Genomic DNA, 56,308 nt, shown 5'->3' on the forward strand with positions numbered 1-56,308 from the left:
GGACGCGTTCATATAGATTCAATGTTTCGTGCTGGTGTCATGGCTCGTATTGCGCGTGCCCGAAGCATTCTTCACCACGATGGTGTTTCGCGCGTGGATCTTCATTGCCGTCGCGACCGCCATCCTTGCGGCCCGCAAGCTCTCCGATGCGGCGTTCGGCGCGGCGTTCGTTTGCGGACACGTCCGCGTGACGGGAATCGATCGACGCACGGTAGTCGTGTCATCTGATTGCGCATACCGTTTGCTGGTCGTCCTTCATATCCGGCTCAACGGGAACCGGTACGCACGGGTGTACGCGTAATCACATCGGTGCCGGGGCGGCATGAGCCACTACGGGGGAAGCATGGTTTTGCTGCATGTGCTGCATGGGTTGAGCCGGGCAGCGTCGATCGCGTGCGCGTTCGGCGCGCTGCTGGGTATTGCATACATCATCGTGGCGGGCACGTTGATCGGCCGGTTCTTTGCCCGCCCGCTGGCGGAGTCGCCCGACTATCCGGGCGTGACCGTCGCGAAGCCGCTGCACGGCGACGAATGGAATCTCGTACAGCATCTTGAAAGCTTCTTCGTGCAGGATTATCCGGGGCCGGTCCAGTATCTGTTCGGCGTGCACGATGCGAGCGATGCAGCACTTGCGGCCGTCGACGTACTGCGCGCGCGCTATCCTCACGCGAACATCACGGCTGTCGCGGATGCGCGGCTGTACGGGCCGAATCGCAAGATTGCGAATCTCGTCAACATGCTCGAACACGCGGAACATTCGGTGCTCTGTCTTGCCGACAGCGACGTGCTGGTCGAGCGCGATTATTTGCGCGCCGTCGTCGGCGCGTTGCGGCAACCGAATGTCGGGATCGTGACGAGCGTGTATCGTGGCGTCGCCTCGCCGGGTTTCTGGCCCGGCGTCGCGGCCGCGATGACGAATTTCCACTTCCTGCCCGGGGTCGTCACTGGCCTCTTCATCGGACGGGCGCGACCGTGTTTCGGTCAGACGATTGCGATCACGCGCGCGACGCTCGACCGCATCGGCGGACTGACGCGCTTCGCGCATCATCTCGCCGAGGATCACGCGCTCGGCGAGGCCGTGCGGGAGGTGGGCGCCGAGGTCGCGATTCCGCCGTTCGTCGTCGGGCACGCGTGCGTCGAAGAAACCTTCGCGACACTGTTCGCACATGAATTGCGCTGGAGCCGCACGATCCGCGCAGCGGACCGGCTCGGTCATGCCGGCTCGGTGCTGATGCATCCGCTGCCGCTCGCGCTGCTGGCGGTGCTGCTATCCGGCGGCGCTGCCACCGCCTGCGCGCTGACGGTCGCGGCACTCGTCGCGCGCGCGTTCCTCGTGCTCAGGACGAACCGTGCGACCGCTGCCGGCCTGCGCGGCGCAATCTGGCTGCCGTTCGTCGACATCCTTCAATTCGCGATCTTCGTGTCGAGCTTCTTTTCGTCGCATGTCATCTGGCGCGGCACGCGCTTTCACGTAGACCGCGAGGGCATGCTGTCGCCGGTGGTCGAATCATGACGGAACGGGAAACGACCTCGGACGATACCCGCACGGAGCCGCCGTCCATGCGCGGCGACGCGCGGCTGCGGCATGCGGGCCGCGTGGCGGCACTGGTCGGATTGGTCATCGCCGTCTGGCTGATCTGGCGCGAGCATCCGCTGACGGTCCTGCACCGGCTGCAGGCCGCCGGCGCCGGGCTGCTGATCGCCGCGCTGGTGCACGTGCTGCCGATGCTCGCGAACGCATGGGACTGGCGGATGCTGATTCGCGGCCGGCGCAGGCCATCCTTCGCGGCGATGCTGAAGCTCGTGTGGATTCGCGAATCGATCAACGGGCTGCTGCCGGTCGCGCGGATCGGCGGCGAACTCGTGTCGTTCAGCTTGCTGCGGCAGGCCGGCGTGCGGCCCGCCACCATCGTCGCGAGTCTCGTCGCCGACATGCAGCTGACGTTGATCAGCCAGTTGGTATTTGCGCTGATCGCGATCGGCTATGTGCTCGAGCGTGTCTCGTCCGATGCCGCGCGGGTGGCCGCGCAGCTCGCGATCGGCATGGCGGCGCTGGTGCCGGTGCTGCTGCTGTTCGCACTGGTCCAGCATGCGCGCCCGTTCGAGCGTGCGATGCGTGCGCTCAACCGCATCACGAGCGGCAAGGTGGTGGCGCTGGTGGGCGAGTCCGCGCGCACCGATCAGTCGATCCGGATGATCTGGCGAAGGACCGGCATCGTCGTGCGCTATCTCGCGATCTGGCAGACGCTGCAGTTTGCGGGGCACGCGCTGGAAATCTGGGTCGCGCTGCGCTTCCTCGGCGCCGATCCGACCTTCGTGCAGGCGCTCGCGATCGAGGCGCTGATCCAGCTCCTCAGCAGCATCGCGTTCATGATGCCGGGTGGCCTGGGGGTGCAGGAGGGCGGGTTCGTGCTGATCGGCGGGCTGCTCGGGTTCGACGCGCCAACGTGCCTGGCGTTGGCCGGCGCGCGGCGCGTGCGTGACCTGCTGTTCTATTTGCCGGGCTTGCTCGCGTGGCAGCACGCGGCCGGCGCGGCGCGCGGGCCGCGTGCGTCGACACGTGCGTCGCTGCCCGTCGGTGAATCCGCCGGGCCGCACTGACGGGGCCGGCACTGCGTGCGTACCGGGCGGCCTGCGGCGATGCCACCGCGCCCGGCCGCGCACCCGTCACTGCCGTTCGTCGGCGATATAGCTGCGGATCACGTCCGCGAACGACGTATCGCCCTTCAGCCCGAGCGCTTCCGCACGCGTCGTGTCCCAGCGGCCCGGCCAGCTGCCGACGATCTTCTCGATGCGTTCGTCCGGCGCATGGCGGATCAGCTTCACGGCGTCGCCGCCCGCGACCTCACGCAGCGCGTCGATCATCTCGTCGACCGACACCGACAGCCCCGGCAGGTTGATCACGCGCTTGTTGCCGAGCTTGTCGCTGTCGATTTCGCAACCGGCGACGAGCGCCTCGATCGCGCCGCGCGGCGACAGCAGCCACAGCCGCGTCGAGCCCGGCACGGGGCACACGGTTTCCTCGCCGTTCAGCGGCTCGCGGATGATGCCGCTCGCGAACGACGACGCGGCCGCGTTCGGGCGGCCCGGCCGCACGCTGATGGTCGGCAGGCGCAGCACGCGGCCGTCGACGAAGCCGCGGCGCGCGTAGTCGCACAGCAACAGCTCGGCGATCGCCTTCTGCGCGCCGTACGACGATTGCGGATTCAGCGCGGTGTCGTCCTGCACGATGTCGGGCAGCGTGCCGCCATACACGGCCACCGAACTCGTGAACACGACGCGCGGACGGTGGCCGCGCGCGCGGCACACTTCGAGCAGCGTGCGCGACGCGTCGAGGTTGATCCGCATGCCGAGGTCGAAATCGGCTTCTGCCTGCCCGCTGACGATCGCCGCGAGATGGAAGATCGCGGCCGTCTGCGTATCGATCGCGCTTTCGAGCACCGCGCGATCGGCGATGTCGCCGACGATCGACGTCACGCGCGCATCGCCGAAATCGCTGCCCTCGACCACGTCGAGCAGCACCAGCTCGTCGATCTTGCCGGTCCGGCCGTCGGGGCCGGTCAGCTCGCCGCGCTCGAGCAGCTTGCGCGCGAGACGCTGGCCGAGAAAGCCGGCGCCGCCGGTGATCAGTACTTTCATGTTAGTTGCCCTCGTGGAAGTTCTTGAATTACAGGTACGGTTTCAGCCAGCCAAGGCCTTCGGACGTGCCGGCCTTCGGGCGATACTCGCACCCGACCCAGCCGTCGTAGCCGAGCGCGTCGATCAGCGCGAACAGATACGGGTAGTTGAGCTCGCCGATATCCGGCTCGTGACGCTCGGGCACGCCGGCGATCTGGATGTGGCCGATGCCCGCGAAGTCGCGCTTGAGCTTCATCGCGAGGTCGCCCTCGACGATCTGGCAGTGATAGCAGTCGAACTGCACCTTCAGGTTCGGCGCGCCGACTTCCGCGCGGATGTCGTGCGCGTCGTCCTGGCGGCTCAGGAAGTAGCCGGGCATGTCGCGCTGGTTGATCGGTTCGATCAGGATCGTGATGCCGTGCGCGGCGGCGGCCTGCGTCGCATGTTGCAGGTTCGCCACGTAGGTATCGCGATGACGCGCGCGCTCGGCGCCCGGCGCGACCATCCCGGCCATCACGTGCAGCTTCTTGTTGCCGAGCACGCGCGCATAGTCGAGCGCCTGGTCGATGCCGCGCCGGAACTCGTCCTCGCGGCCCGGCAACGACGCGAGCCCGCGTTCGCCGGCGGCCCAGTCGCCCGGCGGCGCGTTGAACAGCGCCTGCTCGAGGTTGTGCGCGTCGAGGCGCGCGCGGATCTCCTCGGCGGCGAAGTCGTACGGGAACAGGTACTCGACGGCCTTGAAGCCGTCTCGCGAGGCGGCGGCGAAGCGTTCGAGGAACGCGTGCTCGGTGTACATCATCGAGAGGTTGGCGGCGAAGCGGGGCATGGCAGCGGATCCTGTGAATGAATGGGGGGGCGCACGGCGCCCCGCATCGAACGGGCGATCGTCGAGCCGTTACTCGGCGGATCAGCGGTTCACGAGTTTTGCGGGCGTGAGCCACACGGCGATCGCGCCGATCACGAGCATCGCCGCGAGCACGTACATGCCCGACGACGTGCTGTGCGTGACGTCCTTCAGGTAGCCGATCACGTACGGGCTCGCGAACCCGGCGAGATTGCCGACCGAGTTGATGATCGCGATCCCGGCGGCTGCGGCGGAGCCGGCGAGGAACGCAGTGGGCAGCGACCAGAACAGCGGCGCGCAGGTCAGCACGCCGCCCGCCGCGAGCGACAGGAACACGATCGACACCGCCGTATTGTGCGAGTACGACGCGGCGACTGCAAACCCGATCGCGCCCATCAGCGCCGGCACGATCAGGTGCCAGCGGCGTTCGCGGCGCTTGTCCGCACTGTGGCCGAACAGGTTCATCACGACGATCGCGACGGCGAACGGGATGGCGGACAAAAGGCCGATCTGGAATGTATCGGTGATGCCGGTGGATTTCACGAGCGTCGGCATCCAGAACGTGAGGCCGTACTGGCCGGTGACGAACGCGAAGTAGATCAGCGACATCCACCACATGCGCGGGTCGGCGAACACGGCCTTCAGCGAATCGCCATGTTTCTGCTGTTCCTGCGGCTGCGCGGCGATTTCGTCTTCGAGCAGCTGCTTCTCGCGCGCGTCCAGCCACTTCGCACCGCGGATGCTGTTGTCGAGATACAGGATCGTCGCGATGCCGACGAGCACGGCCGGCACGGCTTCGATCATGAACATCCATTGCCAGCCGTGAAAGCCCGAACCGCCGTGAAAGCGCCCCATGATCCAGCCCGACAGCGGGTTGCCGAAGATGCCCGACACGGGGATCGCGGACATGAACACGGCGATGATCTTCGCGCGGCGATGCGACGGGAACCAGTACGTGAGGTACAGGATCACGCCCGGGTAGAAGCCGGCTTCCGCGAGACCGAGCAGGAAGCGCAGCACGTAGAACTGCGCCGGTGTCTCCACGAACGCGAACAGCGCCGACAGCAGGCCCCATGTGATCATGATGCGCGCGATCCAGATGCGCGCGCCGATGCGGTGCATCAGCAGGTTGCTGGGCAATTCGAACAGGAAGTAGCCGAGGAAGAAGATGCCGGCGCCGAGGCCGAACACGGTTTCGCTGAACGCGAGATCCTGTGACATCTGCAGTTTCGCGAAGCCGACGTTCACGCGGTCGAGATACGCGACCACGTAGCAGAGCATCAGGAACGGCACGATGCGCCAGAACACTTTCTTGTAGGTGCTGTCGAGTTCGCCCGATTGGGCGGGGGCAGCGGGCGAGCGGCTTGCGGCCGCGTCGAGAGCAGTCATCGTCGTCTCCATGGATATCATGTGCCGGCGGCGCGTACGCCGCCGGATTGTTTGTGTGCTGACGGAACGGCCCGCGCACACGGCGGGCATGGAAATCTGAATCGGTTTGCAGTCCTGCGCGATGCGCGGGCGATCGGTGCGTTATCCGGGCGTTATGCGTGCCTTATCCGTGCCTTATCCGTGCGCGGCGCGTCGCGTTACCAGCGCGCGCCGAAGGCCTGGCGCAGTTCGTCGAGCGCGGCGTCCGACAGCGGCTCGGGCCTCGGGTTCGTCATCAGCCACAGCCGCGCGGTTTCCTCGAGCTCCTCTAGCGCATACGACGCGTGCGACACCGACGGCCCCCACATCACCGGGCCGAGGCGCTCGAGCAGCACACCGCGCACCTGGTCGGCAAGCGCCGCGACTTCGGCCGCGACGGCCGGATCGCCGGGGCGGCGATAGCGGATCAGCGGAATGTGGCCGACCTTCATCACGTAGTACGGCGTGATCGGCGGCAGCACGTCGGTGTCGCGCCATACGCTCGCGAGCGTCAGCGCGACGAGGTGCGTCGAGTGCGTGTGGACGATGCCATGCGCTTCTGCATTGCGGGCATAGATGCCGCGATGCAGTGCGAGCGTCTTCGAAGGCTTGCCGCCCGAAACCGGCTGGCCGTCGAGGCCGACCTTCGCGATGTCGTTCGGGTCGAGGCGGCCGAGGCACGCGTCGGTCGGCGTGATCAGCCAGCCGTCGTGCAGACGCGCGCTGATGTTGCCGGCGCTGCCGACCGCGTGGCCGCGCGCATACAGGCTCGCGCCGACGACGCAGATTTCTTCGCGCAGTTTCGCTTCGTTGCTCATTCCGCGGCTCCGTCGAGCGCGCGCAGCGCCTTGTCGAAAAAGTCCACGGTGCCGAAGTTGCCGGACTTCAGCGCGAGGCCGAGCGGCTGCGCGTCGATGGTCGCGGTGGCCGGCACGCCCGGGTCGATCTGCGCGCCGATCTGCAGCAATTTCACGTCGAGCGCCTGCACGACCGCGCCGGACGTCTCGCCGCCGGCGACGACGAACTTGCGCACGCCGAGCTCGCGCAGGCCGCGCGCGATCGCCGCGAGCGTGGTTTCGACGAGATGGCCGGCCGCTTCGACGCCGAGCGCCTGTTGAACGGCCTTCACTTCGTCGGGCGTCGCGGTCGCGTAGATCAGCACCGGCTGCGGCAGGTGCGAGCGCGCGAAGGCCAGTGCTGCGTCGACGACAGGTTCGCCGCGCGCGGCCGCGAGCGGATCGATCCGGAAGCTCGGCCGACTGTCGCGCCACGCGTCAACCTGTGCGTTGGTCGCCTTCGATGCGCTGCCGGCGAGCACTGCCGACCACCCGTCGATGCGCGGCAGCGATGCCGCGTTGTCGCGCTGCGGCAGCAGGCCCGCGCGGCGGAAGTTCTCCGGCAGGCCGAGCGCGATGCCCGAGCCGCCGGTGACGAGCGGCAGGTTCGCGCACGCTTCGCCGAGCACGTAAAGATCGTGGTCCGACAGCGCATCGGCGATCGCGAAGCGCGCGCCGTCCGCACGCAGCGCGTCGATGCGCGCCCGCACCGCGGCCGCGCCTTGCGCGATCGTGTCGTAGCGAAGCAGGCCGACGGGAGACTTCGTCTGCCGTTGCAGCACACGCACGAGGTTTGCGTCCTTCATCGGCGTGAGCGGATGGTTCTCCATCCCCGATTCGTTCAGCAGCGAGTCGCCGACGAACAAGTGCCCGCGAAAGATCGTGCGGCCGTTCTCGGGGAACGCCGGGCATGCGATCGCGAAGCCGCCGCCGGTTGCATCGAGCAGCGCGTCGGCGACCGGCCCGATGTTGCCCGCGTCGGTGGAGTCGAACGTCGAGCAGTACTTGAAGAAGAACTGCCGGCAACCCTGCGCGCGCAGCCATTCATACGCGGCGAGCGATTGCGCGACGGCGTCGGCGGCGGGAATCGTGCGCGACTTCAGCGCGACGACGATCGCATCGGCGTCGACAGCCGTGTCGGCAGCGATGCCGTCGGCGGGCACGCCGATCGTCTGCACGGTGCGCATGCCGCTCTTGACGAGCATGTTCGCGAGGTCGGTCGCGCCGGTGAAATCGTCGGCGATGCAGCCGAGCAGGGGACGGGAAGCAGAAGCGGTCATGGCGGATGCGTCGTTCGAATCAGCGGGCGGGCGGCAGCGTGATGCCGGGGAAGGTCTTGATCACGGCGGAATCGTCCTCGCCGCCATGGCCGGCGCTCGACGCGCTCATGAACATCTGGTGCGCGGTGGCCGACAGCGGCAGCGGGAACTTGCTGCGGCGCGCGGTATCGAGCACGAGGCCGAGATCCTTCACGAAGATGTCGACGGCCGACAGCGGCGTGTAGTCGCCGTTCAGGATGTGCGGCACGCGGTTCTCGAACATCCACGAGTTGCCGGCGCTGTGCGTGATCACGTCGTACAGCGCGTCCGCATCGACACCTTCGCGCAGCCCGAGCGCCATCGCTTCGGCGGCCGCCGCGATATGCACGCCGGCCAGCAGCTGGTTGATGATCTTCACCTTCGAGCCGATGCCGTGCGCGTCGCCGAGGCGATAGACCTTGCCGGCGATCGCGGCGAGCACGTCGTCGCACGCCGCATACGCGGCGGCCGGGCCCGACGTCATCATCGTCATCTCGCCCGACGCGGCGCGTGCGGCGCCGCCGGACACCGGCGCATCGAGCATCTGGAGGCCCGCGGCCTCGATGCGCGCGCCGAGCGCGACCGCGAAGTCGGGTGCGACGGTCGCGCTCGCGATCACGACGCCGCCGGGCTTCATCGCCGCGACCGCGCCGTGTTCGCCGAACAGCACCGTTTCAGTCTGCGCGGCATTGACGACGAGCGTGACGACGACGTCGCATTGCGCGCCGAGTTCGGCCGGGCTTGCGCAGGCCACGCCGCCTTCGGCCGCGAACGCCTGCAGCACGGTGTCGCGCACGTCGCAGGCGTGCACGCGGAACCCCGCGCGCAGCAGCGAGCTGGCGACGCCGAGGCCCATCGCACCGAGGCCGATGACTCCAACATTTCGTGACATGGTCAACCTTGATCGATTCGGGAAAGGTTCGGGACAACGACGGCGCTCGTGCGCCGCCGGCTTCAGCAGATGCCGGCTTCCGCGAGACGGCGGGCTGCGTTGTACATGTGCGTGCGCGCCGCGTTGCGGGCCGCCATCGGGTCGCGTGCGCGGATCGCATCGGCGATCGCCGCGTGTTCGTCGCGCACCTGCCGCGAGAAATCCTCGCGCGTCGCTTCGTTGCGCCGCGTGACCTTCACGCCGGCTTCGAGGTACTGGTTCAGGAACTGCAGCGTCTTCAGGAAATACGGGTTGCCGGTGACGGCCGCGATCGTGCGATGGAACGCGACGTCTTCCGCGACGCCGTCACGCCCTTCGGCGACGGCGTCGTCGATCTTGCGCAGCGCGTCGTCGATGTCGGCCATGTCGTCGGCCGTGTGGCGCAGCGCGGCTTCGGCCGCGACTTCAGCCTCGATCGCGCGGCGCACCGCGAGCAGGTGCGGCAGCGAGGTCGCCTCGACGGCTTCCGCGTAGTCGATCCGCAGCGGCCGGATCGCGCCGTGCTGGTTCACGAACACGCCGCTGCCCTGGCGCGGCTCGACCACGCCTTCGTTCTTCAGCCGCGAGATCGCCTCGCGGATCACGGTGCGGCTCACGCCGAATTCCTGCGCGAGCACGGCTTCCGTCGGCAGCTTGCCGGTGGCCGAGAAGCTGCCGGCTTCGATCTGCTTCAGCAGTTGCTGCGCGACATGGTCGCTCATCGCGCGGGCGGGAATTTTCTCGAACATGACGCTCTGGTTTGTAAGGTGATGTGGTCATCATACAAATTTGAACGTGCATCAGCATCCGGAATAACCCTCGATCAATGGACGGCAACGTCGGTCAAGTTGACTGAAACCGGTTCCAATAGAGAGGAAAATATAACGATCGTACCGGGTTCAACACGCGGGCGGAGAGCGCACAGAGGGGCCGGTGGACGAACGGAAGAGTGCGCGCCGGCGGCGCGCGTGACCGTCGGCGTCAGTCGGCGATGTCTTCGACCGGATCGGGATCGGTCGCCACCGAGATATCGGCTTCCGCGACTTCGCCGCCGCGCTCGCGATAAGTCGCCGGCGGCACGCCGAACTGCTTGCGGAATTCCCGCCCGAGGTGCGAGGCGTCGGCGAACCCGCAGCTCGACGCGATATCGGCGACGGTGCGGTCGGAACTGGTGAGCAGCCACGCGGCCGTGCGCAGCCGCACCTGCTTCGCGAACGCCTGCGGGCTCTTGCCCGTTTCCGCCTTGAACAGCCGCTCGAGCTGGCGCGTCGACATGTCGAGCTTGCACGCGAGCTCCTCGAGCGGCAGCGCGCGCCCGACATGCTGTTCCATCAGCAGAATCGCGCGCTTGACCTTCGGGTGCGTGGCCGGTTCGAGGCCCGGCGGGTGCGGTTGGGGCGCATTGCCTTTCTGCATCTCGCCGACGAGCAGGATCCGCAGCGCCTTCTGCACGGTCGCATGGTCGAAATGGCGCAGCAGGATCGCGGCGGCGACGTCGATCGACGCGCGGCCGCCCGAGCAGGTGATCCGGCGCTGGTCGATCACGAACAGGCGGTCGGCGATCAGCAGGTCCGGATCGGCGTGCGGGAAGCGTTCGACGAAGTCCCAGTAGTGGAACCAGCTCACGCAGGTGCGGTAGCCGTCGAGCACGTTCGCGCGCATCAGCGTAAATACCCCCGTGCAGATCCCGACGACCGTCGCGCCGCCCACCGCCGCGCGGCGGATGAACTCGAGCGTCTCGGGCCCGGCTTGCGGCCCCGAATGCAGCAGGCCGCCGACCACGACCACGTAGTCGAACGGTTCGGCGCTCTCGAAGGTTTCCCACGGCGTGATCTGGATCCCGCAACTCGCGCGCACCGGCGCGAGCGTCTCGCCGATCACGCTCCACGCGCAGCGCACGGGCTTGCTGTAGTCACCGTCGTCGGCCGACAGCCGCAGCATGTCGACGAAGCCCGAGAAGGCCGTAAGCGTGAAGTTGGGCAGCAGCACGATGCCGAAGCGGATGCGCCGCGGCGCGGGTTCTGCGAGGGGGGAAGCGGGTACGTCGGGGGTCATCGCGGCCAATCTCGTCACGCCGGGCAGGCGGTCTCACTCGTTTCACTCAGTTTGCGGGTTGCGGCTGCCGGAGGCGGCGCGGATGCAGCCAGCGTCGCCGATCGGCCATGGCCGGACTTGTGGTTTTTCGTCGCAGATCATCGTCAAAACGCACTTTCCGGCCGTCCTGCGCGGGGCTTGGCGGCGGTATCCCACGCCGATGCCGTTTTTGTTCTATCGGCCAATTTTACGCTTTGATGTACTGATGCCAACGACATTTCACGTACGCCCACCCTGAGGAAGCCAGATGAACGTCAGCGCGTTCGACCTGTTCAAGATCGGTATCGGCCCGTCCAGTTCGCATACGGTCGGCCCGATGATCGCCGCGTGCCGTTTCGCGTCGCACATCGAGGACGCGAACCTGCTCGGCTTCGTGCGCCGCGTGCGGGTCGAACTATACGGCTCGCTCGGTGCAACGGGCAAGGGCCACGGCACCGACAAGGCGGTGCTGCTCGGTCTCGAAGGCCATCTGCCGGACACGATCGATCCGGACCTGATCGAGCCGCGGCTCGCCGAGATCCGCGCGGAGAAGTCGCTCGCGCTGCTCGGCAAGCAGACCGTCCGCTTCGACGAGAAGGAAAACATCGGCTTCTATCGCAAGCTGATGAGCGGCACGAGCATCGTGCACCCGAACGGGATGCGCTTCCAGGCGTTCGACGAGCACGGCCAGTTGCTCGTCGAGAAAGAGTATTACTCGGTCGGCGGCGGCTTCGTCGTGAACCGTGACGGCGATCGCGTGAACGGCGTGCGTGCCGCGGTCGACGTGCCGTATCCGTTCCGCACCGGCGACGACCTGATGCGTCAGTGCCGCGAGCACGGCTTGTCGATTGCCCAGCTGATGCTGCGCAACGAATGCGCGCTGCGTCCGGAAGACGAAGTGCGCGGCGGGCTGCTCGCGATCTGGCGCACGATGGCCGCTTGCGTCGAGCGCGGCTGCAAGGTCGAGGGCGACCTGCCGGGCCCGATGCGCGTGAAGCGTCGCGCGGCCGAGATGAACAGCAGCCTGCGCGCGCGTTCGGAAGAGTCGCTGCGCGATCCGCTGTCGATGCTCGACTGGGTCAACCTGTATGCGATGGCCGTCAATGAGGAAAACGCGGCGGGCGGCCGCGTCGTGACCGCGCCCACCAACGGCGCGGCCGGCGTGATTCCGGCGGTGCTGCACTACTACGTGAAGTTCGTGCCGGGCTCGAACGAAGCCGGCATCGTCGAATTCCTGCTGACGGCCGCGGCGATCGGGATCATCTACAAGGAAACCGCGTCGATCTCCGGCGCGGAAGTCGGTTGCCAGGGCGAAGTGGGCGTCGCGTGCTCGATGGCCGCGGCCGCGCTCGCCGCGGTGATGGGCGGCACGCCGGACCAGGTCGAGAACGCGGCCGAGATCGGCATGGAGCACAACCTCGGCATGACCTGCGACCCGGTCGGCGGGCTCGTGCAGATCCCGTGCATCGAACGCAACGCGATGGGCGCGATCAAGGCGCTGAACGCGTCGCGGATGGCGCTCAAGGGTAACGGCCAGCACTACGTATCGCTTGATTCGGTGATCAAGACGATGCGCGAGACGGGTGCCGACATGAAGACGAAATACAAGGAAACGTCGCGCGGCGGTCTTGCCGTGAACGTCATCGAATGCTAACGAAGGATCGAAACATGAGCCGCTACTCGATATTCAGCCTGTTCCGCAACGGCCTCTCGTATCACGAGAACTGGGAAAAGCAGTGGAAGAGCCCGGAACCGAAGAAGGAATACGACGTCGTGATCGTCGGCGGCGGCGGCCACGGCCTCGCGACCGCCTACTACCTCGCGAAGGAGCACGGGATCACCAACGTCGCGATCCTCGAGAAGGGCTGGATCGGCGGCGGCAACACCGCGCGCAACACGACGATCGTGCGCTCGAACTACCTGTGGGACGAGTCGGCCGCGCTGTACGAGAAGGCGATGAAGCTGTGGGAAGGGCTGTCGCAGGACCTGAACTACAACGTGATGTTCAGCCAGCGCGGCGTGATGAACCTTGCGCATACGCTGCAGGACGTGCGTGACACCGAGCGTCGCGTGAACGCGAACCGCCTGAACGGTGTCGACGCCGAATTCCTGACGCCCGCGCAGATCAAGGAAATCGAGCCGACGATCAACCTGAACAGCCGCTACCCGGTGCTCGGCGCATCGATCCAGCGGCGTGCGGGCGTCGCGCGTCACGACGCGGTGGCTTGGGGCTTCGCGCGCGGCGCCGATCGCGCCGGCGTCGACATCATCCAGAACTGCCAGGTGACGGGCATTCGCCGCGAAGGCGGCGCGGTGGTCGGCGTCGATACGGTGAAGGGCTTCATCAAGGCGAAGAAGGTCGCGGTGGTGGCCGCCGGCAACACGACGACGCTCGCCGACATGGCCGGCATCCGCCTGCCGATCGAAAGCCATCCGCTGCAGGCGCTGGTGTCCGAGCCGATCAAGCCGGTCGTCAACTCGGTGATCATGTCGAACGCGGTGCACGCGTACATCAGCCAGTCCGACAAGGGCGACCTCGTGATCGGCGCCGGTATCGACCAGTACACGGGCTTCGGCCAGCGCGGCAGCTTCCACATCATCGAAAGCACGCTGCAGGCGATCGTCGAGATGTTCCCGGTGTTCTCGCGCGTGCGGATGAACCGCCAGTGGGGCGGCATCGTCGACGTATCGCCGGACGCCTGCCCGATCATCACCAAGACCGACGTGAAGGGCCTCTATTTCAACTGCGGCTGGGGCACCGGCGGCTTCAAGGCGACGCCCGGCTCGGGCTGGGTGTTCGCGCACACGATCGCCCGCGACGAACCGCATCCGCTGAACGCGCCGTTTGCGCTCGACCGCTTCTACACCGGCCACCTGATCGACGAGCACGGCGCTGCCGCCGTCGCGCACTAACCCGCACACGAGGAGAAAGAAACATGTTGCTGATCGAATGTCCGTGGTGCGGGCCGCGCGCCGAATCCGAGTTCACGTGCGGCGGTGAAGCCGACATCGTGCGCCCGGTGGCGAACGAGACCATGACCGACCGCGAATGGGGCGAATACGTGTTCATGCGCGAGAACAAGCGCGGGCTGCACAAGGAGCAATGGTTGCACACGCAAGGTTGCCGCCGCTGGTTCAAGGTGACGCGCGACACGGTGACCTACGATATCAAGGGCTACGAAAAGTTCGGCGGGGCTGCCAACCAGGGCGCAGCTGCCGGCAACGCACACGAAGAGGGCACGAGCAAATGAGCCAGAAAGACCGCCTCGGCACCGGTGGCCGCGTCAATCGCGCGATTCCGTTGACGTTCACGTTCAACGGCCGCACGTATCAGGGCTTCCAGGGCGACACGCTCGCATCCGCGCTGCTCGCGAACGGCGTGCACTTCGTCGCGCGCAGCTTCAAGTACCACCGCCCGCGCGGGATCGTGACGGCCGACGTCGCGGAACCGAACGCCGTCGTGCAGCTCGAGACCGGCCCGTACACGGTGCCGAACGCGCGCGCGACCGAAATCGAGCTGTACCAGGGCCTCGTCGCGACCAGCGTGAACGCGGAGCCGTCGCTCGAGAACGACAAGTACGCGATCAACCAGAAGCTGTCGCGCTTCATGCCGGCCGGCTTCTACTACAAGACCTTCATGTGGCCGCGCAACATGTGGCCGAAGTATGAAGAGAAGATCCGCGAGGCCGCCGGCCTCGGCAAGGCGCCTGAGGTGCTCGACGCCGATCGCTACGACAAATGCTACGCGCACTGCGACGTGCTCGTGGTCGGCGGTGGTCCGTCGGGCCTCGCCGCCGCGCATGCGGCAGCGACCGCGGGCGCACGCGTGATCCTGGTCGACGACCAGCGCGAACTCGGCGGCAGCCTGCTGTCGTGCCGCGCGGAAATCGACGCGAAGCCGGCGCTGCAATGGGTCGAGAAGATCGAAGCCGAGCTGCGCAAGCTGCCCGACGTGACGATCCTGTCGCGCAGCACTGCATTCGGCTACCAGGACCACAACCTCGTGACGGTCACGCAACGCCTGACCGATCACCAGCCGGTGTCGATGCGCAAGGGCACGCGCGAACTGCTGTGGAAGGTCCGCGCGAAGCGCGTGATCCTCGCGACCGGTGCGCACGAGCGTCCGATCGTGTTCGGCAACAACGACCTGCCGGGCGTGATGCTCGCGGGTGCGGTGTCGACCTACATCCATCGCTACGGCGTGCTGCCGGGCCGCAACGTGGTCGTGTTCACGAACAACGACCGTGCGTACCAGACCGCGCTCGACCTGAAGGCGTGCGGTGCGAAGGTGACGGTCGTCGATTCGCGTGCGTCGTCGAATGGCGCGCTGCCCGCCGCCGCGAAGCGGCAGGGCGTGACGGTGATGAGCGGTGCGGTCGTGACGGCCGCTTCGGGCAAGTGGCGCGTATCGTCGGTCGACGTCGCGTCCTACTCGAACGGCCAGACCGGCGGCAAGCTGCAGTCGCTGCCGTGCGACCTCGTCGCGATGTCGGGCGGCTTCAGCCCGGTGCTGCACCTGTTCGCGCAATCGGGCGGCAAGGCCTGCTGGAACGACGAGAAGGCGTGCTTCCTGCCGGGCAAGCCTGTGCAGGCCGAGGCGAGCGTCGGTGCGGCCGCGGGCGAGTTCGGTCTCGCGCGTGCACTGCGCCTCGCGGTCGACGCGGGTGCCGAAGCGGCGAAGGCCGCCGGCTTCACGGCTGCGCAGCGCGCGGTCGCGCCGCAGGTCGCGGAAACCGTCGAAGGCGCGCTGCAGCCGTTGTGGCTGGTCGGCAGCCGCGAGGCCGCGCCGCGCGGGCCGAAGCAGTTCGTCGACTTCCAGAACGACGTGGCCGCGGCCGACATCCTGCTGGCTGCCCGCGAAGGCTTCGAGTCGGTCGAGCACGTGAAGCGCTATACCGCGATGGGCTTCGGCACCGATCAGGGCAAGCTGGGCAACATCAACGGGATGGCGATCCTCGCGCAGGCGCTCGGCAAGACGATTCCGGAAACGGGCACGACGACGTTCCGCCCCAACTACACGCCCGTGTCGTTCGGGACGTTCGCGGGCCGCGAGACCGGCGACTTCCTCGACCCGATCCGCAAGACGGCCGTGCATGAATGGCACGTCGAGCACGGTGCGATGTTCGAAGACGTCGGCAACTGGAAGCGGCCTTGGTACTTCCCGAAGAACGGCGAGGATCTTCATGCGGCCGTGAAGCGCGAATGCCTCGCGGTGCGCAACAGCGTCGGCATTCTCGATGCGTCGACGCTCGGCAAGATCGACATCCAGGGTCCGGACGCGGTGAAGCTGCTGAACTGGATGTACACGAACCCGTGGAACAAGCTCGAAGTCGGCAAGTGCCGCTACGGGCTGATGCTGGACGAAAACGGGATGGTGTTCGACGACGGCGTGACCGTGCGCCTCGCCGACCAGCATTTCATGATGACCACCACCACCGGCGGCGCGGCGCGCGTGCTCACGTGGCTCGAGCGCTGGCTGCAGACCGAATGGCCCGACATGAAGGTACGGCTCGCGTCCGTCACCGATCACTGGGCGACGTTCGCGGTGGTCGGCCCGAAGAGCCGCAAGGTCGTGCAGAAGGTGTGCCAGGACATCGACTTCGGCAACGAAGCGTTCCCGTTCATGAGCTACCGGAACGGCACCGTCGCCGGCGCGAAGGCGCGAGTGATGCGGATCAGCTTCTCCGGCGAACTGGCCTATGAAGTGAACGTGCCGGCCAACGCAGGCCGCGCGGTGTGGGAAGCGCTGATGGCGGCCGGTGCCGAGTTCGACATCACGCCGTACGGCACGGAAACGATGCACGTGCTGCGCGCGGAGAAGGGCTACATCATCGTCGGCCAGGATACCGACGGCTCGATCACGCCGTTCGACCTCGGGATGGGCGGTGTCGTCGCGAAGTCGAAGGACTTCCTCGGCAAGCGTTCGCTGTCGCGTTCGGATACGTCGAAGGAAGGCCGCAAGCAGTTCGTCGGCCTGCTGACCGAAGACGAACAGTTCGTGCTGCCGGAAGGCGCGCAGATCATCGCGAAGGACACGCAGGTGTCGGCGGTCGATCCGACGCCGATGATCGGCCACGTGACGTCGAGTTATTACAGCCCGATCCTGAAGCGCTCGATTGCGCTGGCAGTGGTGAAGGGCGGCCTGAGCAAGATGGGCGAGAGCGTCGTGATTCCGCTGGCCAACGGCAAGCGCGTCGTCGCGAAGATTTCGAGCCCGGTTTTCTACGATACCGAAGGGGTGCGCCAGCATGTGGAATGAAACGAGAAACCAGACGCCGGTCGCGGGCGCGGGCGTGACGCTTGAATCGCCGTTCATCGGCGCGGCCGATGTGCTGAAGGCGCATCAGGCGCGCGCATCGAAGAAGTTCCTGCTGCGCGAGCGGCCGTTCCTCGACCTCGTGAACGTGCGCGGCGAGCTGAGCGATCCGGCATTCGTCAGCGCGTTCGAGCGCGTGGTCGGTTGCCGGCCGCCGTCGGTACCGAACACCGTTGCGCGCGGCGCCGAGTACGACGTGCTGTGGCTCGGCCCGGACGAGTGGCTCGTGCGCTCGAACGGCCCCGTGCCGGCGGGCGTGCTCGAGGCCCAGCTCGCGGAGGCCGTGCAGGGTTCGTATGCGGCGGCCGTCGACGTCGGCAGCGGCTACACGGTCGTCGAGATCAGCGGCGAACGCGTGCGCGACGTGATCGCGCGCGGCTGCCCGCTCGATCTGCATCCGCGTGTGCTGAAGCCGGGCCAGTGTGCGCAGTCGCACTACTTCAAGTCGCCGATCACGCTGATCCCGACCGGCGACGAGTCGTTCGAGATCGTCCTGCGTCGCAGCTTCGCCGACTATTTCGTGCGCATCATGCTCGACGCCGCGGCGCCGCTCGTATCATGAAGCCGTTTGACGAACCGTTCGTGGCGATCGACGCGCCGCGCCTGCGCGGGCGCGGCTGGAGCGTGTTCGTCGAGGAACTGAAGGTGCCCGCGCGGATCGGCATTCACGCGCACGAGCACGAGGCGCCGCAACCGATCGTGATCGATGCGCGGCTCGGGTATCGCTGCGAGCCGAGCGAGCAGGGCGAGTGGATCGACTACGACGGGTACTGCGCGCGTGTCGCGTCGTTCCTGTCGCACAAGCCGCATACGCGATTGCTCGAGACGCTCGTCGCGGATCTCGCGGTGCTGTCGTTTCGCGAATGGCCCGCGCTGGAGTCGCTGACGCTGTCGATGTACAAGCCGAAGATCCGGCCGGGGACGAAACGCGTGGGCGTGTCGCTCGACTGGACGCGCGGGGATTACCTGCGGTGGACGGGGGCGGCGGGGCAGTTGTGATTCGAAGGGGCCGGATCTAGTCGCAAGCGGAGGTGATCCGGCGATCTCACGGGGCGGCGGCGCGAATGCGCCGCCGTACTCGTTTACAGTTCCTGAAATATGCGAATAACGCGCGCTTGCGCTTGGTTGCGACTGGCGCTTTGTTACTCGAATATGCGGACAAGGGGGCGCCAAGCCCGGTGATCAACCATCTGACCGTACTGCTTCGACGTCCGCGAGATCCGATGTCGCGTCGGCGCAGATCGCTGCCCGCGTAGTTCCCGCGCGCCCGGCCGCTTACTTCGCGCTGCGGCTCGCTGCCGGCGCCGCGGCCGACGAATCGCTGACCGGCACCATGCGCGCCTTCCCGTCGCTCGCCGCATTCGCGCCATCGTCGGGTTCGAGCACGAAGCGGAACGCGTCGACGCGCTGCATCACCTTCGCCGCATACGCGTTCGACCCGCCATAGCTCCTCAGCCCCGCCTGCACGTTGCCGCCGGCCGCCTTCACATAGCCCGACAGGATTTTCGAGCCGGCCTCGACGTTCGCGTTCGGCTCGGTCAGGTCCTTCACGTTGCGCAGCATGCCGCGGTGCGCGGCCGGTACGACCTGCATCAGCCCGGTCGCGCCATGCTGGCCGCGCGCCTTTTCCTGGAAGCGCGATTCGATCGAGATGATCGCGAAAACGAGTGCCGGCGGTAGCGAATATTTCGTCGCAGTAACGCTCACGATATCGGCGAGCTTCGCGGCCTTTTCTTTCGCGACGCCGAATTTCTTCGTCAGATAGGACGTGATGCGGCGGTTTTCTTCGTTCGGCTGATCGTTCGCGAGCGGCGCGGAGGCCGCGGCCGGCGCGGAAGCGGCCGCTTCGGGCGCGGAGGCAGGCAGGGCGGGCGTCTGCTCCGCCGCGGCCTGTTGCGCAATGCCGAGCGAAAGCACGATCAGCCAGAAAAACCGTCGTCGCATGGTTGAGTGCGGGAAATGGAAGGCGGACAGTATATCGGCCAATCGTTGCTTGCGGTCGAGCGTCGGCTCGAATGAAAGCCATGTGTAGGCTTGTTGCGTTCGCAATTTTCCGCGAGCCGATCGTTGCACGTACACGCATCGGAGTACGGACGAACATGGCGTTTTCGCCGCGTTATCGTCCTTTCATACGATTCTTCGGCAGTATCACGGGAAGGGCCTCGGTTCGCTCGTTCCATTCCGCGCACGGTTCATGCCTCGCTGTGAATCGACCGGACGGGATGCTAGTTGATGATCTCGCCCATGCCGGTTTCGATGCGGATCCTGAGCTGCTCGATGAACTCCGGGTCGTAGGGTTCCCAGCTATCGAGTTCGCCAACGACTTTCAACGGCAGTGCGCTTCGATACGATCGCGTCGGATTGCCCGGGAATTTCTTGTCCGTCACGTTCGGGTCGTTTTCGAATTCCCCGGTGGGCTCGACGATGTAGACCCGCGGCTTGCCGTCGCCTTTGGCCATTTCCGCGGCAAGGCCGGCGCCTTTGGGCAGCGCAGTGAAATAAACATGGTTCATCACGACGTCGTCCCGATAATTCGATCGGAATCCTGCGGTCAGCAAGTCGCCGATCCGCAAATTCGCTTTCGTGCCATGAAAAAACGGGCCGGTGTCCAGAACGGTCATGGTTGCTCGTTCGCAAAATTGCGCGGAGGCGTCTAAGCGCGCCGCGCGCTCGCCACCCGCGCGACCGCTCCGATCGCATCGCTGACCAGCACCGCGAGCAGCCCGACGATCACGCCGCCTTGCAGCACGAACGCGGTGTTCGACGTCTGCAGGCCCGCGATGATCACGTCGCCGAGCCCGCGCGCGGCGACCGTCGAACCGATCGTTGCGGTGCCCAGGTTGATCACGACCGCGAGCCGGATACCGTTCACGATCACCGGAAACGCGAGCGGCAGCTCGACCGATACCAGTTGCTGCCAGCCGCTCATCCCCATCCCGCGCGCGGCGTCGACGACGTCGCGCGGCACGTCCTCGAGCCCCGCGATCGTGCTCTCGAAAATAGGAAGGAGCCCGTACAACACCAGCGCGATCAGCACGGGTTTCAACCCGAAGCCGACGGCCGGCACCGCGAGCGCGAGCACCGCGACGGGCGGAAAGGTCTGGCCGATGTCGACGACGCTGCGCGCAACCGGCAGGAAATCCGCGCCGGCCGGCCGCGTGACCGCGATGCCGGCCGCGACCGCGACGAGCGTGCCGATCAGGCTCGACAGCGCGACGGTGCCGAGATGCGCGAGCGTGAGATCGAGTAGGCTCGCGCGATCGTAGATGACCGGTGCGCCGTTGTCCGCGAACGGCGCGAACACGCCCTGCAGCCACGCGGGGCGCAGCAGCAGCACGAGCAGCAGCGCCAGCGCTGCCGCACGTGCGACGTACGCAGGCAACCGTCGCGGCAGGGTCGAAGCGGCGCGCCCCGTCGTCATGCGGGCTGCCTCGCGTGTGCGCGGATCGCGTCGAGCGTGATGCGGCGTGCAGCGTGCCCGTCGCCGTCGCCGACCGGCAACGCGTCGACTCCGCGCCACAGCAGCTCGGACACCGCGTCGCGCAGCGTGCGCGTCGCGGCGATCGGTTCGCCGTCGGCATGGCCGGGTTCGGCCACCGCATCGATCGGCGTCAGCGCGAGCAGGCGCAGCGGCCGGTCGACGCCGGCGACGAGCTGCTCGACGACACCCGCTGCCGGCTTGCCGAGAATCTCGGCCGGCGACGCGACCTGCAGCAGGCGGCCGCCGTCCATTACCGCGATCGTGTCACCGAGCTTCAGCGCTTCCTCGATATCGTGCGTGACGATCACGACCGTGATGCCGAGGCGGCGCTGCAGCGCGTACAGGTCGTCCTGCGCCTTGTTGCGGATGATCGGATCGAGCGCGCCGAACGGCTCGTCCATCAGCAGCATCGCGGGCTCGGCCGCGAGCGCACGCGCGACGCCGACGCGCTGCTGCTGGCCGCCCGACAGTTCGTGCGGCAGTTTGCCTGCGAACTCGGACGGCGCGAGGTGAAACAGGTCGAGCAGTTCGCGCACGCGCGCGTCGATGCGCTGCGCCGGCCAGCCGAGCAGGCGCGGCACGGTCGCGATGTTGCGCGCGACGCTCCAGTGCGGAAACAGCCCGTGCCCCTGGATCACGTAGCCGATGCGTCGGCGCAGCTGCTCGGGCGGCACGCTTGCGGTGTCCACGCCGTCGATGCGGATCGTGCCGTTGGTCGGCGCGATCAGCCGGTTGATCATCCGCAGCAGCGTCGACTTGCCGCTGCCCGATGCACCGACCAGTGCGGTGATCGTGCCGTGCTTCATCGTCATCGATACGTCGTCGACGGCGACGACGTCGCCGAAGCGTTTGCCGATGCGTTCGATCTCGATCATGCAGTACGTCCCTTCGCGAGCGTGGTCGCGGCTTCGAACACGACGGCGGCCGCCAGCGCGAGCGCAATGGTCGGGATTGCGCCGAGCAGCACGAGATCGGCGGCCGATTGCCCGATCCCCTGGAAGATGAAGGTGCCGAACCCGCCGCCGCCGATCAGCGCGGCGACCGCGGTCAGGCCGATGTTCTGCACGAGCACGATGCGCACGCCGCTCAGGATCACGGGCAGCGCGAGCACGAGGTCGACGCGCAGCAACCGCTGCGCGCGCGTCATGCCCATTGCACGTGCCGCTTCGGTCACGTGCGGCGGCACCTGTTCCAGCCCGACCACGACGCTCGACGCGATCGGCAGCAGCGAGTAGAGAAACAGGGCGAGCACGGCCGGCGCGACACCGATCCCGCGAATGCCGAGCGCTGCCGCGAGCGGCACGTGCGCGGCGAGCAGGCCGAGCGGCGCCATCATCAGCCCGTACATCGCGATGCTCGGAATCGTCTGAACGATGTTGAGCACCGGCATCACGACGGTGCGCACCGGTGCGACCCGCGCGCATGCGATGCCGAGCGGCAGGCCGGCGACGAGCGCGGCCGCGACCGAGCCGCCCGCCAGCGAGACGTGCCGGCTTGCCTCGCGCCAGAAGTCGTCGCTGCGCACCGCGTATTCGCGCATCACGGACAGGCCGTCCCACCAGCCGCTCGCGAGCGGCAGCGAAATCGCTGCTATTGCGACGACGAGCGCGACGAGCCGCCGCCATGGTCCGAACGCGAGCCGCGCGAGGGCGTCCGCGACGAGCACGGCCCATGCGAACAGCAGCAGCCAGACGCCGGCCGCGGGCGACACGCGCGCGAGCATGTCGTCGGGCGCGACGACGTGCGCCGCGGCCGCACCGACCGCATACGCGAGCGTTGCAAGCCACGCGCAGCCGGCCGCGAGCCGCCATGCGGGACGGCTCGCCGTCATCGCCCACAGCGCGCCGACGATCCATAGCGCGGTGAGCGCGGCGCCTTGCCCGGCGGGCAGCGCGGCGAACACCGGCAGCCCGGTGCCGGCCGCGATGCGGTTCGGTCGCAGCACCATGAACGGCATGCCGAACACCGCGACGATCGTCAGGACGCCGATCAGGATGCCGACCTTGTCGAGCGTGATGCGCCGCGCGGACGCCACCGCGCGACCCGTCACTTAACGAAGCCCTTCGACTTCAGGTAGCTCTTCGCCACGCCGGCCGCCGGTTCGCCGTTGATCTGGATGCGTGCGTTCAGCGATTGCAGCGTCTTCAGGTCGAGGCTCTCGAACACGGGCTTCAGAACGTCGGCGATCTGCGGATGCGCTTTCAGCACGGTTTCGCGAATCACCGGCGTCGGCGCGTAGACGGGCTGCACGTGCTTGTCGTCGTCGAGCACGACGAGGCCGCTCGATGAAATCCCGCCGTCGGTGCCGTACACCATCGCCGCGTTCACGCCGTCGGTCTGGTTCGCGGCGGCCTTGATCGTCGCGGCCGTGTCGCCGCCCGACAGCACGACGAGCTGCTCGGGTTTCAGCTTGAAGCTGTATGCCTTCTCGAACGACGGCAGCGCCGATGCGCTGTTCACGAATTCGGCCGACGCCGCGAGCTTCAGCTTGCCGCCGCCCGCGATCCACTTGCCGAAATCGGAGAAGGTCTTCAGATGCTGGGATTGCGCCACCTGTGCAAGCACGGCGACGCCCCACGTGTTGTTCGCGGGCGCCGGCGTGAGCCACACCAGATGGTTCGCCGCGTAGTCGAGCTTCTTCGCGGTCTCGTAGCCTTGGTTCGCGTTCTTCCATACGGGGTCGTCGGCCTTGTTGAAGAAGAACGCGGCGTTGCCCGTGTATTCGGGGTAGACGTCGATTTCGCCGCTCGTGAGCGCCTTGCGCACGATCGGCGTCGTGCCGAGCGCGATCTTTTCGGTGACGGGGATGCCGTGGGCCTTCAGCACCTGGGCGATGATGTTGCCGAGCAGGTTGCCTTCGGTGTCGATCTTCGACGACACCACGACGGGTGTGTCGGCGTGTGCGCCGGGCGCGACGACAGCGGCGGCGAACGCGAGGCCCAGGATTCGGGCGTGCAGGGCGAGCTTCATCGGGGCCAACTCCAGAACGGGGACGTACGCCGAAAGTTACTTGACTGAGTCGGCTTTGGCAAACCGCGTGCGGCTGGACGTCCACAGCCGGCGTGGGGATAACCCGCGCGCGCCACGTGCCGTTGTTACACTGGAACGAATTCCCGCCTGCGGACATTTGCTGACATGAAGCCCGAACTGCTGGTCCTCATCGCATTGCGCGGCGACGCGCATCGCGAGATCGCCGCGTCGTACGACGTGCGCCATGCCCCGACGCCCGACGCGCGCGAACGCGCGATCGCCGAACACGGCAGCACGATTCGCGCGGTGCTGACCAACGGCAGCACGGGGCTGACGGCCGACGAGATCGACCGGTTGCCGCAGCTCACGTTCGTCAGCGCACTCGGGGCGGGCTACGAGCATATCGATGTCGCGCATGCGAAGGCGCGCGGCATCACAGTGGTGACGGGCGCGGGCACCAACGACGATTGTGTTGCCGATCACGCATTCGCGCTGCTGCTGGCGGGGGTGCGCAACGTCGTGCAGCTCGATGCGAAAACCCGCGCGGGCGTGTGGCGCGACGCGCTGCAGATGCCGCCGAACGTGTCGGGCAAGAAGCTCGGCATCGTCGGGCTCGGCAAGATCGGCGAGAAATGCGCGCGTCGCGCGGCCGGCTTCGACATCGAGATCGGGTATCACAACCGTTCCGCGAAGGATGTTCGTTACCGCTATTTCGAGCGTGTGGACGCGCTCGCGCAGTGGGCCGATTTCCTGATCGTCGCGACGCCGGGCGGTGCTGGCACGCGTCATCTGATCGATCGCGCGGTGCTCGATGCGCTTGGTCCCGACGGATTTCTCGTCAACGTGTCGCGCGGCAGCGTTGTCGATACCGCTGCTTTGGCAGACGCGCTGCGCGAACGGCGCATCGCGGGCGCAGGACTCGACGTGTACGAAGGCGAGCCGGAGCCGCCGCGCGCGCTGATCGATCTGGACAATATCGTGCTCACGCCGCACATGGGCGGCTGGTCGCCGGAAGCGTTCGATCGCTCGGTGCAGCAGTTTCTCGACAATGCCGCGCGGCATTTCGCAGGGGAGCCGGTGCTGACGCCGGTGTGATCGCCGGGCGGCGGCGTCCACCGATTCGTCCGCTTCGTGCCAGCCGCGAGGCAGCTCCCGCTCATCGCGGGGATTGCGCAGGAACAGGACCGAGCGACCGTCGCGGACGGTGGCTTTGGCGCTGACGGGAATCGTGCGGGCTCGCCGTAGGCATTCGATTTCCGCAGCCTGTCGCAGGTGTTCCCTTGGTGCAGCGATTCCCCCGCCCGCATCGACGGGCATGCAGGCGGGGGAGGCGGTGCCGTTACGCCGGGAGCCGGGGCACGACTACGCGCCCGCCGACGGCGAAGCCAGCGGCACCGTCACCGACGTGCCGGCCGGATCGAGCGTCAGGCCTGTGCCCGGCGTCGGCCGCAGCGTCGCCTCGTAGTCGCTGGAGAGGACGACGAGCCCCAGCCGGTGGCCGGCTTCCAGCTTGTAGTCGCGCGGCATGAACGTCAGTTTCAGGTCGTACGGCATGCCGGGCAACACGGGTTGCGACACCCACTCGGAGAGCCGGTTGCGCGGATCGGTCCACGCGCGCGTGACGATCGTCGCCGTGCCGTCCGGCGCGCGGTCGACCAGCAGGGCCGTGACGTTCGCGACGCCCGTGAAGGTCAGCCTGACGCGCGCGGTCGCGGCGCCGGAAATGCGCGTTGCGGCCGTCAGCGGTGCGGTCTCGAAGCGGCTGCGGTTTTCGCCCGTCGGCGTATTCGCCAGCGTGAGCGCGGGAATGCGCGCATCGTCGGTGAAGCGCGCGAGCGGGCCGCCGTTCGGCAGCCGCAGCAGCGTGCCGGTGCTCGCGCCGTCGCCGCCTGCGAAGTACGTGACGGGCGTCGCGTGGCGCGCGGCCCAGTCGGCCTCTTTCAGCAGCGTGCCGTCCGCCTGCGCGATCACCGCGCGCGAATCCTGCTCGACGCCGTTGTCATAGCCGATCAGGTAGCGCGTGAACCACCGGTTCACCTCCGCGGTCCATGCGTCGGCCATCGCCGGCACGCGGGTCGGGTCGGTGTGCTTCAGGCGATGCAGCCACAGCTGGGTCGGCACGCCCTGGCGTCGCATCGCCAGATACCACGACGTCGACTGGTCGACGCGCACGTTGTCGTCGGTCAACCCCTGCGCGACGAGCGCCGGCGCGACCGCGAACGCGGTCGGGATGTCGCGTGCGGCCCAGAACGGCGAATAGTCGCCGGTCTTGCGATCTTCCTGCTGCAGCGCTTCGTCGATCAGGTGCGTGCAGCGCTCCGGATGCGCGTTCGTCAGCAGCGCCTTGATGTACACGTCGACATCCTCGCCCTGATAGCCTTCCGGCGCGCGCACGAGGCCGCCCGAGCGATAGTAGCCGTACATGTTCGACAGCCCGGCGATCGGCACGATCGCATCGAGCCCGCGCGTGCGCAGGCTCGCGACCATCTTGGGCAGCGTGCCGTCGTACGACACGCCATACATGCCGACGTGACCGGTCGACCAGTTCGCGACGACCGTCTTGCCGTTCGCGTCCTTCGCGGTCGCATCGCGGCCGAGCCAGCGGATCACCGACGCCATCGCGACCGATTCGTCGCGCGTCAGGATCGTCGGGCAGCCGTCCGAACCGGCGGTGCCGAGCGAATCCGCGTAGACGATCGTGAAGCCGCGCGGGATGAAGTAGCTTTCGATCCACGAGCGGCCGGCGGCGGCTGCTTCGAGCTGCTGTAGCATCCGGCCTTGCGGTGCGGCGGCCTGGATCCGCGTGGATGCCCCGCCGGGGGCGGCCGCAGCTGCCGTTGCCGCCGGATGCGGCGTGCCGTCGAGTTCGACGTCGACGTCGTGGTCGGGGCTGTCGGCGAGCCCCGCGTAATACGGGCTCGCGAGCACGATGACGGGCGTGCGTGCGCCGTTCGCGGTCTCGGACGGCCGCACGATGCGTACGTGAATGCGGTCGCGCGTGCCGTCGCCGTCCGAATCGACCGGCGTGTCGACCCACGCGTTCTCTTCGATCGTGCCGCCCGACAGCGACGGCTGCACCTGGCCGTTGCTGATCACCGGCTGGTAGCGTCCGCCGCTGGCCGGATTCGCGTATGGCACGCCGGATGGCGAAAAGCGCGACGCGAGCGCTTGCGTATTGGACGCATCGGCCGCGGCGGCGCCCTCCTGTTGGCCCTGCGCGAGCGCTGACACGCCCGCCACGCTGCCGCCGTCGTCGCCGCCGCACGCGGCGAGCGTCGTGGCCGCCACGAGCGCGGGCAGCCATGCGCGCCGCATTCCGGTTCGATGAATGTTCATTGAATCGACCTCGTCTCTTGTGATTGTGTGGAACCGGCCGGCTCGCGATACGCCCCCTGCGGCCTGGCCGGGTGCTGCGCTGGATGAAGCGGAACTGCACCATCAAAAACGGCGAGACATGCGAGGGTCCCGGCCGGTGCCGGCGCACGTCAGGCGGCGCGCATCCGGCCGGCGTCGAGGCGAGCGCGTCGCCTCGAACGGAAGTGTCAGTGCGGCGGTTCGCCGCGAATGCAGGAGTGCGAATCAAATGCGGGCATGCCCATGCTTCCTTCAGGTTTCGGATGAAACGGAACGGCACGATGCGATGAGGCGGGAATGTTGCGAACGGCGGTGCTGCAACGGCAGGAAAGCGCGACGCGAGTCGGCACGCTGGCCGGATTGCTTTCCGGAAGCTTGCGCAAAAGTTATCTCAGTGAAATGTCCGTGTCAAACTTTTTTAGTCGTAGTCAAATAAAGTTTCGATGCGGGTGTGGCATGCGCGCTCAACTTCCGGCAATCCGTCTGTAAACAGCGCAAAACATGCTGAATCGAGATCACGTAACACCGCCGATTGCGGCTACTCGTCGCGCAGCGCCTCGGCCGGCCGCACCCGCGCGGCGCGCCAGCTCGGGTACAGCGTCGCGACGCACGACATCAGGAACGCCGCCGACGCGATTTCGATCACGTCGATCGCCGACAGCTTCGACGGCAGCGAGCTGAGGAAATAGACGGACGGTGTCAGGAAGCGGATGCCGAGCAACTGCTCGACCGCCGGCAGCACCCACGGGATGCTCACCGCGATCGCGCAGCCGAGCGCGACGCCCGCCAGCGTGCCGGCGAGGCCGATCGTCATCCCCTGGATCGCGAAGATCTTCATGATCGAGCGGGGCGGCGCGCCGAGCGTGCGCAGGATCGCGATGTCGCCCTGCTTCTGCGTGACGGTCATCACGAGCGACGACACGAGGTTGAACGCGGCGACCGCGACGATCAGCATCAGGATCAGCGACAGCATCCGTTTCTGCAGCCGCTCGGCTTCGAACCACGTGCGGTTCTGCCGCGTCCAGTCGCGGATGTACAGGTTGCCCGACAGCGTGTGCGACAGCGCGAGCGCGATCTCCGGCGCGCGCTGCAGATCGTCGATGCGCAGCCGGATGCCGGTCGGCGCGGGCACGTTGGACAGTTGCTGCGCGTCGCGAATGTGGATGTACGCGAGCGAGCTGTCGTACTGGTAGTGGCCCGACTCGAACGTGCCGACCACGTTGAACTGGCGGAACCGCGGCAGCGCGTCGCCGAGGCGCGCGGTGTTGCCGGGCGCGAAGAACGTGATGCGGTCGCCGATCTTCACGTGCAGCGCGTCGGCGAGCGCGGCGCCGAGCACGATGCCCATCTCGCCCGGCACGAGCGCGTCGAGGCGGCCGGTCTTCAGCTTGCGCGCGATCTCGGACACGCGCGGTTCGAGCACCGGATCGATGCCGCGCAGCGCGACACCCGTCACGTTGCCCGCGTTCGTCAGCAGCGCCTGCGCATCGACATAGGGTGCGACGGCACGCACCGCAGCATTCTGCAACGATTCGTGCGCTGTGAGCCGCCAGTCGGGCATCGAGCCGGACGGCGAAAAGATTTCCACGTGCGCGAGCACCGACAGCATCCGGTCGCGCACCTCGGTGCGAAAGCCGTTCATCACCGACAGCACGACGATCAGCGCGGCCACGCCGAGCGCGATGCCGGCCATCGCGGCGCCGGCGATGAACGACACGAAGCCGTCGCCGGCCGAGCGCCGGCCGCCGCGCGCGTAACGCAGCCCGATCTGCCATTCGAACGGGAGTTTCAAGCGGTTTCCTTTCATGTCGATTCAATCCTGCCGAGCCGCGCATTCTAGCGAACGCGGAGCGACCGCGTGCAGAGGTCGGGCGAAGGCCCGATGTACTGGAAGACCGACACGTCGTGGTCGTTCCGCGACGCGTGGACGGCCGGCGTGCTCGGCCCGTATGTGCTGGTCGTGTGGGTCGGCAATTTCGACGATTCGACCCATACCGCGTTCGTCGCGGTCGATGCGGGCGCGCCGCTGGTCTTTCAGGTCGTCGATGCGATGAATGCCGAGCGGCCGCTCGTCGAGCCGCCGCGCGAGGTGCCGCCGCGCCTGAAGCGCGATCACGGGCGCAGCGACCAGCGGCCGTTGGACGTAGGGCTGGAGCAGTAGGCGCGGCTCGCGCGCGCCGATTCAGACGCTGTAGCCGATCCGCAGGACACCCCATGGCCGTCCGCCGACGACGATCGGCGCGGACACGTCCTTCATCAGCGCGAACTGGCCGTTGCCCATGTCGCGGCGATAGGTCTGCAACAGGAACGGCTTGCTGTGCGACACGGACATGCGCGCCGTCCGGTCCGCATAGATCCGGCGGTTCCGGCAGTTCGCCGCGTTCCACGCGGCGTCCGCGCGCTGCGGCAGCGAAAACTTCCGGTTGTGGGTCGGCAGGTAGCACTGCCGGTCGAAGCTCGCGCAATAGACGATGCGTTCGTCGACCTCGAGCACCGGCTCCTGGACGGCCGGCAGCACGCGATCGGTAAACGCCGTGAAGCGCGTCATGAACTGCTGCGGGTCGGTGCCGGGAATCGGTTCGTAGTGCGTGTCGAAGAGCGCGTCGAGTGCGATATCGCCGCGACCGACCGCCTCCTCGAAGAGTTTGCTGATCGCGGCGGCCGTGCTCCGAGCGGTGTCGATCAGGCGAGTGTCGGGCGATTCGATGCCGGTCGCGGCGGTGAGCTCGATCAGTGTCTCGGAGACGGAGAGCAGATTGCCGAGCCGGTCCTTGGCCTGCGAGAAGTTGTCGCTCGAGTTCTTGACGCCGGACGCCATCTCGCCCACCTGTTCGTCGAGACGGTGACACTGCGTCTCGATCTCGTCCGTCAGCGACGCGATCTGTTCGGCCTCGCCGGCGAGCTCGGTGATCGCGTGGCCGGTCACGTGCACGACTTCGCCGATCGTGCGCGTGCCCTCGCGCACGCGGTGCGCGCGTGCGGCGTTGTCGGTTCCTTCAGCGATCAGGTGTTCGGTCTGCTCGGCGAGCCGCGCGAGAGTCGTCTCGATCTGGGCCGTCGCCTGCCCGGTCTTCGCGGACAGGTTCTTGACCTCGGCCGCGACGACCGCGAAGCTGCGACCCGACTCGCCGGCGCGCGCGGCCTCGATCGCGGCGTTCAGCGCGAGCAGGTGGGTCTGGCGCGCGATGACGGAAATCTCCTCGGACACCGCCCGCACATGGTCGAGCGCGTCGCGCAGTGCGCCCATCTGGTCGCTGATCGTGGTGACGCCCTCGACGAGCCCGTGAATGTCCGCGAGCGACGCCTCGATCGTCTGCTGCGACTGCCGGACCGCATTCGACGCGTTGGCGCTGACGTCGCGCACCTGCTGCGCGGCCTCGGCGATCCGGTGGTTGCCGCGCAGCGTGAGGGCAGCCGACTCGCGCAGCGTGTGACAGACCTCCGCCTGCCGGGCGACACGGGCCGCGACTTCCTCGACGTGACCCGATACGTCGCAGATCTCGATGCCGAGCCTGCCGGCCTGCTCGGCGATGTCGCCGACGAGCGCGCGCGACGAGCGGCGGCCGCGGCCGATTCCGAAGAGGTTCACGTTGCTGGGTCTCCTTGAGGGCACGCGCGCCGGGTTCCCGACGGATGTTGGGTGTGCGTTCCTGACTTGACGGCCGTACGGCCGCGGACTTGAGGTGGGGTAAACATCGAGATCGGCATGCCGGATGGCGGGGCCGGCGCCGGCCCCGTGCCACCGTCGATTTTTTGCAGCCGAAAGAATTCTCTCGCGCAATGAGGGGCGGTGTGAGATTGCCGACGGCGCGTGGCGAGTCAATAACGACGGCGGGGGCGAGCGATGCAACACGGGGCGATGGACATCGGAGCGATCGATATGCAGTCCTCTCCATGCCGTGTGCATGATTTGCACGGGCCACCACGGCACCACGCTCGTCGAACGCGAGAGCGAAGCGGCGGGCCTGGCCGTCGCCGCGCGGGCCGTGACCGGCAGCGGCTATCCGTGCCGCGATGCGGCGGCGTGCGACGCTGTGCCGGCGAGCCGCCGCGCGGCGCACGCAAGGAATGGGGCGCCGGCGCCGATCCGGGTGCACGTACCGATCACGTTCGCTCTCGACGAATGACCGGCGCGGGCGACATCACCCGTCACCCGCCTTCGCCTGCAGATCCTTCAATCCCTGAATCACGACCAGCAGCGCGCGCCCGTGCTCGTCCGACCCGTCCCACGCGTCGACGATCGCGTCGCGCAGCAGATCGTTGTAGCGGCGGCGTGCCGGACCGGTATCGACGCCGTAGAAACTGCATAGCTTGTTGAATGGCGCGCTGCGCCGCAGCCGATGCCCGTTCGACAGTCGCAGGCGCGACACGGTCGGCTGGCTGACCCCGGAAAGTCGCGCGATTTCGCTGGACGAGCGCGTGTCCGCCATCAGACGGCGTAGCAAGTCTTGTACAGGAAAATCGTGATCCGGGGCTTCCATGCGATGCATTATACCTATACAGTTACGGTTGTTGAATGGGCTTGCTGTCACCGGCGAGGCTGTATCCCGAGAAAGTTGATGACACTGAAACACCTCCCTCCCACGTTCTGCTGGACGAAGATCGGTACCGAGTCCGGCGAGGAACTGCCGACCGTCGTGCTCCGCAAGGAATGGGAGCGCCGGCTTGGGGGCGGGCGTTTTCTGTGGGGCATCAACCAGCCGCTCGGCAACAGCGCGCAAGTCGCCGCGCATCGCACGGGCTCGCTGCTCGCGCTGTTTTCGCCGGTCGCGTCGCGCACGCGTGCGGGCGAGCGCAAGCGGGAGAACGCGCTGCTGTGGAATGCTTGGGTCGACGCGAGCGGCCAGGTACGGCCGCTGCCGCCGCATACGTTCATCGCGAGTCGCTCGACGCTCCCATCGGGCCGGCGTCGCGAGCAGCACTACGCGCTGGTTTGCGTGTCGTCCACTGCGCTGACGGTCGGCACGCAACTGCGCGTGTTCCCCGATCACCTGCGCAGCGTGAGCACCGGCAAACCGCTCGGCGTCGCGCAGGGCGCGGCCGTGGTCGACTGCATCGGGCGGGCGAAGGAGCAAACCGGCAAGAGCTATCCGCTCGCGCTGTCGGTCGAGCTCGAAGCACCGTATTTCGTGCGGCTCGCGCAGCCGTGCGTGCTGAAGGCGCGCGATCTCGCCGAGGTGAACAAGGCGACGCGCGCCGGCGATTTCGATCGCTTCGTCGAATTGGTCGCGCGCTTGCGCGGCAGGTCACCCACGGATGCCGTGCGTGGCGTTACGCGCGATCTGTTCGACGTGCCGCCGATCGAAACGGCGGCCGCCTATGTCGCGCCCACGCATGGCGCGCGACTGCGCAACCGGCCCGCGGCCGAGCATCCGCACGAGCACACCGGCGATCTGTTCGATCTTTCGTCCGGGGAAACCGCCACGTTCGGCACGCTCGCGCATCCGCGCATCGGGCGCGCGTGACGTTCGCGCCGCGCGTGCGTGGCGTGGGACAGGAGGCAGGGCCGCTGAATGCGCGTGCAACGGCACGCGCAAGAATTTGTTGCAATCTCGCCGTAGCGGATCTGCGCATGCGGAGCGACAATCGCCACGAAGCGCGCCGCGCGGTGGCGCGTGCATCGACAGGCTGCTCGCCGTCGTTCACGCGGCCGACATGCGCACCACGCACACTGAGCGTCGGCTTGCTTCACACAGCAACCCTGAGGGAGAAGTGTCGATGTCGACCCACATCTGTTCGCGGGAAGCCCAGGCCGCGCAGCGCTTCGTCGAAGCGACGCGCAACGTCGATCAGGCGTTTCGCGCCGTACGCGGCGAAAGCGACGACGACATCTCGTCAGCCGAATATGCGCGCGCGATGTCGCGGCTCGATCGCGCGCTCGACGAGCTCGCACGTGCGCAGGAATTTTTCGATCGCGTTGTGAGCGCCGACGCGGCGCACGGCAATTGAACTGAATTCGCGGTTCTGCGTCCGCTTGTGCCGCTGTCGTATTCCGTTTTTTAGGCGCCGCGTCGTTGGAGGTTGGACGTTCGACGTCCGGCACCTCATGCTTCATCGTCCGCCGGCCCGCGATCGCAGCGTCGCATCATGCCGGCGAGCCGCGGGCCTGCGGCTTCATCAGACGACCCTCACACCTTGCGCCCTTCGACCGGATAACCGGGATCGGTGTACCCATGCGTGGCCATCGACGCGCACCTGCAGCGTGTCGTCGCCGCGCGCGAGTTCCCACGCGTACAGCGCGCCGTGCGTCGGCAGGCGCAGGTTGATGCAGTCGTGAGCGACGAGATCCTGCGGCGTCGCGGGCTGCGCGCGTTCGGCGAAATACGCGGACGCGCCGACGATGGCCATCTTCAGGTCGGGCGAGATGCGCACCGCGATCATGTCCTTCGCGACCTGATCGCCGAGCCGCACGCCGATGTCGAAGCGCTCCGCGACGATGTCGGACAGCCCGTAGTCGGTCACGAACTCGACCTTCAGGTCGCGGTAGTCGCGCAGGATCGGCGACAGCTTCGGCCACAGCAGCGTGCGGATCGCGTAGTCGGTCGCGTTGATGCGCACGGTGCCGGACGGCTTGTCGCGCAGCTCGGCGAGCGCGGACAGTTCGGCGTCGATTTCGTCGAAGCGCGGCGCGAGATTCTGCAGCAGGCGCTCGCCGGCTTCGGTCGGTGCGACGCTGCGTGTCGTGCTCGTGAGGAGGCGCACGCCGAGACGTGTCTCGAGCGAGCGGATCGTATGGCTGAGTGCGGATTGTGACACGCCGAGCCGGGCGGCGGCGCGCGTGAAGCTGCGCTCGCGCGCGACGGCGATGAAGGCAAGCAGGTCCGCAAAGTTGTCGCGCGGCATGGAGGAAGTCGGGTGGTCGATGCCTGCGCATCCTACCATCGGGCCCGTCGCGCGATGCGGCGCCGCGACGATGTGGCAACGCGGCCAACGCACCGCACGCGTCGGCGCGTGTCGCGTCAGGAAGGCCGGGTCCTACGCGTAACCGCCATGCTGGAACGACGCCGCGAAGAATTGCATCTGATAGCGGATCGCGTGTGCCCAATAGTCCCACGTATGGCCGCCCGGACGCTCCGCATAGTCGTGCGGCACGCCGAGCGCGACGAGCCGTTGGTGCAGCGTGCGGTTCGAGCCGACGAACGAGTCGTCGCGGCCGCAGTCGATCGTCAGGTCCAGGTGCGCGCGGACGAACGCGCGGGCGTTTTCGACGATCGCGTTGCGGTTCCAGAACGACGGATGGCGGCCGGGGTCGCCGAACACGTGATCGATGCCGGGCTCGTCCTCGCAGCAGCGCGGATCGACCGCGCCGCTGATGCTGCCGACCGCACCGAACGTGTCGGGCCGGTCGAGCGCGATGCGCAACGCGCCGAAGCCGCCCATGCTGAGCCCGGTGATCGCGCGTGCGCCCTTGGTCGCGATCGTCCTGAAGTGCATGTCCATGTACGACACGACTTCATCGCCGACGAAGGTTTCGTAGCGGCTGCCCGAGTCGAACGGGCTGTCGATGTACCAGCTTTCGTGTCCGCCGTCGGGCATCACAAGGATCACGTGATAGCGATCGGCCAGCGCGGCGATCCGCGTGTTCGCGGTCCAGTCGGTGTGGTCGCCGCCGGAGCCGTGCAGCAGATAGACGACCGGAAAGCGCTCGACGCCGCGTACGGGGCCGTGGTGCAGGCGCGCGTAGTCGTCTGGCAGCACGACGGTCGCTTGCAGCGTCTGGTTCATCGCCGCGCTCGGAATCGCGACGACCCGCGCCTGGAAGGCAAACGCGGGGCCTGCGGCGGCGAGCAGCAATAGTAGCCAGCACGTGCGTACCAGGTTCATGGAGCCTCGCATCGGGAAAACCCTGTTCGGCGACTCTAGCAACCGCGCCTTTCAACCAAATTTCGGCGAAACATACGAGGTTGTCAGGTGGCGCGCGCGTCAGCCGAGGCAGCGCGCGAGTGTCGCCCGGAACGCGGCCGGCCGCTCGGCCGGAATCAGGTGCCCGCAGTCGTCGATCGTCTCGAATCCGGCACAGCGTGCAAGCGCCCAATCGGGCACATGCCAGCCCGCGCGCGAGCGTTCGCCGGCGACGAGCCACACCGGATAGCGCGCGAACACGTCAGCGAGCTGCTGCAGATAGCCTGGTCCGCCCGTCGTCGCGACGACCGAGCGCCCCATCGCGCGCAGCGTCGACGCCGGCTGATGCGCGAGCCAGCGGTGTGCGTCGTCGAGCTGGCGCGGCGACGGATCCTCGATTGCGCCGCGCAGCCAGCCGGGCGGATCGCGGCGCAGGCCGTCGAGCATCGCGTCGGCCTGCGCGGGCGTCATGCGGCCGACCGATGCCGACCAGAATGCATCGTCGAGCGTGAAGTTGCCTTCGACGTTGACGATGCGGCGCACGCGCGCCGGATGCGCATGCGCGAACAGCATCGCGAGCGCGCCGCCGACCGAATGGCCGACGAGATCGACCGACCGCCGCGCGCCGAAGTGCGCGTCGACTGCCTGCCGCAGATGCTCGACCTGTGCGGCGAGCGTGATCGCATCGAACGGCGCGCCGCGATTGATGCCGTAGCCGAGGAGGTCGGGGGCGAGGTGCGGGCCGGGCCAGACGGGCACGTCGAACGTGCCGATGAAACCGTGGACGAACACGACCGGGACGGTGGGTTGGCTCATTCGGCGGTCGGCGAGGAAAGGGGCGGCAGTTTGAGTTCGGCGAGCAACTCGTCGAGTTCGAGCACGTGTGTACGATCGTGGTCGAGCAGTTCGCGCACGAGTTCGTCGAGCGACATCCGGCGGATACCCTCGCGCAGCCCGCAGCGTGCGAGGTCAGCCGGTTGCAGTGCGGCGGCCGTCGCGCATAGCGCGGCGCGGCCGTTTTGGAATGCGTCGAGTGCGTCGTCGAGCGGCTGTGAGAGGTAGTCGCGCTGCGCGGCGAGCGCGGTGCCATCGACGGACGCGATCACCGGCAGATCGTGCGTGCGTACGGCGTCGATGCGCTCGGCGAACACAGCGTCGAGGTCGCGCAGGTGGCACGCATGCTCGACGAGCGAGAAGCCGGTGCCGGCCGGGCGGCGCGTGCGGAGCGTGGCGGGCACATGTGCGGCATACGCCGCGATCCGCGCCGGCATCGCGGCCAGCGCCGCGACGAGGTCGGCGAACGGCAGCACATGAGGATACGCGCTGAACACCGCGCCGTAACTGAACAGCGCGCCGCCGATCCGGCCACGCGCCTGCACGACATCGTGCCCGCGGCGGCGCATCACGTCGGCGACCATCGCACCGCAGAACTGGCGGGCCGTCGTATCGGCTTCGATTTCCGGGAATTTGCGCGCGATCTCATGCTGGATCGCGCCGATCGCGGCGACGCCGACCCGCGATAGCGCCGCGAATTCGACATAGCGCTCGGGTTGCGCGATCAGCGCTTCGAGCTGCGCGCCGAGCGGCGTCGCGCGGAAACGGTCGAAACGGGAATGCATGATGACGGCCAGGCCTCCTCCAGTAACGTTTCAAAACGATACGTTACGCGAGGAGGGTTCGTCAATGCCGGCGATGCATTTCTTCGGAAGAGTCATACCACGGGCTGCCGCGTCGGTGCTACGCGGCGCCCGCTTTGCGCCCCGCTTACGCCCTCGAGTTGCCGTCCATCTCCGCACGCAGCCGTGCTTCCTGTTCCTGCAGTTCCGGCGTGAAAGCCTCGCCGAAGTCTTCGGGCGAGAAGATCTGACGAATCTCGATGTCCGATTCGGTGGGCATCGGATTCGGGCAGCGCTTGACCCATTCGACGGCTTCTTCCATCGAATTCACCTGCCACAGCCAGTAGCCGGCGATGAGTTCCTTGGTCTCGGCGAACGGGCCGTCGATGACGGTTCGGTCCTTGCCGGAGAAATGCACGCGCTTGCCGCGCGAGCTTGGATGCAGGCCTTCGCCGGCGAGCATCACGCCGGCTTTCACGAGTTCCTCGTTGTACTGGCCCATCGCGGCCAACAGTTCGGTATCGGGCATCGCACCCGATTCGGAAGAGGCCGTTGCCTTGACGATCACCATGACGCGCATTGTCGCTACTCCTTGAACGGGAAAGGGGCATTCGCTGATTCGCGATCGGCCGGCCGCGCGGCCGGCAAAACGCCCGGTTACGACACTACGACGCGCGACGATCGCGCGAATCGACATCGGGCCAAAAAATTTGCTGATGACCGGTGACCGGACAGGCGCGCGCCTGGGTGCGCACCGCCACACCGCCGCGCCGTCGATATCGCCCGTGTGCCCGACACCCCCGAACGCTTCCGGGCGCGATGGCCAAAAGCAGGCCCCGTGCATGCCGGCCCGCCAGCCCGCCGCTCACGCCGCCTTCACCTGCGCGTCCAGCACGCTGCGAATCCGGGCAGCGAGCTCGTCGCGGCGGTACGGCTTGCCGAGCAGTATGACGTCGGGGTCGAGCCGCCCGGCGTGGAAGATCTCGTCGCGCGTGTAGCCCGACGTGAACAGCACCGGCAGCGGCGGCGTGCGCAGCGACGCGCGGCGCGCGAGTTCGCCGCCCTTGATGCGGCCGGGCATGATCACGTCGGTAAACAGCAGGTCGATCGGCGTGCCGCTGTCGAGGATCCGCAATGCGGATTCGCCGTCGGATGCCGTGAGGACCTTGTAGCCGAGCTGCGCGAGCATGTCGACCACGGTGAGCCGGACGTCCGCGTCGTCCTCGACGACGAGGATGGTTTCGCGGCCCCGCACTGGATCGTGCTGCGGCGGGCGGGCCGGCTCCTCGGCTTGCGCATCCTGACAGCGCGGAAACGTGAGCCGCACGGTGGTGCCCTGGCCGGGCGTGCTGTCGATCGACGTGTGGCCGCCGCTTTGCTTCACGAAGCCGAACACCATGCTGAGCCCGAGCCCCGTGCCTTCGCCGTCGGCCTTGGTCGTGAAGAACGGTTCGAACACGCGTTCGAGCACGTCGGGCGTCATGCCGATGCCCGTGTCGGTAATTTCGAACGTCACGTATTCGCCGGGCGGCAACGGTGCGCGCCCTGTGTCCGGGGCGGGCGCGGGGCCCGAGTCGTTATATGCGGCGATCGTCAACGTGCCGTCGCCATGCATCGCATCGCGCGCGTTGATCGCGAGGTTCAGCAGCGCGTTCTCGAGCTGGTGGCGGTCGGCGAGCACGTTGCCGACGTCGGGTGCCAGCGCGACAACGATCCGCACGGTTTCGCCGAGCGCACGATGCAGCATCTCGCTCATGCCGTCGATCAGCCGGCGCGGATCGAGCACGGTCGGCGACAGCGGCTGGCGTCGCGCAAAGGCGAGCAGGTGCGATGCGAGCTGCGCGCCGCGCCGGACCGCGTTGTTCGCGCTTTCGATCCGCGGCTGCGCGCTCGCGCGTTCGCCGAGTTCGACGGCGAGGATCTGCAGGTTGCCGCTGATCACCTGCAGCACGTTGTTGAAGTCGTGCGCGATGCCGCCGGTCAGGCTGCCGATCGCTTCCATCTTCTGCGCGTGGCGCAACTGTTCCTCGATCGCCGCGCGCTCGGCGATCGCATCGGCCACACGCTGTTCGAGCGTTTCGGTCAGGCGCCGCAGCGCGTCGTTCGATGCATGCAGCGCCGCTTCCGCGCGTTCGCGATGGCGCGTGGCGAGCACGCGTTCGGTCGTCTCGACCACGACCGCGAGCACGCCGCCCGGCGCACCGTCGTCGTCGGGCAGCGGGCTGTAGTGCAAGTCCATCCAGACGTCTTCGGGCTGGCCGTTGCGCAGCAGCACGAGTTCCTTGTCGCGATACGACAGCGTGCCGCCCGCGAGGCAGGTGTTCATCACGTTGCGGTTGAAGTCGGCGACCTCGGGCCAGCCCAGTTCGACCGGCTGGCCGAGCAGATACGGATGGCGCCCGCCGGCGAACCCGGCGTACGCGTCGTTGTAGATCATGTAGCCGGGCTCGTCCCACAGCATCACCAGCGGCAGCGGCGACGCCAGCACGGTGCGGACAGCCGCTACGAGGCTCGGCGACCAGCTGTCAAGCGGCCCGAGCCCGGTCGTCGACCAGTCGAACGCAGCGACGCGCCGGGCCATTTCCCCTTCCCAGCCCGGACAACCGTGGTGCTGCGCGAACAACTCGACGTGCATGGATACGCTCCGATAAGGACATGGCGGCCGCGGCCTGCCGTGGCGGGCCGCCCAAGCCGATTCATTCTAGTTCAGTCGAGCGCCCGGCGCGCTCCGGAGCCGCCGGTCAAAGCTGGTATGCTGACCAGCATCACGTTCATGCGGAGGGCGCCATGGCAACGAAGGAAGTCTCGAAGAAAAAGTACCTGAAGATTCTGAACAAGCGCCTGCGAGCTGAGCCGAATGCACCGGCCGGCGCGTCATTCGTGTTCTTTCCGCTTGGCGCGAAGGCCAAGCATGCGACGGGCGTCGTAGCCGGCGAGCCGCGCAACAAGGCTGAACTGGCGGTAATGGCCGCCGTCCAGAGCAAGGCGGCCGCCGAATTCGTCGTGACCGGCGCCTGATCGACAACTCGCGGCAACCGGCGGCCATCTGCGGCAGCGCGTGCGCGCTACACCGCGGCCGTCGCCGCGTCGCAATGCGCGATCACCCCGGCGATCACGCGCGGAATGTCACGTGTGATCGCCGGGCCGTGCATCGGCAGGATGATGTCGAGATCGAGCGCCTGGATGCGGCGCAGCGCGCTCGCCAGGTGTGCGAGCGACGGCAGGTAGTCGGAGCGGGTGATCGCATCGAGAATCGCCGGCAGCGGATCGTCGGCGTCCTCCCGGCCGAAGCGCATCAGGATGTCCGACGACAGCAAGGCCTTGTACGCCGGCAGATACACGACGAGCGCATCCCATTGATGCACGTGTTTCGTGAAAACCGGCACGACGTCGATACCCGACAGCGTCATCGGCTCGCCGTCCTTCAGCGGGACCGCGCGTACGCCGAACACGTCGGCGAGCCCCCAGGTACACATCGGATGTCCGTACGCGACGAGCGCCGAATTGGCCGCGAGGAAGTCGGGTAGCGCGCCCATTTCGTCCGCTTCGAAGTGCGGAACGATCACGCTGCTGACCATCGACGGCGCGATGCCGACGGCGTCGAGCGCGGCGCTCAGCCGCGTGAAATTGTCGCGGGTGCCCGTTTCGACGCATAGCACGTCGCCGTGCGGCGAGCGGACGAAGAACTGGCTGAAGCACAGGTTCAGCGTGTCGACGTAGGTCGTCGCACGAAACAGGCCATCGCGGACGGCGTCGATTCGGGAGGCGCTCATCGGGATCCTCGCGCGGGGAATGGGCGGAGCCGCGCCGCCTGCGCACCGCAACGAGACGGTGCAACAGACGGCTGCGGTCGATCTTCCGAATCAGTCTATCAGCGTCGCTCGCGTTGCGCGAACCGGGGGTTTCCGCAGTCGCGCCGCGGGCACGGCGCGTGCTCGTGCCTCAGTTCTTCAGCTTGTAGCCGGTGCGGAACATCCACGCGACGATCGCGAGCAGGATCGCGAGGAACAGCGAGGTCGCCGCGAGACTGATCCCCACGTGCACGTCGGCGAGCCCGTAGAACGACCACCGGAAGCCGCTGATCAGGTAGACGATCGGGTTGAACAGCGTGACGATGCGCCATGCGGGCGGCAGCATGTCGACCGAATAGAAGCTGCCGCCGAGGAACGTGAGCGGCGTGATGATCAGGAGCGGCACGAGCTGCAGCTTCTCGAAGCTGTCGGCCCAGATGCCGATCACGAAGCCGAACAGGCTGAAGGTGATCGACGTCAGCACGAGGAACAGCACCATCCAGAACGGATGCAGGATATGCAGCGGCACGAAGAGGCCGGCGGTGGCGAGGATGATCAAGCCGAGCAGCAGCGACTTCGACGCCGCGGCGCCCACGTATGCGATCACGATCTCCCAGTACGACACGGGCGCCGACAATATCTCGTAGATGGTGCCCGTGAAGCGCGGGAAGTAGATGCCGAACGATGCGTTCGAGATGCTCTGCGACAGCAGCGACAGCATCACGAGGCCCGGCACGATGAACGACCCGTAGCCGATGCCGTTCACGTCGCTGATGCGCGAGCCGATCGCCGAGCCGAATACGACGAAGTACAGCGACGTCGAGATCACCGGCGCGATGATGCTCTGCATCAGCGTGCGCCGCGTGCGGGCCATTTCGGCGCGGTAGATCGCGCGGATGCCATGCAAATTCCAGTTCGCCATGTGGGTTACGCCCCTTGTGCGCCGTTGCGGCGGTTGTCGATCAGGCTGACGAAAATGTCCTCGAGCGAGCTCTGCGTCGTATGCAGGTCGCGAAAGCCGATGCCGGCGGTGCCGAGCGCGTTGATCAGCTTCGCGATGCTCGCATCGTCGCGCTGCGAATCGTAGGTATAGACGAGCGCGGCGCCGTCTTCCGAACGCTCCAGCCCGAAGGCGGCCAGTTCGGCCGGCACGGTCGCGAGCGGATGCTCGAGCTGCACGGTCAGTTGCTTCTTGCCGAGCTTGTGCATCAGCTCTCGCTTCTCTTCCACGAGCACGAGCTCGCCGCCGAGGATGATGCCGATGCGGTCGGCCATCTCTTCCGCTTCCTCGATGTAGTGAGTGGTCAGCAGGATCGTCACGCCGCTTTCGCGCAGTGTGTCGACCAGCTTCCACATGTCGCGGCGCAGCTCGACGTCGACGCCGGCCGTCGGCTCGTCGAGGAACAGGATGCGCGGCTCGTGCGACAGCGCCTTCGCGATCATCACGCGGCGCTTCATGCCGCCCGACAGCGTCATCAGCTTGTTGTCGCGCTTGTCCCACAGCGACAGCGCCTTCAGCGTCTTCTCGATGTACGCGGGATCGGGCGCCTTGCCGAACAGGCCGCGGCTGAACGACACCGTGGCCCAGACGGTTTCGAACGCATCGGTCGTCAGCTCCTGCGGCACGAGGCCGATCATTTCGCGGGCCGCGCGATAGTGATCGCGGATGTCGTGGCCGCCGACCGTCACGCGGCCTTCGGTCGGCGTGACGATGCCGCAGATCGAGCCGATCAGCGTGGTCTTGCCCGCGCCGTTCGGCCCGAGCAGCGCGAAGATCTCGCCGGGGCGGATGTCGAGGGTCACGTGCTTCAGCGCCTGGAAGCCGGACGCGTAAGTCTTGGAGAGGTCGGAGACGGAAAGGATCGGTTGCATGCTCACGGATGGCACGGCCGGTCGGTCCGACGCTGCGCGCCGCGCGTGCCCGGCGCCGCCGCTGCGAAGCGGCCGGCTGCGGGTGCGGCATGGCGAACGGGCGTCATGTCGAACGGCGTTGTGGTGCGGGATCGCAGGACCGCCATATTAGCAATCGGAAGATGGAAATGCATTTCGATGAGAACGGCATGCGATGAGCGTGCGGGATTTGCATGAAAGCCATGTCGGTTATTCAATAAAGCGGCGCTTTATTTGAAACGGGCGAACAATGCGGCGCGTTTTCGGCCGAGCGGGCGGTCGCGCTTTGCGCATGGCAACGGGACCGGCGGTCAGGCCGACTGTGCTGCCGGAAGGCCGCCGTGCCGTACCGGGACGGCGCACGCCGCGCTCGCGATAATGCGTTCCTCTCACGTTTGCGGAGCGGTGCGCATGTCTTTGATCGATTTCAAGTCCGTCGCGGCCGCGCAGGCCGTTGCATGGCAATCCACGATCGTCGGCGAAGTCGGGCCGGCCCGGATCAAGGTGCTGCGCATGGACGCGCAGCCTTACGAAGCGGAAGTGCACGACTACAACGAGGGGCTGCTGGTGCTCGACGGTCGGCTGATGCTCGAGGTTGAAGGGCAGACGGTCGTGGTCGAGGCCGGACAGATGTATCTCGCGGTGGCCGGCACGCGTCACGCGGTGCTGCCCGGCAGTCACGGCACGCTCGCGATCATCGACGTGTGAGGTTGCGCCGCGGCACGCGTGCGAACCGGCGAACGCTTGCCCGCTGGGCTTTGCGCGGTGTGCCCGGCATCATTCAAACGGTTGTTATACCGCCCGGGTATTTGTCTGAGCAAAGAAATTGAAGGCTGTTTGAAAAACTGTCAAACACCGTGCATGCGCTAGGATTGCGCGGTTCGGCACGTTTGGAACTCTGCATCCATTTACTTGTGGGTATCGTCCGATCATAGTCTCGACACACGACGCATCACGATAACGAATCAAGCGTACGTATGGAGACCAAAAACATGAGACGCCTATCCGAGGGGCCATCCGCACGGCCGTTTCCCTGCTGCTCGCCGGATGCAGGCGCGACGCGAGTCGCGCGCCTGCGTCATCGCATCGCGTTGTCGCTGTAGCGACGCGCCACATTCCGTTTCGATTGCTCCGCCGGCGCCGTGCCGAATGACGGTGCCGTCGGGTCGCGCTTGCCTTGCCGCGGCGGTCCTGATCGCATTGGCCTGACCGGCCACGCGGCGCGCATGGCGCGCACCGTCATGCGCCGCGTGCCGTCGTGGCGGCGCGATACCAGCGATACCAACCGGCGGGCCACGCAGCCCGTCCGGACGAGACCTGTCGTATCTGAAAAGGAGGGGTTGATGCTTTGCATTCCTGAAGGGCGGAAGGCGATCCTGTCATGCGCCGTGCTGGCGCTGCCGTTCGTCGCCGGTTGCGGCGGCGGCGACGATCCGGGCCCGATCAACGTGCCGCAGTGCTCCGGCAGCGCCTGCGGCCCGAGCGGCGCCGAAACGACGCCGCCCGTGGTAACGAAGCTCTGTCCGGATTCGCTGGACTACACGACGACCTATACGGGCGGCGCGGGCAGCGGCGAATACGTGAAGGTGAAGTTCGACACGGCGAAGCTCACCTACCAGATGCAGTTCATCGCATCGTCGGTGCCGACGTCGGCGGGGCAGGTCAACAACACGCGCGCGGGCCTGACGATCAGCGGCGCGTTCCATCATCCGACCAATCTGCCGACCGCCGAGCAGAACCGCTGCGCATTCGTGCTCGACAGCGGCGCGACGAGCGACGGCGCGTATGCGGTGACGATCAAGCGCACCGATCCGCCGATGCTGTTCGTCGGGAACGGGGTGGTCGGCGGCGGCATTCCGGGCGCGACGATCCAGTTCGACGGCATTCCGATCGCGCCGGGTATCAATATCGGCACCGTGCCGTCGCGCACGTTCGATTTCTATCCGTTCATCGGCTTTACCGACACCGAGACCGATTTCGCGAAGGTGGCCGGCGTGTACAACGAAGTCGGCATTCATCTGTCGCCGACCGGCAGCGGTTATCAGACCGCCACCCCGCAGGGCTGGCAGCCGGATGTCGTGAACTGGAACCAGACGCTCAACGCGGACGGCACGTGCACGATCACGCCGGGCAGCGACTACTCGTGCCAGACGACCGGCACGCCGTGGACGCTGCGCAAGAACGTGGACGGCAGTGCCGACAACGTGTTCGTCAGCGGCGCGAATCCGGGCATGCCGTATCCGTCGGCCGGGCAGGAGCAGCCGCTCGTGCTGCTGGCGCCGACCCAGGCGCATGGCGTGATGATCGTCGGCAAGCTGAACGGCGTGCTGGTGCCGGTCGTGATTCGCGTCGGCTATTCGCACGCCGATGCCACCAACCTGCTGGCGTCCGTCGCCGACGCGGAAGTCGGCATCTCGATGCTGTCGCCCGCGCAACCCGTTGCGACCAATGTGCTGAAGGGCGGCTTCATCGGTGCGACGAGCGCGTCCGCGTGCGGGGTGGTGACGTCCAACGGTGTGTCCGGCGCACCGGCGACCTCGGGGCCGAGCTTCAGCGGCACCACGGCGCATCCTGACCTGCCCGGCACGTTCAACGGCACGTTCTTCCTGCCCGAGGCCGGAAACTGCACGGACGGTACCGCCGTATCGACGATCGCCGCGAATTACACGTCCACGCTGTTCCAGGGCGCGACCGCTGCGTTCATCGACCCGCAGACGTCGTCGGTTACGTCGCAATTCGCGCTCGACTACACGCAGGCCACGCCCGGCAAGATCAAGGTCACGGCGTCGCAGGACTTCAACGCGAAGGGGGCGAACGGCAATGTGGCGATCTTCAGCAAGGGCGACACGGGCTGGCTCGTGACGGCCGGGAACATCTACGCGATGGTCGTCAACAACAACAAGGTCAACCCGTTCTTCACGGTCGGCGCGTTCGTCCAGTAACGGCGTACTGAACACGGAACACCGGCGGCGAGCGCGTCGCCGCCGGTGAATCGAAATTCTAGAGGATTCCTATGAATGTGAAGCATTGGATGGCCGCGGCGTCGCTTGCGCCCGTGCTGGTCGCATGCGGCGGCGACGGCGACCCGCCGCCCGCGCCGGTGGTCCGGCTGTGTCCGCAGACGATCGACTACAACACGGTGTTCATCGGCGGATCAGGTTCCGGCGAACTGGTGAAGGTGCAGCTCGACACGACGAAGATGACGTACCGGATCACCTATCTCGCATCGCCGGTGCCGACCACCGCCGGCACCGTGCAGCCGACGCGCGACACGGCCCTGGCCAACGTGGTCGACGGCACGCTGGCCGATGAAACCGGCTTGCCGACCGTGAAGCTGAACCAGTGCACGTTCCGGATGCAGAACGCGAGCCTCGACCCGAGTCGGCCGGCGCGGCTGTTCCTCGGCGAAGGCGTGCTGGGCGGTGCGATTCCCGGCGCGACGATCCAGTTCGACGGCGTGATCGGCGTCGGCAGGATTCCGAAGACGACGTTCCCGTACTACCCGTTCATCAGCTTCTCGTCGCTCGAAACCGATCTGTCGAAGATCGCCGGCAGCTACAACCAGCTTGGCTACCACCAGGTGCCGTCGCAGAGCTTCCAGCCGGTGGCGCTCGACCAGCAGGTGACGATCAACGCGGACGGCAGCTATGTCGAGACCGACAACTTCGGCAAGAAGAACGGCGGCCAGCCGCTCGCGTCGACCGCGACCGTGAACCAGCCGTTCACGTTGCGCGCCGATGCGCCGGCGTTCCAGTCGCTCAACTACCAGCCGCAGGTTGCGCCGACGCTCGCCGCGCTCGATCCGGCGAAGGCCGGCAAGGGAATCCTGATCGTCGGCAAGCTGCGCAACCAGCTCGTGCCGATCTTCATCCGCACCGGTGCCGCGAACGCGGACCTCACGCAGGGCCCGCCGAGCGCGGACGACGAATCGGGCATTTCGTTCCTGAGCCCGCGGACGGCCATCACGCAGGGCTCGCAGAACGGCGAGTACACGGGCGTCGACAGCGCGTTCAACTACCGCGCGACCGCGCTCATCGGCGCGCAGGCGACGCTGCTCGATCCGTTCAACGCGTCGCAGGCCGCGCTCACGCGTGCGCTGAATCTCGACTACACGCAGAAGGTGCCGGGCGTCGTGACGACCGTGCATGCGGATGCGGCGCAGGGGCCCGCGACCGGCAAGTTCGTGTTCACCGGCGGCGTGTTCGGGTTTCTCGACATGGCCGATGCGAGCAATCCGTATTTCACGGTCGGTGCGTTCGTGCAGTGAGCACGCGTGGATGGAGACACGGCGGTGCCGCGCGCGGGTGCGCGGTGCCGCCCGGACAGAATGACGGGGAGACTTCATGAAGAAGCTGATTGTCGCGGGGGTCGTCGCAGGCGCGTCGACGCTCGCATCGGCCCAGCAGGCGGGCGACAACGTCGCGACGCTGGGCTGGCTGCACATCATGCCGCAGGATTCGACCAACGGACTGACGACGAATCTCGCGGGCATGCCGATCAACGGGCCGCTGCGGCTGCCCGGTTCGTTCACGTCGCCGGGCACGAGCCTGACGGTCAACAACGCCGATACGGTGGGCCTCACGCTCACGCACTTCTTCACCGACCATATCGCGGTCACGTCGGTGCTCGGCATTCCACCGGAATTCACGCTGACCGGGCACGGGGTGATCCGGCCGCCGGGTCCGTCCGGCGCGCTCGGCTCGGTCGACATGGACAAGACATCGAACCAGCCGGCCGTGAAGAACGCGCGGCAATGGAGCCCGACGATCATTCTGCAGTACTACTTCAATGCACCGACCGCGAAGTTCCGGCCGTTCATCGGGATCGGCGTGGCCTACAGCTGGTTCAGCAACATCGAACTGAACGGCAACTTCGCGAAGGACATCAACGAGAACCTCGGCAGCGTGCTCGCGGCCGGCGCCGGCAAGCCGGGGCCGACGTCGGTGGAGGGCAAGGCGTCGTCGTCGTTCACGCCGGTCTACAACGTCGGCGCGAGCTACGCGATCGACAAGCACTGGGGGCTGACGGCGACGCTCACGTACATGCCGCTGAAGACCTACTCGTCGCTCGTGATCAAGGCCGCCGACGGTTCGACGCTCGCGACCACGCGCACGCGGCTGAAGGCCGATCCGCTGATCACGTTCGTCGGGATTTCCTACAAGTTCTGAGCCGTCCGGCGCGCAACGCGCGTGCCGGCGGCTTCCTGCGACCGAACGGCCGGGCAGCACTCCGGTCGGGGTGTCGCGTTCCTGGCGGCATGCCGCCATTTGTGAAGAGAGGGGGCAGTTCAAATGAGCATTCGCAAAATCGTATCGCTTGTTGCTGCAGTGGCATTCACCGCGGTGTCGGCCGCGCCTGCTTTCGCCGTGACCGTTTCGCGTGCCGATGGCCAGGCCATGAACCCGAACGGCGAACCGTTCTCCGCGTCGGGGATCACCACGCTCAGCAAGGGGGCAGTCAACGCGAGCTGCAACGCGACGTTCAACGGCACGATCACGTCGACGGGCATCGTCAACATCACGTCGACGACGTTCGCGGGCGGCGCGACGTGTGGCCTGATCAGCGGCAGCGCGACGAGTGCGGCGCCGTGGACGGGCCAGGCCGACAGCACGACGCAGTTGTCGATCAACAACGTGAAGGTGAACGTCACGCTGCTCGGCGCCTGCGGTCCGAGCAAGGTCGTGACGACGTGGAGCGATCCGAACTCGTCGCTGACGTTCAACAATTCGGTGCTGACGCCGGACTGTACGGTCAGCGGTACGGTCGCGACGTCGCCGAAATTCCACGTGCAGTAAGCGTCGCGCGATCGAAACCGGGCGCCCGCCAGTCACGAGGGCCGTGCAAGGATGCGCGGCCGGCGTTCCGGTGTCGCGATGCGTTGGCGGCGTCACGCCTATCGGCGTGACGTCCGGCTGGCCGCTTGCGTCGCGATCCGATGCGGGCGGCCGTCAAGGGGGACGGTGCGGCACACTGTCCCGCCTGCTTCAGCCCACACATAACAACCACTCCGGACCACCCATGCTCACCGACCCAGCGAAGTATGGCGATGCCCGCGGTGCGACGCCTGACCGGCTGCGCACGGCCGCGTGGCTGCAGTATCTGATCGAACACTTGAACGAAGCGGCGTGCGGGGCGGCGGCCGACGGCGGCGTGACGACCGTTCTGCCGTCGCGCGCGGTCGGCGTTCGAGCGGGCGCCGCCGTCAACCTGTCGTGCGACGCGCTCGCCGTCCTGCACGAACTCGCGCCGTGGATCGTGGCGGACGGCGGCGCGTGCGCGTGCGATGCGAGCGATTCGCACGACGCCTGCGTGCATGTGCCCGATGCGCAGCAGCTTCTGCACGCGGAGCGCTGCTGCCCGGGATCGCGCGCGGTGTTCGACGCCGCGTACGGCTTCGTCGATGCGTGGGCGTTCGACGACACCGACGACGGCTGGGCCGCGCTGGAACGAATTGCCGGCGGTGTCGAATCGAGCCGCGGCGATGACGCCGACACCGACGCGCGCGAAGGGCGAGCGCTACCCGGCAACGACGAAGCGCCGCGTGCAAAGAATCTGAGAGAACGACGCGCGGCTATCGCAGCAGCCTGCGTCGACCCGACAGCGCGGCCCGGCGCGATCATCGACGCAATCGTGCTGCGCCTGTGCGGCCCGCGCGACGCCGCCGCGCGCATCGACGAGATGGCCGCGCTGGCGATGTTCTGCGCGGAGCTGGCGGCCGGCAAAGGGGTGTCGTTCGCTGCGTACGGCGGCCGGCACAATCTCGTTGCGCGCGCGATTCGCGAACGTCGTGCCGATCTCGCGTCGGTGGACGGCCTGCTCGCGGCGACGGCCGTGTGCAGGCTCGACCGGCTCGTCGGTGCGGGCAGTTTCTGGGCCTATTACCTGCTGGCAGGCATCGTGATCGCGGCGCCGGACGTGGTGCGCGAATTCGCGCGTCGCTTTCAAGGCGACGCGTGGCGGATGTGGCTCGATGAAGCGCTCGCGTGGCCGGCGGTCGGTCGCTTCGGACGCAACGAGGATGTCGCGTTCGACCGCTTGAGCGGCGCGATGAGCCTGACGTCGAGAGCGAATCCGATCGTGCGCGCGAAGCGCGTGCGGCCGAGGGCGGCGCCGATCACGCGTTTCAGCACGGGCGGCGACAGCGTCCGGTGAAATGAAAAACGGCTCGCGGCGAAAACGCCGCGAGCCGTGCAGGTGGCTGGCTGCTACCGCGCCCGGAGCAGGGCGCTGGCGCGGTTACACCGTCTCCGGCTGCCGCACCGCTTTCGCGACGTTCCGCGCCATCGCGCCGTTCGCGACGAAGTAGGGCACGTCGACACGCGCGAGCGGCGTGCGGCCACGGATCTTGTCCGCGATCTTCTCCGCGATCATGATCGTCGGCGCGTTCAGGTTGCCGGTCGTGATGATCGGCATGATCGACGCATCGACCACCCGCAGCCCTTCCAGCCCGTGCACGCGGCCCTCTTCGTCGACCACGGCCATGTCGTCATAGCCCATCTTGCACGAGCACGACGGATGGAACGCGGTTTCCGCGCGGGCCCGCACGAATGCGTCGAGTTCCTTGTCGCTCTTGCAGTCGGCGCCCGGGTTCAACTCACGGCCGCGATAGCGGTCGAGCGCGGGCTGCCGCATGATCTCGCGCGTCGCACGGATCGCATCGCGGAACTCGCGCCAGTCGAGCGCTTCGGCCATGTAGTTGAACAGGATGCTCGGATGCTCGTTCGGATCGCGCGAGCGCAGCTTCACGCGGCCGCGGCTGGGCGAACGCATCGACCCGACGTGCGCCTGGAAGCCGTGCATCTCGATCGCGTTCGAGCCGTTGTAGTTGATCGCAACGGGCAGGAAGTGATACTGGATGTTCGGCCACGGATCGTCGTCGCGCGTGCGGATGAAGCCGCCCGCCTCGAAGTGGTTGGTCGCGCCGAGGCCGGTGCCGTTCAGCATCCATTCGAGGCCGATCTTCGGCTGGTTCCACCACTTGAGCGCCGGATACAGCGATACCGGTTCCTTGCACTCGTACTGGATGTACATCTCCAGGTGATCCTGCAGGTTCTGGCCGACGCCGGGCAGGTCGAGCACGACCGGAATGTCGAGTTCCTTCAGCCACGCTCCGGGGCCGACGCCCGAGCGCTGGAGCAGTTGCGGCGATGCGATCGCGCCGCTGCACACGAGCACTTCACGCCGCGCATGCGCGGTCGCGCGCTCGCTGCCGCGCAGGTACGTGACGCCCGATGCACGCTTGCCGTCGAACAGGATGCGGTCGGCGAGCGCGTGCGTGACGATCTCGAGGTTCGGCCGCACCTTCGCCTGGTCGAGGTAGCCGCGCGCGGTGCTCGCGCGGCGGCCCTTCGGCGTGACGGTGCGATCCATCGGGCCGAAGCCCTCCTGCTGATAGCCGTTCAGGTCGTCGGTGCGCGGATAGCCGGCCTGCACGCCCGCATCGACCATCGCCTCGAACAACGGGTTCACGCCCGGCTTGCTGGTCGTGACCGACACCGGGCCGTCGCCGCCGTGATAGTCGTTCGGGCCGACGTCGCGCGTTTCGGCCTTCTTGAAGTACGGCAGGCAGTCGAGATACGTCCAGTTCTCGAGCCCCTTGTGCGTCGACCAGTTGTCATAGTCGAGCGCGTTGCCGCGGATGTAGCACATCCCGTTGATCAGCGACGAGCCGCCGAGCCCCTTGCCGCGGCCGCATTCCATCCGGCGGTTGTCCATGTGCGGCTCGGGGTCGGTCTCGTAGGCCCAGTTGTAGCGACGGCCCTGCAGCGGATAGGCGAGCGCCGCCGGCATCTGCGTACGGAAGTCGAAGCGGTAGTCGGGGCCGCCCGCTTCGAGCAGCAGCACCGTGACATTCGGATCTTCCGTCAGGCGCGTCGCGAGCACGTTGCCCGCGGAACCGGCGCCGCAGATGATGTAATCGTATTCGCGTGTCGTCATGACGGGGTATCTCCTCTCGTTCTCAAAACACCGGGTTGTAGCGGCCGAGCTCGACCTGTACCGACTTGATTCGAGTGTAGTGTTCGAGCGTCGTGATGCCGTTCTCGCGTCCGACACCGGATTGCTTGTATCCGCCAACCGGCATCTCGGCCGGCGATTCGCCCCACGTGTTGATCCAGCAGATGCCGGCTTCGAGGCGATGGATCGTACGGTGCGCGCGCGACAGATTCTCGGTCACGACGCCGGCCGCGAGGCCGTAGTGCGTGTCGTTCGCGCGGGCGATCACTTCGTCCTCCGATTCGAAATCGAGGATGCTCATCACCGGCCCGAAGATTTCTTCGCGGACGATCTTCATGTCGTCGCGGCAGTCGCCGAACACGGTCGGCGCGACGTACTGGCCCTGGCCAAAGTGACCGTCGGTCAGGCGCGTGCCGCCCGCCAGCAGCTTCGCGCCCTCGGTCTTGCCGCTCTCGATGAAGCCGAGCACCTTGTCGAGCTGCGCGGCCGACACGAGCGGGCCGAAATTGGTGTCGGCATCGGTCGGCTTGCCGACGCGGATGCGCTTCACGCGTTCGAGCACCTTCTGCGTGAACGCGTCCTTGACCGACCGGTGCACGAACACGCGCGTGCCGTTCGTGCAGACCTGGCCCGAGCTGAAGAAGTTGGCGGTCACCGCGATGTCGGCCGCGCGGTCGAGGTCGGCATCGTCGAACACGATCAGCGGCGACTTGCCGCCAAGCTCCATCGTCACCTCCTTCAGCGACGATGCGCCGGCGAGCGACATCACCTTCTTGCCGGTTTCGACGCCACCGGTGAACGACACTTTCGCGATGTCCGGGTGGCCGGTGAGCAGCGCGCCGACCGAGCCGTCGCCCTGCACGACGTTGAACACGCCGGCCGGCACGCCGGCTTCCGTATAGATCTCCGCGAGCTTCAGCGCGGTGAGCGGCGTGACTTCGCTCGGCTTGAACACCATCGCGTTGCCGGCCGCGAGCGCGGGCGCCGTCTTCCAGCACGCGATCTGGATCGGGTAGTTCCACGCGCCGATGCCCGCGCACACGCCGAGCGGCTCGCGGCGCGTGTAGACGAACGACTCGGCGCGCAGCGGCACCTGCAGCCCTTCGATCGCGGTCGCGAGACCCGCGTAGTACTCGATCACGTCCGCTCCGGTGACGATGTCGACCGCGAGCGTTTCGCCGATCGGCTTGCCGGTGTCGCGCGTCTCGATCGCCGCGAGTTCGTCGTTGCGTTCGCGCAGCAGGTCGACGGCGCGGCGCAGGATGCGCGAGCGCTGCATCGTGGTCATTGCCGCCCATTCGCGCTGGCCTTCCCGCGCCGATGCGATCGCGCGGTCGACGTCGGCCGCGCTCGCCTGCTGCACCTGCGCGAGCAGTTCGCCGGTGGCGGGATCGAAGGTGTCGAAAGTCTTGCCGCTGGTGGCGTCGACGTAACCGCCGCCGATGTAGAGGCGCTGCAAACCGTATACGGACATGAGGATCTCCTTGAGGGCGAGTGCGTGTCGCGTCATTCGGACGCGAGCAGCAGGTCGATGTAATCGTGGGCGAGCTTCGTTGCAGCCCGGGTGTCGATCGGGCCGCCGGCGAGCGCACCGCGCAGCCACAGGCCGTCGATCAGCGCGGCGAGGCCGCTGGCGGCTTCGCGTGCCTTCGCACGCGGCAGCGCCTTCGCGAATTCGGCGCACAGGTTCGAATGGAGGCGCCGCGTGTTGACGTGCTGCAGGCGCTTGAGCATCGCGTCGTGCATGCTCTGCGACCAGAACGCGAGCCAGGTCTTCATCACCGGCGCGCTGACCTGCGTGTCGTCGAAGTTCGCGGCGACGATCGCGCGCAGCCGCGAGCGCGGGTCCTTGCGGGCGGCGACGCGGCGCCGCGTGGTGGCGGTCCACAGATCGCGCAGCACGTGGCGCATCGTGGCTTCGAGCAGGCCGTCCTTGTCGCCGAAGTAGTGGCTGACGATGCCCGTCGAGATGTTCGCGCGCTGCGCGACCGATGCGAGCGTCGTGCCGGGCAGGCCGGCCTCGTCGATCGAGCGCAGCGTCGCGTCGATCAACTGGGCGCGACGAATCTCCCGCATTCCGACTTTCGGCATCGCGACTCCCTTCGCCCGGACGGGCCGTTCACTGGAAGTCCAGAGCTTAGCGGTTTTTTATTGATCGTTCAATCAACAAAAAATCAGGGTCCGACGATGGATGGCGATGCGGAGCGACGGCCGCCGACGTGGGTGCCGCGATTGTGCAGTTGCGGAATAACGGATTGAAAGAAGGTTAAATAATTTGAAGTTTGTTTAAAACGATTTGATGGCCAGTGAAGCAAAGTACCCGAAAGTTTATCGATTCGATTTATTACACGTCGAAAGAATGTCGCGCTATGTGAGATTCGTGGAAATCCGGAAATTGAAAAGCCCTGGGCGAAGATCGGTAATTTCCGGAAATTCGTTTCAATCGTGCGATTCAATCGCATCATGTGCTTGAATTTAAAGGAAATGGGCGGATCTGACACCTGTTTCGAGGGGTGCGCGCAAACGATTGCCATCACCTTTCACTGAAATCCGCATACCATAAAAAACACTGAAAAAATTTGAATCATGCGTATTTCCAGGTGGAGTAGAGGGGATCGTTGGAATGACTTGAGTAAGTAATATTGCCCGTATTAGTATGGCGCCGCACCAGAAAGAAAGAATCGGCGCCGCGGAGGTTTGTCGCGGTGCGTCGGCAATGGCCGCGATCGACGATCGCGACACGGCCGGCGCCAGCCATTGCGCACCTGCAGCATGCCGCGACGCCGCGACGCCGAGACGCCGCATCAACCGGAGAATGACGATGCCGACCGAAAAACACGTAGTCCCGCTGCCGAATGGTCTGAAGATCTACGTCGAGCGGAACGTGTTCGATCCGTCGTTCGACACGGCGATGCTCGTGAACGGCGCGCTCGCGACGACTGCATCGTTCGGGCAGACCGTCCAGTATCTCGGCGAGCGGATGAACACGATCTGTTTCGACCTGCCGTACGCGGGGCAGTCGCGCCAGCACAACCCGGGCTGCTCGATCCTGACCAAGGACGACGAGGCCGCGATCCTCCAGTATCTGGTCGAGCGCTTCGCGCCGGCGTTCCTCGTGTCGGTGTCGTGGGGCGGCGTGGCGTCGCTGTTCGCGCTCGCGCGCGGCTGCCCGAGCGTGCGGCGCGCGGCGATCTGCTCGTTCTCGCCGTTCCTGAACGACGCGATGGTCGATTACGTGACGCGCGCCCGCGACCACATCGCCGCCGGCGAAAACCTGAAGGCCGCGCAATTGCTGAACGATACGGTCGGCCGCTACCTGCCGCGCATCATGAAGCTGTACAACTACCGCTACCTGACGCGCCTGCCGCGCGACGAGCAGGACCAGGTCGCGTTCCACGTCGACCAGATCCTGTCGCTGCAGCCCGAGCGTTACCTGAGCGAGTTCTCGAATATCCGCTGCGAGCTGCTGTTCCTGAACGGCGAGCGCGACGAATACACGACGCCGGCCGACGTGCGCCAACTGGCCGCCCACGTGCCGCGCGCGCGCTTCGCGACGATTCCCGACGCCGGCCATTTCCTCGACATCGAGGGCCGCGCGCAGCGCGACACCACGCGTGCGGCGCTGCTCGACTTCTTCTGCGACGCGCCGCCCGTCGCCGCGGGCATCGCGCTCGGCGCCGCGCATGCGCGCGGGTCCGCACCGATGCCGGCGATGTCGTCCTGACGCAGCCGACCGCGCACCGCGCATACCGCGCGCATCCGAATTCCCATCCACACGAGGCAGGCCAGCCGTGAATATCGTTCAGACCATCGCCATCGTCGTTCCGTGGGCCGCGTGGCTCGCCTACTGGATCGCAACGTCGCAGGGCGTGAAAACGACCGTGCGCAAGGAGGCGTCGCGCTCGCGCACGCTGCAGTCGATTCCGCTGATCGTCGGCGGCGCGCTGATCATCCTGCCCGACCCGTCGTGGCAGGCGCTCGTGCCCGACTGGCAGCGCTTCGGCCTGCAGACGCAATGCGGGCTCGCGGTGCTGGTCGCGGGGCTGCTGTTCTCGGTGTGGGCGCGGCTGCATCTCGGCACGAACTGGAGTGTGTCGGTCACGCTGAAGGAAAACCACGAACTCGTCCGCACCGGTCCGTATGGCCTCGTGCGTCATCCGATCTACACCGGCTGCCTGATCGCGCTGGCCGGCGCCGCGCTGATCGGCGACGAGTGGCGCGGCGCGCTCGGCGTCGCGCTCGTGTTCGCATCGCTCGCGTACAAGGTGCGCGTCGAGGAAAGCTGGCTCACCGGCCATTTCGGGCAGGCATACGCGCAGTACCGCCGCGAGGTCGCGGCGCTGATCCCCGGCTTCTACTGACTCCCGCGAGGCGCGCGATGGCGAAGGTGATCGTGACCGCGATCGGCTCGGCGGGCGACGTGCATCCGCTGCTCGGCGTCGCGCGGGCGCTGGCGACGCGCGGCCACGAGATCGTGTTCTGCACGCATGCGCCGTTCGAGGCGGCCGCGCGCCGCTGCGGATTCGCGTTCGTGCCGGTCGGCACCGCGGCCGAGTACGACGCCGCGATGGCGAACCCGGCGCTGTGGGACCCGCGCACGTCGTTCCGCACGCTGTGGCAGGTGATCGCGCCGGTGCTGCGCCCGCATTACGACGCGCTGCGCGCACTGACCGATCGCGACACGGTGCTGGTCGGCACGCTGTGGGCGTTTTCCGCGCGCTTCATGCAGGAGCTGCACGGCACGCCGTACGTATCGGTGCAGGTGTCGCCGTCGACGCTGCTGTCCGCGCATGTGCCGCCGACGCACCCGCGCCTGACGATTCCCGCGCGCTGGCCGCTGCCGGTGAAGGCAGCGTTGATGACGCTGATCGAGCGGCAGGTGCTCGACCGCGTGTGCGGGCCGGCGCTCAATGCGGTGCGCCGCGATCTGGGGCTCGCGCCGGCGCAGCGCGTGCTCGGCCGCTGGCTGCATTCGACCGACGGCGTGCTGTGCCTGTTTCCCGACTGGTTCGCGCCGCCGCAGCGCGACTGGCCGACGCATTTTCTGCAAAGCGGCTTTCCGCTCTTCAACGACATCGCGGGACCCGACGACGATCGTGCGCTCGAC

At 67.3% G+C, this 56,308-nt stretch carries 51 protein-coding genes and 2 pseudogenes (1 of these 53 cut by a window edge); 23 read left to right on the top strand and 30 right to left on the bottom strand.

The annotated features are described in order from the left end of the window. The first annotated feature begins 55 nt into the window (after positions 1-55). The 3 genes from C7H84_RS00005 to C7H84_RS00015 are packed head-to-tail and all read left to right on the top strand — an operon-like array spanning position 56 to position 2,601. Entirely contained in the window at positions 56-301 is a 246-nt protein-coding gene (locus tag C7H84_RS00005) for a hypothetical protein (RefSeq protein WP_162999172.1), read from the top strand. Positions 302-343: 42 nt separating this feature from the next. Continuing rightward, the gene (gene hpnI / locus C7H84_RS00010) at positions 344-1,513 is read left to right on the top strand and encodes a bacteriohopanetetrol glucosamine biosynthesis glycosyltransferase HpnI (RefSeq protein WP_121856817.1); all 1,170 of its coding nucleotides are present in this window, start codon (positions 344-346) and stop codon (positions 1,511-1,513) included. Between the two features lie 47 nt (positions 1,514-1,560). Then, on the top strand, positions 1,561-2,601 hold the full coding sequence (locus C7H84_RS00015; protein ID WP_121856818.1) for a lysylphosphatidylglycerol synthase domain-containing protein: 1,041 nt from the start codon (positions 1,561-1,563) through the stop codon (positions 2,599-2,601). A gap of 66 nt (positions 2,602-2,667) precedes the next feature. Here the strand turns inward: C7H84_RS00015 and denD are convergent, their stop codons facing one another. The 8 genes from denD to C7H84_RS00055 all read right to left on the bottom strand — a co-directional run bounded on the left by denD (position 2,668) and on the right by C7H84_RS00055 (position 10,968). After that, complete coding sequence (denD, locus tag C7H84_RS00020) at positions 2,668-3,639, bottom strand: D-erythronate dehydrogenase (RefSeq protein WP_121856819.1); 972 nt, start codon at positions 3,637-3,639, stop codon at positions 2,668-2,670. A 28-nt stretch (positions 3,640-3,667) separates the two neighbouring features. After that, complete coding sequence (gene otnI / locus C7H84_RS00025; RefSeq protein ID WP_121856820.1) at positions 3,668-4,444, bottom strand: 2-oxo-tetronate isomerase; 777 nt, start codon at positions 4,442-4,444, stop codon at positions 3,668-3,670. Positions 4,445-4,525: 81 nt separating this feature from the next. After that, the gene (locus C7H84_RS00030; protein WP_162999173.1) at positions 4,526-5,851 is read right to left on the bottom strand and encodes an MFS transporter; all 1,326 of its coding nucleotides are present in this window, start codon (positions 5,849-5,851) and stop codon (positions 4,526-4,528) included. A gap of 197 nt (positions 5,852-6,048) precedes the next feature. Beyond that, positions 6,049-6,687, bottom strand: a complete 639-nt coding sequence (locus tag C7H84_RS00035; RefSeq protein WP_121856821.1) for an aldolase — start codon at positions 6,685-6,687, stop codon at positions 6,049-6,051. Then, on the bottom strand, positions 6,684-7,985 hold the full coding sequence (otnK, locus tag C7H84_RS00040; protein ID WP_121856822.1) for a 3-oxo-tetronate kinase: 1,302 nt from the start codon (positions 7,983-7,985) through the stop codon (positions 6,684-6,686). The genes C7H84_RS00035 and otnK overlap by 4 nt, the downstream gene beginning before the upstream one ends. A gap of 19 nt (positions 7,986-8,004) precedes the next feature. Continuing rightward, positions 8,005-8,895: an L-threonate dehydrogenase gene (gene ltnD / locus C7H84_RS00045; protein WP_121856823.1), complete on the bottom strand. Its 891-nt coding sequence runs from the start codon at positions 8,893-8,895 to the stop codon at positions 8,005-8,007. A 62-nt stretch (positions 8,896-8,957) separates the two neighbouring features. Further along, complete coding sequence (locus tag C7H84_RS00050) at positions 8,958-9,662, bottom strand: FCD domain-containing protein (RefSeq protein ID WP_121856824.1); 705 nt, start codon at positions 9,660-9,662, stop codon at positions 8,958-8,960. A gap of 232 nt (positions 9,663-9,894) precedes the next feature. Then, positions 9,895-10,968, bottom strand: a complete 1,074-nt coding sequence (locus C7H84_RS00055) for a GlxA family transcriptional regulator (protein ID WP_121857860.1) — start codon at positions 10,966-10,968, stop codon at positions 9,895-9,897. A gap of 286 nt (positions 10,969-11,254) precedes the next feature. Between C7H84_RS00055 and C7H84_RS00060 the strand changes: the two genes are divergently transcribed. From C7H84_RS00060 to C7H84_RS00085, 6 genes are read left to right on the top strand one after another with little or no spacing between them, the layout of a single operon-like run. Next, a complete protein-coding gene (locus C7H84_RS00060) occupies positions 11,255-12,640 on the top strand; it encodes an L-serine ammonia-lyase (RefSeq protein ID WP_121856825.1) in 1,386 nt (461 codons plus the stop codon). Between the two features lie 14 nt (positions 12,641-12,654). After that, a complete protein-coding gene (locus C7H84_RS00065; RefSeq protein WP_059502182.1) occupies positions 12,655-13,899 on the top strand; it encodes a sarcosine oxidase subunit beta family protein in 1,245 nt (414 codons plus the stop codon). A 23-nt stretch (positions 13,900-13,922) separates the two neighbouring features. Further along, complete coding sequence (locus C7H84_RS00070) at positions 13,923-14,237, top strand: sarcosine oxidase subunit delta (RefSeq protein WP_027808690.1); 315 nt, start codon at positions 13,923-13,925, stop codon at positions 14,235-14,237. Then, complete coding sequence (locus tag C7H84_RS00075; RefSeq protein WP_121856826.1) at positions 14,234-17,245, top strand: sarcosine oxidase subunit alpha family protein; 3,012 nt, start codon at positions 14,234-14,236, stop codon at positions 17,243-17,245. The genes C7H84_RS00070 and C7H84_RS00075 overlap by 4 nt, the downstream gene beginning before the upstream one ends. After that, positions 17,235-17,864, top strand: a complete 630-nt coding sequence (locus C7H84_RS00080) for a sarcosine oxidase subunit gamma (protein ID WP_121856827.1) — start codon at positions 17,235-17,237, stop codon at positions 17,862-17,864. The genes C7H84_RS00075 and C7H84_RS00080 overlap by 11 nt, the downstream gene beginning before the upstream one ends. Further along, positions 17,861-18,301 carry a dihydroneopterin aldolase gene (locus C7H84_RS00085; protein ID WP_059511958.1) on the top strand — a complete coding sequence of 147 codons (441 nt, stop codon included), beginning with the start codon at positions 17,861-17,863 and terminating at the stop codon, positions 18,299-18,301. Before C7H84_RS00080 ends, C7H84_RS00085 begins: the two co-directional genes overlap by 4 nt. A gap of 276 nt (positions 18,302-18,577) precedes the next feature. Here C7H84_RS00085 and C7H84_RS00090 read toward each other — a convergent pair whose 3' ends face one another. The 6 genes from C7H84_RS00090 to C7H84_RS00115 form a co-directional block, all read right to left on the bottom strand. Beyond that, positions 18,578-19,246 carry a lytic transglycosylase domain-containing protein gene (locus tag C7H84_RS00090; protein ID WP_121856828.1) on the bottom strand — a complete coding sequence of 223 codons (669 nt, stop codon included), beginning with the start codon at positions 19,244-19,246 and terminating at the stop codon, positions 18,578-18,580. Between the two features lie 281 nt (positions 19,247-19,527). After that, entirely contained in the window at positions 19,528-19,923 is a 396-nt protein-coding gene (gene arr / locus C7H84_RS00095) for an NAD(+)--rifampin ADP-ribosyltransferase (protein ID WP_121856829.1), read from the bottom strand. A gap of 32 nt (positions 19,924-19,955) precedes the next feature. Next, positions 19,956-20,723 (bottom strand): ABC transporter permease, encoded by a 768-nt coding sequence (locus C7H84_RS00100; protein WP_121856830.1) that lies wholly within the window; start codon positions 20,721-20,723, stop codon positions 19,956-19,958. After that, positions 20,720-21,658 carry an ABC transporter ATP-binding protein gene (locus tag C7H84_RS00105; protein ID WP_121856831.1) on the bottom strand — a complete coding sequence of 313 codons (939 nt, stop codon included), beginning with the start codon at positions 21,656-21,658 and terminating at the stop codon, positions 20,720-20,722. Before C7H84_RS00105 ends, C7H84_RS00100 begins: the two co-directional genes overlap by 4 nt. Continuing rightward, a complete protein-coding gene (locus C7H84_RS00110) occupies positions 21,655-22,833 on the bottom strand; it encodes an ABC transporter permease (protein WP_121856832.1) in 1,179 nt (392 codons plus the stop codon). Before C7H84_RS00110 ends, C7H84_RS00105 begins: the two co-directional genes overlap by 4 nt. After that, positions 22,830-23,753 (bottom strand): ABC transporter substrate-binding protein, encoded by a 924-nt coding sequence (locus C7H84_RS00115; RefSeq protein WP_121856833.1) that lies wholly within the window; start codon positions 23,751-23,753, stop codon positions 22,830-22,832. The genes C7H84_RS00110 and C7H84_RS00115 overlap by 4 nt, the downstream gene beginning before the upstream one ends. Positions 23,754-23,918: 165 nt before the next feature. Between C7H84_RS00115 and C7H84_RS00120 the strand changes: the two genes are divergently transcribed. Further along, complete coding sequence (locus C7H84_RS00120; RefSeq protein ID WP_121856834.1) at positions 23,919-24,848, top strand: 2-hydroxyacid dehydrogenase; 930 nt, start codon at positions 23,919-23,921, stop codon at positions 24,846-24,848. Between the two features lie 267 nt (positions 24,849-25,115). Here C7H84_RS00120 and C7H84_RS00130 read toward each other — a convergent pair whose 3' ends face one another. Both C7H84_RS00130 and C7H84_RS00140 read right to left on the bottom strand, forming a co-directional pair. Then, positions 25,116-27,089, bottom strand: coding sequence for a Xaa-Pro dipeptidyl-peptidase (locus tag C7H84_RS00130; RefSeq protein WP_121856835.1), 1,974 nt, complete (start codon positions 27,087-27,089; stop codon positions 25,116-25,118). Positions 27,090-27,645: 556 nt separating this feature from the next. Next, positions 27,646-28,914, bottom strand: a complete 1,269-nt coding sequence (locus C7H84_RS00140; RefSeq protein WP_121856837.1) for a lipoprotein-releasing ABC transporter permease subunit — start codon at positions 28,912-28,914, stop codon at positions 27,646-27,648. A gap of 72 nt (positions 28,915-28,986) precedes the next feature. Here C7H84_RS00140 and C7H84_RS00145 point away from each other — a divergent pair. Beyond that, a pseudogene (locus C7H84_RS00145) lies at positions 28,987-29,217 on the top strand (hypothetical protein); the annotation flags it as partial. A 72-nt stretch (positions 29,218-29,289) separates the two neighbouring features. Here the strand turns inward: C7H84_RS00145 and C7H84_RS00150 are convergent. Continuing rightward, positions 29,290-30,696, bottom strand: coding sequence for a methyl-accepting chemotaxis protein (locus C7H84_RS00150; RefSeq protein ID WP_121856838.1), 1,407 nt, complete (start codon positions 30,694-30,696; stop codon positions 29,290-29,292). A gap of 553 nt (positions 30,697-31,249) precedes the next feature. After that, complete coding sequence (locus C7H84_RS00160; protein WP_121856840.1) at positions 31,250-31,588, bottom strand: helix-turn-helix transcriptional regulator; 339 nt, start codon at positions 31,586-31,588, stop codon at positions 31,250-31,252. A gap of 78 nt (positions 31,589-31,666) precedes the next feature. Between C7H84_RS00160 and C7H84_RS00165 the strand changes: the two genes are divergently transcribed. Then, positions 31,667-32,572, top strand: a complete 906-nt coding sequence (locus tag C7H84_RS00165) for a hypothetical protein (RefSeq protein ID WP_121856841.1) — start codon at positions 31,667-31,669, stop codon at positions 32,570-32,572. A gap of 253 nt (positions 32,573-32,825) precedes the next feature. Further along, positions 32,826-33,056, top strand: coding sequence for a hypothetical protein (locus tag C7H84_RS00170; protein WP_121857861.1), 231 nt, complete (start codon positions 32,826-32,828; stop codon positions 33,054-33,056). 231 nt (positions 33,057-33,287) lie between these two features. On the opposite strand, the pseudogene C7H84_RS00175 reads toward C7H84_RS00170, so the two are convergent. The 6 genes and pseudogenes from C7H84_RS00175 to C7H84_RS00200 form a co-directional block, all read right to left on the bottom strand. Continuing rightward, positions 33,288-33,950, bottom strand: a pseudogene (locus tag C7H84_RS00175) (LysR family transcriptional regulator); the annotation flags it as partial. A 132-nt stretch (positions 33,951-34,082) separates the two neighbouring features. Then, positions 34,083-34,931, bottom strand: a complete 849-nt coding sequence (locus C7H84_RS00180; RefSeq protein ID WP_205611379.1) for an alpha/beta hydrolase family protein — start codon at positions 34,929-34,931, stop codon at positions 34,083-34,085. Between the two features lie 99 nt (positions 34,932-35,030). Beyond that, on the bottom strand, positions 35,031-35,765 hold the full coding sequence (locus C7H84_RS00185; protein ID WP_121856843.1) for an alpha/beta fold hydrolase: 735 nt from the start codon (positions 35,763-35,765) through the stop codon (positions 35,031-35,033). Next, entirely contained in the window at positions 35,762-36,568 is an 807-nt protein-coding gene (locus C7H84_RS00190) for a DinB family protein (protein WP_121856844.1), read from the bottom strand. The genes C7H84_RS00185 and C7H84_RS00190 overlap by 4 nt, the downstream gene beginning before the upstream one ends. A gap of 145 nt (positions 36,569-36,713) precedes the next feature. Next, positions 36,714-37,145: a YciI family protein gene (locus C7H84_RS00195; RefSeq protein ID WP_121856845.1), complete on the bottom strand. Its 432-nt coding sequence runs from the start codon at positions 37,143-37,145 to the stop codon at positions 36,714-36,716. Between the two features lie 285 nt (positions 37,146-37,430). Further along, complete coding sequence (locus C7H84_RS00200) at positions 37,431-39,200, bottom strand: ATP-binding protein (protein ID WP_121856846.1); 1,770 nt, start codon at positions 39,198-39,200, stop codon at positions 37,431-37,433. 152 nt (positions 39,201-39,352) lie between these two features. On the opposite strand from C7H84_RS00200, the gene C7H84_RS00205 reads away from it, so the two are divergent. Further along, complete coding sequence (locus tag C7H84_RS00205) at positions 39,353-39,583, top strand: hypothetical protein (protein ID WP_121856847.1); 231 nt, start codon at positions 39,353-39,355, stop codon at positions 39,581-39,583. 47 nt (positions 39,584-39,630) lie between these two features. On the opposite strand, the gene C7H84_RS00210 is transcribed toward C7H84_RS00205, so the two are convergent. The 3 genes from C7H84_RS00210 to C7H84_RS00220 all read right to left on the bottom strand — a co-directional run bounded on the left by C7H84_RS00210 (position 39,631) and on the right by C7H84_RS00220 (position 42,228). Then, a complete protein-coding gene (locus tag C7H84_RS00210; RefSeq protein ID WP_121856848.1) occupies positions 39,631-40,338 on the bottom strand; it encodes an MBL fold metallo-hydrolase in 708 nt (235 codons plus the stop codon). A gap of 169 nt (positions 40,339-40,507) precedes the next feature. Continuing rightward, a complete protein-coding gene (locus C7H84_RS00215) occupies positions 40,508-41,278 on the bottom strand; it encodes an ABC transporter permease (RefSeq protein WP_121856849.1) in 771 nt (256 codons plus the stop codon). A 5-nt stretch (positions 41,279-41,283) separates the two neighbouring features. Then, entirely contained in the window at positions 41,284-42,228 is a 945-nt protein-coding gene (locus C7H84_RS00220) for an ABC transporter ATP-binding protein (protein WP_121856850.1), read from the bottom strand. Between the two features lie 429 nt (positions 42,229-42,657). Here C7H84_RS00220 and C7H84_RS00230 point away from each other — a divergent pair, with 429 nt between their 5' ends. The 6 genes from C7H84_RS00230 (at position 42,658) to C7H84_RS00255 (ending at position 49,398) form a co-directional block, all read left to right on the top strand. Continuing rightward, complete coding sequence (locus C7H84_RS00230) at positions 42,658-42,954, top strand: cupin domain-containing protein (RefSeq protein WP_121856851.1); 297 nt, start codon at positions 42,658-42,660, stop codon at positions 42,952-42,954. A gap of 635 nt (positions 42,955-43,589) precedes the next feature. Next, positions 43,590-45,188, top strand: a complete 1,599-nt coding sequence (locus tag C7H84_RS00235; RefSeq protein WP_121856852.1) for a DUF2957 domain-containing protein — start codon at positions 43,590-43,592, stop codon at positions 45,186-45,188. A 71-nt stretch (positions 45,189-45,259) separates the two neighbouring features. After that, complete coding sequence (locus C7H84_RS00240; protein WP_121856853.1) at positions 45,260-46,513, top strand: DUF2957 domain-containing protein; 1,254 nt, start codon at positions 45,260-45,262, stop codon at positions 46,511-46,513. 76 nt (positions 46,514-46,589) lie between these two features. Further along, entirely contained in the window at positions 46,590-47,414 is an 825-nt protein-coding gene (locus C7H84_RS00245) for an OmpW family outer membrane protein (RefSeq protein ID WP_121856854.1), read from the top strand. A 123-nt stretch (positions 47,415-47,537) separates the two neighbouring features. Further along, on the top strand, positions 47,538-48,041 hold the full coding sequence (locus C7H84_RS00250; RefSeq protein ID WP_121856855.1) for an activator protein: 504 nt from the start codon (positions 47,538-47,540) through the stop codon (positions 48,039-48,041). A gap of 223 nt (positions 48,042-48,264) precedes the next feature. Further along, positions 48,265-49,398: a hypothetical protein gene (locus tag C7H84_RS00255; protein ID WP_121856856.1), complete on the top strand. Its 1,134-nt coding sequence runs from the start codon at positions 48,265-48,267 to the stop codon at positions 49,396-49,398. Positions 49,399-49,482: 84 nt separating this feature from the next. Here the strand turns inward: C7H84_RS00255 and betA are convergent, their stop codons facing one another. From betA to betI, 3 genes are read right to left on the bottom strand one after another with little or no spacing between them, the layout of a single operon-like run. Then, a complete protein-coding gene (gene betA, locus C7H84_RS00260) occupies positions 49,483-51,183 on the bottom strand; it encodes a choline dehydrogenase (protein WP_121856857.1) in 1,701 nt (566 codons plus the stop codon). Between the two features lie 22 nt (positions 51,184-51,205). After that, positions 51,206-52,675, bottom strand: coding sequence for a betaine-aldehyde dehydrogenase (gene betB, locus C7H84_RS00265; protein ID WP_121856858.1), 1,470 nt, complete (start codon positions 52,673-52,675; stop codon positions 51,206-51,208). 32 nt (positions 52,676-52,707) lie between these two features. Continuing rightward, positions 52,708-53,292, bottom strand: coding sequence for a transcriptional regulator BetI (gene betI / locus C7H84_RS00270; protein ID WP_121856859.1), 585 nt, complete (start codon positions 53,290-53,292; stop codon positions 52,708-52,710). Between the two features lie 730 nt (positions 53,293-54,022). On the opposite strand from betI, the gene C7H84_RS00275 reads away from it, so the two are divergent. The 3 genes from C7H84_RS00275 to C7H84_RS00285 all read left to right on the top strand — a co-directional run. Beyond that, a complete protein-coding gene (locus C7H84_RS00275) occupies positions 54,023-54,925 on the top strand; it encodes an alpha/beta hydrolase (RefSeq protein WP_121856860.1) in 903 nt (300 codons plus the stop codon). Between the two features lie 67 nt (positions 54,926-54,992). Continuing rightward, a complete protein-coding gene (locus tag C7H84_RS00280) occupies positions 54,993-55,562 on the top strand; it encodes an isoprenylcysteine carboxylmethyltransferase family protein (RefSeq protein ID WP_121856861.1) in 570 nt (189 codons plus the stop codon). Between the two features lie 17 nt (positions 55,563-55,579). Then, positions 55,580-56,308 carry the 5' portion of a nucleotide disphospho-sugar-binding domain-containing protein gene (locus tag C7H84_RS00285; RefSeq protein WP_121856862.1) on the top strand. It continues 555 nt past the right edge of the window, so 729 of the gene's 1,284 nt are visible here — the first part of the coding sequence; it begins with the start codon at positions 55,580-55,582; the stop codon falls past the right edge of the window.

The organism is Burkholderia sp. Nafp2/4-1b (assembly GCF_003635165.1).
In the GTDB taxonomy this organism is placed as follows: Bacteria; Pseudomonadota; Gammaproteobacteria; order Burkholderiales; family Burkholderiaceae; genus Burkholderia.

Excerpts from the sequence above, each read along its gene's own strand:
- hpnI (WP_121856817.1), top strand. The coding sequence starts at position 344 with ATGGTTTTGCTGCATGTGCTGCATGGGTTGAGCCGGGCAGCGTCGATC.
- C7H84_RS00015 (WP_121856818.1), top strand. The coding sequence starts at position 1,561 with ATGCGCGGCGACGCGCGGCTGCGGCATGCGGGCCGCGTGGCGGCACTG.
- denD (WP_121856819.1), bottom strand. The coding sequence starts at position 3,639 with ATGAAAGTACTGATCACCGGCGGCGCCGGCTTTCTCGGCCAGCGTCTC.
- otnI (WP_121856820.1), bottom strand. The coding sequence starts at position 4,444 with ATGCCCCGCTTCGCCGCCAACCTCTCGATGATGTACACCGAGCACGCG.
- C7H84_RS00030 (WP_162999173.1), bottom strand. The coding sequence starts at position 5,851 with ATGACTGCTCTCGACGCGGCCGCAAGCCGCTCGCCCGCTGCCCCCGCC.
- C7H84_RS00035 (WP_121856821.1), bottom strand. The coding sequence starts at position 6,687 with ATGAGCAACGAAGCGAAACTGCGCGAAGAAATCTGCGTCGTCGGCGCG.
- otnK (WP_121856822.1), bottom strand. The coding sequence starts at position 7,985 with ATGACCGCTTCTGCTTCCCGTCCCCTGCTCGGCTGCATCGCCGACGAT.
- ltnD (WP_121856823.1), bottom strand. The coding sequence starts at position 8,895 with ATGTCACGAAATGTTGGAGTCATCGGCCTCGGTGCGATGGGCCTCGGC.
- C7H84_RS00050 (WP_121856824.1), bottom strand. The coding sequence starts at position 9,662 with ATGTTCGAGAAAATTCCCGCCCGCGCGATGAGCGACCATGTCGCGCAG.
- C7H84_RS00055 (WP_121857860.1), bottom strand. The coding sequence starts at position 10,968 with ATGACCCCCGACGTACCCGCTTCCCCCCTCGCAGAACCCGCGCCGCGG.
- C7H84_RS00060 (WP_121856825.1), top strand. The coding sequence starts at position 11,255 with ATGAACGTCAGCGCGTTCGACCTGTTCAAGATCGGTATCGGCCCGTCC.
- C7H84_RS00065 (WP_059502182.1), top strand. The coding sequence starts at position 12,655 with ATGAGCCGCTACTCGATATTCAGCCTGTTCCGCAACGGCCTCTCGTAT.
- C7H84_RS00070 (WP_027808690.1), top strand. The coding sequence starts at position 13,923 with ATGTTGCTGATCGAATGTCCGTGGTGCGGGCCGCGCGCCGAATCCGAG.
- C7H84_RS00075 (WP_121856826.1), top strand. The coding sequence starts at position 14,234 with ATGAGCCAGAAAGACCGCCTCGGCACCGGTGGCCGCGTCAATCGCGCG.
- C7H84_RS00080 (WP_121856827.1), top strand. The coding sequence starts at position 17,235 with ATGTGGAATGAAACGAGAAACCAGACGCCGGTCGCGGGCGCGGGCGTG.
- C7H84_RS00085 (WP_059511958.1), top strand. The coding sequence starts at position 17,861 with ATGAAGCCGTTTGACGAACCGTTCGTGGCGATCGACGCGCCGCGCCTG.
- C7H84_RS00090 (WP_121856828.1), bottom strand. The coding sequence starts at position 19,246 with ATGCGACGACGGTTTTTCTGGCTGATCGTGCTTTCGCTCGGCATTGCG.
- arr (WP_121856829.1), bottom strand. The coding sequence starts at position 19,923 with ATGACCGTTCTGGACACCGGCCCGTTTTTTCATGGCACGAAAGCGAAT.
- C7H84_RS00100 (WP_121856830.1), bottom strand. The coding sequence starts at position 20,723 with ATGACGACGGGGCGCGCCGCTTCGACCCTGCCGCGACGGTTGCCTGCG.
- C7H84_RS00105 (WP_121856831.1), bottom strand. The coding sequence starts at position 21,658 with ATGATCGAGATCGAACGCATCGGCAAACGCTTCGGCGACGTCGTCGCC.
- C7H84_RS00115 (WP_121856833.1), bottom strand. The coding sequence starts at position 23,753 with ATGAAGCTCGCCCTGCACGCCCGAATCCTGGGCCTCGCGTTCGCCGCC.
- C7H84_RS00120 (WP_121856834.1), top strand. The coding sequence starts at position 23,919 with ATGAAGCCCGAACTGCTGGTCCTCATCGCATTGCGCGGCGACGCGCAT.
- C7H84_RS00130 (WP_121856835.1), bottom strand. The coding sequence starts at position 27,089 with ATGAACATTCATCGAACCGGAATGCGGCGCGCATGGCTGCCCGCGCTC.
- C7H84_RS00140 (WP_121856837.1), bottom strand. The coding sequence starts at position 28,914 with ATGAAAGGAAACCGCTTGAAACTCCCGTTCGAATGGCAGATCGGGCTG.
- C7H84_RS00160 (WP_121856840.1), bottom strand. The coding sequence starts at position 31,588 with ATGGAAGCCCCGGATCACGATTTTCCTGTACAAGACTTGCTACGCCGT.
- C7H84_RS00165 (WP_121856841.1), top strand. The coding sequence starts at position 31,667 with ATGACACTGAAACACCTCCCTCCCACGTTCTGCTGGACGAAGATCGGT.
- C7H84_RS00170 (WP_121857861.1), top strand. The coding sequence starts at position 32,826 with ATGTCGACCCACATCTGTTCGCGGGAAGCCCAGGCCGCGCAGCGCTTC.
- C7H84_RS00180 (WP_205611379.1), bottom strand. The coding sequence starts at position 34,931 with ATGAACCTGGTACGCACGTGCTGGCTACTATTGCTGCTCGCCGCCGCA.
- C7H84_RS00185 (WP_121856843.1), bottom strand. The coding sequence starts at position 35,765 with ATGAGCCAACCCACCGTCCCGGTCGTGTTCGTCCACGGTTTCATCGGC.
- C7H84_RS00190 (WP_121856844.1), bottom strand. The coding sequence starts at position 36,568 with ATGCATTCCCGTTTCGACCGTTTCCGCGCGACGCCGCTCGGCGCGCAG.
- C7H84_RS00195 (WP_121856845.1), bottom strand. The coding sequence starts at position 37,145 with ATGCGCGTCATGGTGATCGTCAAGGCAACGGCCTCTTCCGAATCGGGT.
- C7H84_RS00200 (WP_121856846.1), bottom strand. The coding sequence starts at position 39,200 with ATGCACGTCGAGTTGTTCGCGCAGCACCACGGTTGTCCGGGCTGGGAA.
- C7H84_RS00205 (WP_121856847.1), top strand. The coding sequence starts at position 39,353 with ATGGCAACGAAGGAAGTCTCGAAGAAAAAGTACCTGAAGATTCTGAAC.
- C7H84_RS00210 (WP_121856848.1), bottom strand. The coding sequence starts at position 40,338 with ATGAGCGCCTCCCGAATCGACGCCGTCCGCGATGGCCTGTTTCGTGCG.
- C7H84_RS00215 (WP_121856849.1), bottom strand. The coding sequence starts at position 41,278 with ATGGCGAACTGGAATTTGCATGGCATCCGCGCGATCTACCGCGCCGAA.
- C7H84_RS00220 (WP_121856850.1), bottom strand. The coding sequence starts at position 42,228 with ATGCAACCGATCCTTTCCGTCTCCGACCTCTCCAAGACTTACGCGTCC.
- C7H84_RS00230 (WP_121856851.1), top strand. The coding sequence starts at position 42,658 with ATGTCTTTGATCGATTTCAAGTCCGTCGCGGCCGCGCAGGCCGTTGCA.
- C7H84_RS00235 (WP_121856852.1), top strand. The coding sequence starts at position 43,590 with ATGCTTTGCATTCCTGAAGGGCGGAAGGCGATCCTGTCATGCGCCGTG.
- C7H84_RS00240 (WP_121856853.1), top strand. The coding sequence starts at position 45,260 with ATGAATGTGAAGCATTGGATGGCCGCGGCGTCGCTTGCGCCCGTGCTG.
- C7H84_RS00245 (WP_121856854.1), top strand. The coding sequence starts at position 46,590 with ATGAAGAAGCTGATTGTCGCGGGGGTCGTCGCAGGCGCGTCGACGCTC.
- C7H84_RS00250 (WP_121856855.1), top strand. The coding sequence starts at position 47,538 with ATGAGCATTCGCAAAATCGTATCGCTTGTTGCTGCAGTGGCATTCACC.
- C7H84_RS00255 (WP_121856856.1), top strand. The coding sequence starts at position 48,265 with ATGCTCACCGACCCAGCGAAGTATGGCGATGCCCGCGGTGCGACGCCT.
- betA (WP_121856857.1), bottom strand. The coding sequence starts at position 51,183 with ATGACGACACGCGAATACGATTACATCATCTGCGGCGCCGGTTCCGCG.
- betB (WP_121856858.1), bottom strand. The coding sequence starts at position 52,675 with ATGTCCGTATACGGTTTGCAGCGCCTCTACATCGGCGGCGGTTACGTC.
- betI (WP_121856859.1), bottom strand. The coding sequence starts at position 53,292 with ATGCCGAAAGTCGGAATGCGGGAGATTCGTCGCGCCCAGTTGATCGAC.
- C7H84_RS00275 (WP_121856860.1), top strand. The coding sequence starts at position 54,023 with ATGCCGACCGAAAAACACGTAGTCCCGCTGCCGAATGGTCTGAAGATC.